A 57,671-nucleotide genomic window follows, 5' to 3' on the forward strand; every position below is an offset into this window, starting at 1 on the left:
ATAGTTACCTATATTATACAACATTAACGCGCTGTCGTCTTAAACAAAATCAACATAAAAATAGCTGTCGAGACTTTCTCGACAGCCTGAAACTCCCATTATGGGAGTTTTTTATTCACTTCAGGATTTTGCAAAACCCTCACTTATGAATATTCGAAGCAAATTACCGCTTTGCTTAATTCTTGGTCGTAAAATAAATAGACGGTATCCGCCCCACGCGCTTGAAAATAATATCCGGTAATAGAACCGATATAGGTAAAAGTCTCACCACTGGGACGCTTAGGTACGTGCAGCAGATTGGTTTGCTCGAACTGGAGCATCTCTTCCAGAGATTCGTCATATTCCTTGATGTAACTTTGAGCCTTGTCAGACTGAAAAGCGATATCATCCAAAATACCGTTAACTTCAGGGAAACTCAGCCCCCAACCGCTGGATTGCTTTTCCTCAAAATCACGGGTGAGTTCTTCCACAGACTTTTTGGCCTCCCCGAAGGAGGAATATGGATAAATTTTATTGTTTTCCAGGAAAAATGCTTTGCGAGCTTGGTAGTCTTGTTCATTAGCCATGTACACCTGTTCCAGTCCGTCCAACGCCATGACTTCTCTCTTCATACGTAGGTACGCTTTATCCCCGGTAGATTTCAGCGCTTCATAGGTGGCTTCCAATTGCTCTTTCTGATGAAGGCTAAAATAATTCCAGTCCGCTTCGAATTTGTATTTACCGTCAATGACATCGAACCCCAGCATATCTTCCTTGGTATATGAGGTATGAAACTGCTGAGTATTTTCACCCACACTGCCTTCGTATATTTCTTTTACGGAAACAAAATGCAGCCACTCGTCTTGCTCCGGGAATAAAAACTGAAGATTAATCGAGCAAATCGGCAGAAAATGCTTACGATGATGTTCAAGATCGCTGGCAAATACGTCCTCGTAGGCTGGAAAACGTTTGATGAATCTCTCAGGTATATTCATGGATACTCCCCCTATATTGTATGGCTTTCCGGCAGTCTTCTGATCTGAAACGTTCCTTCAATGGAAATCAAACTATAGAGTTCATCAAATCCTTCTTCGTAGCTTGGAACCTCTAGTTTACTCATTACACTTTTAATACCGATTTCAGGAATATACTCTTTGCCTGTACGCTGCTCATTACGCTTAATAGATTCTGCATAATCGGGCTCAAAATAGTAGCCAATAATTTTAAACCCCTTGTTTTTACAAGCATCTATATATTTCTTCCGTTCTATAACAGTAGCATTTGTATTGTCTACAACAAAACGCTGCATGGTTTCGATGGAGGCTTGTAGATAAATATTTTCCCTATTCCGTGTTTTAAGCATATCAAGGTTTATTCGCATATGTGTTTTGAAGAAATGTTCTTTATAAAATGTCGACTTGCCCGAAGCCTGAATTCCTATAAAAATGACACACTCCAAATCTACACATCCTTGTCCAAGTATACATATTGGTTAATATACTCTCTATTCTGTGAAAAAACCGGTGTCTCATGATCAACATCCCACTTGCTTCTCACGGCTTCGCCTTTGTTGTACTGCTGTTTGGTAATGCAAATTCCCCGCTTTTGCCAGACCGGAAGATCGTTCCAGTTTAGCTCTTTTTCCACAAAAAGCTTGTCTTGGAGCTGATTTCCGTTCAATCCTTCTAGTTCTGAATGCCTGAAATGGGCTTGAGCCACCATAGAAATACTGTTTTTAGTAGCATCTTGTTGTCTCCATAGAAAGTAGTTTGTAACCTCATCCTGAGGCAAGACCCATGCTCTCGCATCAAAAGTGGCTAAAGGATGACCCGGGTAAACCTTTTGAATTTCTTCATTAAATTTGGCTGTAGTCAGCGAGGCAGATATGGACACCATCTTTTGAAGATTATTTTCAAACCAGGATTGCGTCGTTAATTTGTCGTAATTCGTAAGAAGCAGTGAGATTTCATCGCTCTGATGATACACCAGTTTACATCCCATAATGTTATAGGCCAGATATTTACACGTTTCCCATAATGCAAAAATTAGTTTCTCATCAAAAGGTTTCGTCATCCCACGTGTAAAGGTATGAAAATGAGCCCCATCAATTCTGATGATTACGGGTAAACGGCGTGGTAGGCTTAATCTATAGGCATTTTCGTATTCCTTCATCCTATTTCCAAAATCATTTTTTTTCATAAACTATGTAGGTTCCTTTCCTGATCCGTGATTTGCGCATAGAGTAAAATAATGTCTATCTTCCCCAATAGACGTATATAAGAATTGTAACAAATTGGCTTATACATCGCTAGGAATTAAGCAAGGCAAAAAAACTTAACAGATGGAGTTGCAGAGTCCCCGTTTTTCATGGTATCTATTCCCCAAATGTTAGGCTATAATAATTCCAACTTTTATTTTATTCCGATATGAAAAGGATGATATATATGAGTCAAATTCCAGCTTCCATTCCGCGCCCGTTAGTCAGGGCTAATCAATGGATAATTGTTTTATCTGTAGTTTTTACTTGGATTACGGGAGGGTATGGAGTGCTAGCTATTCCGCTTATCGCGGGGTTGCTCGGCGTCCTTTTTAACTTCAATCCGGTAATGCGGATAGCCAAGCTATTTTTGAAGAAAAGCCCCTCCTCGTATGTACAGGAGGACCGGGGACAGCAAAGGTTTAATCAGCTTCTGGCTGTCTTTTTTCTGCTGGTCGCTTGGGTAGGATTTATGCTTCAGTGGAGTATTGTCGCTTATGTATTCTCGGCCATGGTCCTGGTGGCGGCCTTGGTGGCTATCCTCGGTTTCTGCATAGGATGTTTTATTCTCTACCAATGGTCCCAATATCAATATCGAAGAAGAAAACACGTATAAACAGAAAAAACTCTCTATTCATTCCATTCCTATTAGGACATCGTTAATTAAATCGAAGGTGCAACCGAACTCTCCAACAATATGGATGCTATGTCGGTTCTGCCTTCTTTTTATTTTGCAGTAATATTATCCTCAAACACAAAAACGGAGATAGCTATATCTTCTTCCACCTTAATATCTGAAAAAAGGTGCAGCAGCCGGGAATCCATGTAATCCTCCAGTTCTTTATTGAAATGTGTGGGATATATCTTTTGAACCATTTTGGTTCGGGCTGCATGCACCATCTCTTTCCCGGATTCTTCTTGTGCCAGAAACTTTTCGGATGGGGTTAAATTTCCATACAGCATCGTGATGGCCATATTATCTACAAAGGTTGTATGTATGCGTTCTGGGCCTTTCCCAAACAGCTCTTTACGTACTTTTCGAATAATTTCGTTAAAACCCGTTTCCCTTCTCATATCGCACCGCTCTCCTAAAATCTACTAAAATCCCTATTACCATTTCCATCATAACCGATTCCTCTCATATAAAACAGAGACTAGCGAAAGTGATTTTTGGAACATGATTTTATTTACAATTATAAGCGTTCATTAATTTTGAGTAACATTCCCTCTAAAATTCGCTTTTCCTCTTCGGTCAGGGCTTGAACAATTTCGTCCTCCACCTTTTGGAAAGAGTCACTAAAAGCTTCAATCAATTCAATGGCTTTTGGTAAAACATAAATATTTTTTTGCCGTTCATTATTGGCCGGGATTTTGCGCTCTATGAATCCTTTTTGCTCAAGACCTTGAAGCATGCTTGTAATGCTGGCTCCGCTCAGATGAAACCGATCGGCAAGATCCTTCTGAATTAAATCATTTTCTTGATTCTCATAGATATATCTAATCATTTTTCCTTGTTGAGCATTTAATCCCAACTCTTTTATGCTCTCGTCCGCTCTTTTCTTTAACTTAAGACCGATAATCTGAAACAAATCCAGATAAACCGTATCCTTTTGGGTTTTCATAATTGTACCCCCTTGAATTATTAGAATTCTAATTTTCAGTAAATAAACTATATAGAGCTCTAAACTGTTTGTCAAATAAAGATTAGTCCATTGACAGTTATATAACTAACAGTTAGAATTCTAATTGTTTCAAAATGAATACTAGGGAGGCATCGACATGCAGAATGTAACTCAAAGCTCTACGTTAGAAAAAGTTACAGCGATTACGAATGTACGTATTTTCGATGGAGAAAAAGTTATTGAATCCAGAAATGTTATCATCAATGGGGAAGCCATTATTGCAGTAGGCGGAGACCTTCCTACACATGCAACGATCATCGATGGGGAAAATGCGACATTGTTGCCCGGCTTGATTGATGCGCATGTCCACACTTCAATCGGTGGGTTACGAGATGCTTTAAAATTCGGCGTCACTACAGAACTCGAAATGAACGGCAGTTTTACAGAAAGAGGGCGCAAGATCCAGTTGAAAAACGTGAATGGCGTCGCCGAAGTCCGTTCTGCCGGCACAGCAATCACCGCTCCAGGTGGTCATCCCGATGAATTAATGCAGGATGAGGATGAAATTCCTGAGTTCGTATTAAAGGAATTGGAGAAGTTACCAAAGGAAGACCGGGAAGCTATGCTAGCCGCTTACGCTCACGATCACGAAAAAGTGCCCCAAGTGACGACTGTGGAAGAAGCAATAAAACATGTGCATACCCAAGTAGAGAGTGGCGCCGACTATATTAAAATCATGATTGAAGAAGGGACGATCTTGGGTGCCCCTGGACTACCTATTTTAAGCGACGAGATTCTAAAAGCAGCCGTGGCAGAAGCCCATAAGTTCGATAAAATTGTTATAGCCCACGTCTTGACGGCTCATTCATCGCAAACCGCCATCAATATTGGAGTCGACGGATTGGGTCACTTGTTTCTCGACAGGCCCGAATTCACATCCGAGTTGGTGAAATCCATAGCGGATTCAGGCACGTTTGTTATACCGTGCTTGGTATTGAACTCATCCATTCTGGGGAATCCGGCATCAGAATTGGCGAATGATCCACGTGTTTATTCCAAATTAAGTCCAGAATGGATCGATATTTTGAACTCTAGCTTCCATACTTTCCCGCAAGGAAATTTGGAGAATAGCTTTAAAAATGTGATGGATCTTCACCGTGCCGGTGTGGATATTCTGGTTGGGACGGATGTTGCCCCCGTTCCTGTTCCGAATCTTGGCGGCCTTGCTCATGGAGCCAGCGTCCATCATGAAATGCAACTGCTGGTTGAGGCGGGATTTACTCCGATAGAAGCGCTTCAGTCGGCTACCGCGAAACCGGCCCGTTGCTTTGGGCTTAACGATCGCGGCCGTATTGCCGAAGGTGCGCTTGCTGACCTTATATTAGTAAACGGTGATCCTACAACCAACATCTCGGATACCTTGTCGATCAAATCCGTATGGTTCAAAGGTGTACAACAACTATGTTAATCAGAGCCTCTCGAACAGGAACACCTCTTAATCTCATGTTTATGACTTCCATTTTTATTTCCCGAGGATAGCTTAATCTTGTTGCAACGTAAAAACACCTCCAAAGTTTATCCTCCTATCTTACGACATGGGGATTCTCTTTGAAGGTGTTTTAGTTGCAAGGAAAATTGTAAAACCGTACAAGCAATGGCACCGCATAGTTTCGGTATGCACTGCTTGTCATAAAATATGAGGCTTACTCGTAGGCACCAATGTTCACAGCGGCTCCCTCTACTCTGGGCTTCCCGTCAATATCCAGCGTTCCGATGATGGCACGGTCTGTGTTCCCTGCATCGATCGCCAGTGACGAAGCCTGCAAATGGAAGTCGCCGTTCACGCTATTCACGAATTTAGGATCTGCAAACAGAGAATACGTATCGTTGCCAGTTCCTGATTTATATGCGGAGAATCCCGTATACTCTTTATTTTTCCAGATCCAATTGGCCTCCGAGCTGCCACCTGGAGCAAAATATAAATTATAATCCACAACATTGCCGGAATTTTTGGTGTATCCATTGGAGATCAGCACATCCGTGGAGCTGGCCACGAAAATATTGTTTTTGATCACGTTGTTTCGCGTATCATACTGAACCAAAAGCTGACCGCTTCCGTCGTCAAACGTATCGTTCTTGTATAGCGTATTGTTCACGATCTTGCAATTTACCGTGGAGCCGCGCTCCTCATTGTAACCGCCCATGGCAATGCCAGTCAGTCGGTTGTTATATATCACGTTACTGCGGACCGTAATATTACTGGTTGCTTTACCAGCGTGCTCGGAGGCAATTTCGACGCCGATATCGTTGTTGTAGCTGTAGTTCTGCTCAATAATACTGTCCTTGCCTCCATCTACGTAAATGCCGCCGGCCGAGTTGTCATCACTCTTGTAAGATGGGTTATTTTGAACTGAATTATTATGCACCCGATTGCCCTTCACCAACCCGTTCCGCGCCTGATCGTAAGTAGTATTCGGCGCGGTGCCCTCAAAGCCGATCAAATCAATCCCGATGTTGTCACTATCGTGAATGAGGTTGTCGGTCACCGCAAAGCCGTCCACGTTGCCGTTTAAAACGAGCGATTCGCTGGAGCCCAGCACGAGATTGTACAGCTCATTACTGCTGATCGTAAGATCGTGAATCGAAGCCGGAGCTTTCGTGCCGTAAACAGCGATACCGTGAGCGTCCCGGCCCAGCCGATCTTTGCCGGTCGGGGTGACGGTGTTTTTGATGTCATGGATTTTGTTGTTAGACAGATTAATGAAGCCGCCCGAACCGTGAACATAAATACCTACGGGCACCGTGTTCTTGGAAGCAGTGGTAAAATTACGGATTTCAAACCCCTGAACGGTAACGTGATTGACATCAGCCAGTTCGATCAGCCCTTCGTTCCCGCTGACCGAAAGTCCGGTGCCGTCAATGATGGCGGTCTCCGTCCCATAGTTGGTAAACGCAATGGAACCCTGCGAAGCGGAGCCAGAGCGGGTGATCTTCAGTTTCTGATTGTACACACCGCCCCGGACGTAAACCGTGCTGCCCGCAGGAACCACGTCGGCCGCGTGCTGCAGCGTCTTCCACGGCGCATCGTTCGTTCCGGCGTTGGAGTCGCTGCCGCTCGTGGCCACATAATATTCTGTACCGGCCGCGGAGGCGGCGGGAGGTTGCACATTTCCGGCCACCAGACCAAGCCCGAAAACCATGGCTAAACCTACCACAAAAATTTTCCCAAATCCCTTCATGGTTCCCCATCTCCCTTTGCTTATTTTTTGTAAATTATACCACAAAAATTCACCGAATCTGTTACGCCTGCAAACAGAGTACCACCTCGACCTTCCGCGAGTCTCCAGTGCCTCGAATGCCAAGAGTTGGAGGTGAATGAAGAAGTCTAAGAGTTTTATTTTCTCAAGACAAATAAAACACAGCCTACCCTATCGGCAGACTGCGCATGTTCTTACTCCACACGGACTAATCCTTTACCAGTCGATTAGAAAGCATCAACATGATAAAAGAGAATAAAATGATGACCGCTACCCAGCTCCAAGAGAGTGTCATATTTCCGACCTCGGACGCGGTGTAAATCGCTGTAGGCAGGGTTTGGGTCTGTTCAGGAATATTACCTGCAAGCATCAGCGTAGCACCAAATTCCCCTAACCCTCGGGCAAATCCGAGAATGTATCCTGAAATGAGCGGTCGGTAGGCAAGGGGCATCGTAATGTGGCGAAACACTTGCCATTCGTTGGCACCTTGTCCACGTGCAGCCTGCTCTACCTCCGGGTCTACAGCTTCAAAGCCTGCTTTAATCGCACGGTAAGCCAGTGGAAAAGCAACAACTACGGCCGCCACCACTGCAGCTCCCCATGTAAATACAATCGTCTGTTGGAACAAGCTTTCGAAGACAGTGCCAATCCAGCTTTTCCTTCCCAGCAAGATGAGCAAAATAAAGCCGACAACAGTGGGAGGCAAAACGAGCGGAAGAAGTAGGACGGTCTCAATCACGCTGGTTCCCCTCCGCGGCGTGCAGTTCGCCATCATCCGCGCTACCACAGTAGCTAATAAAAAGACGATGATGCTGGCGACGACAGCAACTTTAACAGATACGATAACCGGAGGAAGAAAAGCTGACCAATCCAAACGGAACCCCCTCCTTTATCTGTGAATTCTATTTTCCCGTCATTTCTGTAGGGGCTGAAAATCCATCTTTACTGAACACACTCATAGCTTCATCTGTCCGTAGAAAATTAAGAAACTCGCCTGCTTCCTGGCTGTGTTTGGTTGCTTTTACAATGCCTTCAGGATACAGGATGGGTGCATGCAATTCCTCAGGCACTTCCAGTGCTATGACCGTTTTATCGGATGACTTCGCATCAGTCAGATAGACGAGTCCTGCATCGGCGTTGCCAGTTTCAACATAATTTAATACCTGTCTTACGTCCTTAGCGAATACCATCTTAGGTTCCAGCTTGTCCCATAGTCCAGCCTTCGTTAACGATTCTTTGGAGTACTGTCCAGCGGGAACGGTAGTAGGCTCCCCAACAGCCACTTTCAAGAAAGAAGGACCCATCAGATCATTGAGCGTAATGCTTTTGTTATCTGCGCTTTTCGCCTTATCTTGCGGAACAACCACAACCAGTTTATTTTGAAGCAGCACGTTATCCTTTTCCACCAATGAAGCATCGGTTAATGCCTTCATTTGCTTCATGCCTGCCGAAATAAATACGTCAGCGGGTGCGCCTTGCTCAATTTGTTTTTGTAATGTACCGGATGAAGCGTAGTTAAAAGTAAGTTTGATATCTGGGTGCTGTTTCTCATACTGGCCTTTGAGCGTATTCAGACTATCTTGAAGACTTGCAGCGGCAGATACGACTAGTTCTGTCTTGGGTGCGGACTGTGCCGACTGTACAGCAGCCGGAGACGAGCACCCCGCCAGAACCCATGCCAACAATCCAACGAACGTGAATATGTACCCAAATTTCTTTTTCAATTTGTTCTTCCCCTATCCTATAAATTCCAAAATGTGATAGCGAAAATAAGGAAACACTGTACAGCTCATAACGGGTCGAATCTATTGGGTCAACCCAAATATTTGTGATAAATCGATCTCGCCTCGGCGATGTCCTTCGTGCCATGAATTAAGACGCGTCCATCCTGAAAAAGAACGATTCGATGCGTCCCGATAACAACGGATACCAGGTATGGATTATGCTCCACCTTGCCCCCCTGACGGGATAACAAACGCGCCGTTTCACTCAGATCACGTACAGTACCCGGAGCCGGGCGAATTTGAACCGTATCTCGTCCACACAAGACAGCCGTTTTAGCCTGATGCTCCGATTGTAAAAAAGGATATACTGGGTGCTCACCACACGTTGGACAATCGGCTTTCTTCATGGCGCTGATTTGGATTGCCTGATGCTGATTGTTCCATAGATCGAAAGATATCAGCTTCCCCTGTAAGGCTGATTTGTCCCCAGTGAGCAGCTTCAACGCCTCGGCGCTTTGATAAGCCGCCACCATCTGTACAGCCGGGCTAATCACACCGACCGTATCACAGGTCGCACCGCCAAGCGGTACGGTCCCGAGCAGGCAATGCAGGCACGGTGTCTGCCCTGGCACAATGGTAAAGGTTGTCCCATAGCTGCCCACACACGCCCCGTAAATCCAAGGAATTCGGTGCTTGACCGCATAATCGTTCATAAGCAGACGTGTATCGAAATTATCGGTGGCATCTACGATGAGATCCACCCCTGCTGCGATATCGTCAATTTCCTCCAGTGAGACGTCCCGGACTAGCGCACGAATGTCCACGTCCGAATTGATTTGCTGCAATCGCTTCTGCGCGGCCACTGCCTTGGGGATCTGATCACGGGCATCCGCTTCGTCATAGAGCTGTTGGCGTTGCAAATTGCTCCAATCTACATAATCACGGTCTACCAGCGTCAGCCGTCCAATGCCCGCTCGCACCAGCATGTCAGCATTGGCAGTGCCCAGTGCGCCGGCCCCCACCATCAGCACGTGCTTACTACGGATATTTTGCTGGCCTGACGGTCCAATTTTCGAGAATAATTCCTGTCTGGAATAACGGGCATGAGACGCATGCGCATGTGCTTGTGCAGCAACTTCTACTTTCTGGATTTTGTCCATTTCTGACATCGTTGATTTACGCCTCCATACTTATCCATTGATAGCTACAAGTTGATCAGACAAGCTAAAAGTTCAAATGTCCTCACCCTTATTCGAAAGCTTTGGGGTATTTTGAGGATTCCAGCCACCCAGCTGATGCCCCTTCCATTCTGAGCCGTCTTCCCACACTTCCTTTTTCCAAATCGGTACGATTTGCTTTAACCGTTCAATGGCATGGCGGCTGGCTTCGTAGCAAGTATCGCGGTGTGCAGCAGAGACAGCAATCACCACACTCGTCTCTCCAATTCTTACCGTGCCAAGCCGATGTGTGATCGCAGTACGTGTAGAAGGCCAACGCTCTACAATTTCGTCACCAATCTGCTTCATCGTGTTCATGGCCATCGGGACATACGCTTCATATTCAAGTAGCACTGTTCGCTGACCTTGCGTAAATTCCCGAGTCGTACCATTAAAGGTCAGCGAGGCGCCATGAGAAGGGTCGAGCACCTTTGAAGTTACTTCATCAGCATCAATCGGGTCGTACGTAATCGCAAATAAGCCACATTTTGAAACGACCGTCTCCATCCCGGGTGCTGACTGATGAAGAGCAATTGCATCTGATGGAAGCACAAGTTCATCTGGAGAAGCCAACTTTTTATGATGGGTAAAAAAAGAACCTGGCAGTTGTGAAGCCACTTCCGGGTACAGCTCATTCAGCCTTTTTCGAATGTCTGCAATGGTCACCGCTTCCTGTGAAAGTTCTACCGTGATCACATCACCAAGTTGCTCCGCCATATCTGCGAATAGTTGAATACGATATTGCATATGATCTGCCCCCTTGCACCTATTCTATCGAATTCACCTATCCTATTAATAGAATTTACCCTCCTGAAACCGGAGGAATAATCGCAATCTCATCATGTATACTCACGAGGTCCTCAGGAGCGGCGTAGGCTTGATTTCTGGCAACAAAAGAACCCTGCAACTGAGCTGCTGATTCAGGGAAACACTCGGATAGCAAGTCTTTTAACGCGGCAACGGTCATCGTTTCTTGCTCAGTAGGCATTGTAATTATAGGCCCTCCCATCTGTTCCGCAAGTCCGGCAAATACTTGAATATGATAGTTCATTTAACATACCCTCCTTTTCAGTACAGTGACTGTCCACCACAAAAGTACCAAGAAAAACCAACATGAACGAATACCCCAAAAGGTTTTATTCCATGCTGGTTTACTATGACGGTGTACATTAAAGATTTTTAAATTATATTTTAGATTCAACCAGTTCATCAATTCGTTCGGTATGCGTGTATACATTCAGAGAACGACTGCGTATAAAGCCGACGGTCGTAATCCCCAGATCCTCAGCCAACTCAAGTGCAAGCTCTGTGGGAGCTGACTTGGACAAAACAACTTCACAGCCAATCTTCGCAACCTTCAACAAAATTTCAGACGAAATGCGTCCGCTGAATACTATGATTTTGTCTTGTAATACAATATCATGTTTTAGGCAATGCCCATAGATTTTATCCAGCGCATTGTGTCGGCCGATATCTATTCTGGACAGGATCATCCCGTCTTTATCGCACAACGCTGCATTATGAACACCACCGGTCTCTTGGAACGTAAGTGCCGAGCTTTGCATTAAATTCATCAAGCGGAAACAATCGTCAAAAGACAGCGTAACATGGGTGTCATTCATTCTTTTTGCCACTTTCGCATCATTCATAAAATAAAAGCCCTGTCTACTTTTTCCGCAGCAGGAGGTAATGTACCGTTTGGAATGAAAGTTTTGATAAAACTCATTCATGCGACGGGTTTTAATATGAACAAAACCTTCTTTTTCCTGAACCCAAATATCTTCAATATCATCGTACCGTTGAATGACGCCTTCAGAGGCCAAAAAACCTACTGCCATATCCTCCACATACTCCGGTGTACAAACCATGGTAGCAAATTCCTGCTGATTGATTTTGATGGTCACCGGATGCTCCGTCACCACAGTGTCTTCAAAACGCTTGATCTGACCGTCACGATAACGTAGAATCTCACGTTTTACCTCAGCTGGCTTTTCCATGTGCTCCACTCCCTTGTTTCTGACAGGCGGGCTCTTCGGCTCACCCGCCGATGTGTGACATTTCAATTTTAGACGTTGTTTGCTGTGTATGATTCAGCCGTTCCTCTGAATAGCGGTCGGTACGTTCTCTCCAAACACGCTCAATGTAAGCTCTAATCTCGTCATCGGACTGTTCTGAACGCAGCATCGCGCGAAGCTTGTACCCTTGAGAGGCAAACAGGCACGTGTACAAGGAGCCTTCAGCAGAAATTCTCGCTCGTGTACATGTGGAGCAGAAGGCGTCCGTAACAGACGAAATAATGCCAATTTCCCCGTCTCTGTCCTGATACCTGTAGCGCGTCGCCACCTCACCTTTGTACTGGGGTGGGACAGGCTCTAACGGCATATGCTCGTGAATGGCTTCGATGATCTGCTGCTTGGAAACGACCTGATCCAATTTCCAGCCATTGGTGTTGCCTACATCCATAAACTCAACAAAACGTAAAATATGCTTTTTCTTTTGGAAATAGTCGGCCATGGGAACAATATCCTGATCGTTAAAGCCCTTTTGCACGACCATATTTATTTTCACCTGCATCCCTGCTTGAGCCGCAGCCTCAATACCATCCAGCACCGCCTTTACGCTGCTTCTGCCCCCGTTCATTTGCCGGAACCGATCATCATTGAGCGAATCCAGACTAACCGTCACTCTCTTTAGTCCCGCCTCTCGCAATGCTGCAGCATATCTAGGCAAAAATACGCCGTTTGTCGTCATTGCAATATCTTCAACGCCATCGAGTTGAGTTAACGAATGAATAAGCGAGGACAAATTTTTCCTCAGCAACGGCTCACCACCAGTAATGCGCAGCTTCGTCACGCCCAGCGAGACAAAAATACGGGAAAGACGCGTAATTTCCTCAAAGGTCAATATCTTTTCTTTTGGCAAAAACGGATAGTCATGGCCAAATATTTCTTCCGGCATACAATATCGGCACCGAAAATTACATCGGTCTATGACGGATATTCTTAAGTCCCGTAACGGACGATTCCATTGATCGTCGCTCCGGTTCGCCATCCTGTTCACCTCAATCCGTCTTCATTAATAAAACTCTTTACACTCTAAATTTGGAACGGTATTTCCATTCATTTTATACTGAACCAAAAAACCGGCATCGCAACAACTTCTTCGCTTATGAATATCGAAGAATCTGCTAAATGCCGGTTAATTTATCTACATCAGGATTTTACGAATCCCACATCATGTGATATAGAAAAATCAAACTAACAAGCGCTGCGACAAATAAAATATACGCGATTCCCACGCACACTCCATTTACGATTGCTCTGAAATAGATTACATTCCTATTGTTAGCAATCCTGGAACGTTTGTCAATGATTTTTCGATTTCTCAAACGATAATCATTATCAATTAAAAAAATAATAATGTACCGTTGAACTATCTTAAATTTTACGTTATAGTTACACGAGATGACATGCAGAAAATGACATATCTAAGTTATTCAGAAGTTATTGATATACAGGCGGTGCGTACTGTTTGTTATTAATACATATTCAAATGGCGGATTGGCCTCCAGGACCTAGAGCTTGGTCACTACTCCACCATAAACACAAGTGCCGGAACACGAGCACTTGTGTTTATGGTGGAGTTTTTTTATTCCTAATTTTTAAATTTAAAATCTGAAAGGAGCCTGAACCGTGACCGATAGTACGATCAAAATTATATTAAACGGACAGGAACTGAAAACGAAGAACAGCACAACGATTCTTGAAGTGATTAACGAAAACAACATCGCCCATCCCCAACTGTGTTACGTTCCCGAAGTAGATCCAATCCGTACCTGTGACACATGTATCGTGGAAGTGGACGGAAAACTTATGCGTTCCTGCTCGACATTGGCTTCGGATGGAATGAATATTCATTTACATTCGGATCGCGCGAAAGCAGCTCAAACCGAGGCTATGGACCGGTTGCTGGAAAATCATCTCCTCTACTGCACAGTGTGCGATAACAACAACGGTAATTGTACTTTGCATAATACAGCAGAGCTTATGGAGATTGAACATCAAAAATATCCGTATCAACCGAAAGTGGACCCGACAGAAGTAGATATGTCTCATCCCTTCTACCGATATGACCCCAATCAATGTATTGCATGCGGTCAATGCGTAGAGGTATGCCAAAACCTTCAAGTCAATGAAACGCTGTCCCTTGACTGGGAGGCTGAACGTCCTCGCGTCATATGGGATGACCGGGTTGCAATTAACGATTCCTCCTGCGTCAGCTGTGGTCAGTGTGTAACCGTCTGCCCATGCAATGCCTTGATGGAGAAATCCATGCTGGGAGAAGCAGGCTTCATGAGTGGCATGAGCAAGGATTTATTAAATCCGATGGTGGATTTAATAAAGGAAGTGGAACCGGGCTATAGTGGGATTTTTGCTATTTCCGAAGCCGAAGCAGCGATGCGTGAAACCCGTACGAAAAAAACGAAAACCGTCTGTACGTTTTGCGGTGTAGGTTGCAGCTTTGAGGTTTGGACTAAAGGCCGCAAAATTTTGAAGATACAACCTACCTCTGAGGGACCTGTTAACGGTATCTCGACATGCGTAAAAGGGAAATTTGGCTGGGATTTTGTGAACAGCGATCAGCGTCTGACCTCCCCTTTAATTCGTCAAGGGGACGAATTTGTGGAAGCAACCTGGGAAGAAGCACTAAGCCTGATGGCCAGCAAAATGGGGGCTATTCAAGGAACCTATGGTGGCGAAGCAATCGGCTTTATTTCTTCGTCCAAATTTACCAATGAAGAAAACTATCTGATGCAGAAGTTGGCTCGTCAGGTTTTCCAAACGAATAACGTCGATAATTGCTCACGGTATTGCCAATCTCCTGCGTCATGGGGGCTGCAATACACCGGAGGCATCGGTGGGGACAGCGGTACGATTAAAGACATTGCCAAAGCAGGTTTGGTCATGCTGGTCGGTTGCGCGCCGGGCGAAGGACATCCGGTGCTGGCTACTCGTATCAAACGTGCGCATAAGCTGCACGGTCAAAAGTTGATCTCGGTCGACCTGCGCAAGCATGAAATGGCAGAACGCGCAGATCTGTTCATTCGTCCGAAGCAAGGTACTGATTATGTATGGTTATCCGCTGTAGCCAAATACATCATTGAGCAAAACTGGCATGATGCAAAATTCATTGAAGAGCATGTAAACTTCTATCCTGAATATTTGAAGTTGCTAGAGCGTTTCACCCTGGAATTTGCCGAACAGGAAACTGGTATTTCCAAAGAGACACTGATTCAAGTAGCGACTATGATTCACGAAGCCGACGGGACTGCCATTTGCTGGGGCATGGGTGTGACGCAAAACATCGCAGGCTCTTACACTTCAATTGCGATTGCCAACCTGCTGCTGGTGACTGGAAACTTTATGCGTCCGGGCGCAGGCGCATATCCACTTCGCGGACATAACAATGTTCAGGGTGCTGCCGATATGGGTACGATGCCGGATATTTTCCCGGGTTATCAGCCCGTGACGAACGATGTCATTCGTGCCAAGTTTGAAGCAGCCTACGGCGTACAAATCCCAGGTCAACGCGGACTGGACAACATTCAGATGCTAGAAGCCATTGAAACAGGTAAGCTCAAAGCGATGTATATTGCTGGAGAAGAAATGGCATGGGTGGATGCGGACTCCAACCACACCCAAGAAATGCTGGCGAATTTGGATTTCCTTGTCGTTCAGGATGTATTCCTGAGCAAGACAGCTGAATTCGCTGATGTCATTTTGCCAGCCGTACCTTCACTCGAAAAAGACGGAACCTTTACGAACACCGAACGTCGTGTACAGCGTTTATATGAAGCACTCCGCCCTATGGGAGACAGTAAACCGGATTGGTGGATTTTCAGCCAATTTGCCAAGCATATGGGATTTGATTGGGATTACAGCCATCCAAGTGAAATTTTTGAGGAAATGGCGTCGCTCACTCCATTTTTCTCCCAATGTAATTATGACGTATTGGAAGGCTGGAACAGCTTCCACTGGGGATCGCCGGATGGTAGCAATACACCGCTGCTCCACACCAACGGCTTTAACTTTCCGGATAAAAAAGCGCGTTTGGGACTTTTCGAATATGTACCACCAAAAGAGTACCCTGTTGAATTCGATCTGACCTTAAATAATGGTCGACTGCTCGAACAGTTTCATGAAGGAAATATGACGACCAAATCAGCGGGTATTCAGCTCAAACTTCCAAAAGTATTTGTGGAAGTTTCCCCTGAATTGGCTGAAGAGCGCGGAATCAAAAATGGATCGCTGGTTCGATTGGAATCCCCTTATGGTGCGGTCAAGCTACGCGTTCTGGTGACAGACCGGGTGCAGGGAACTGAAATTTATGTGCCGATGCACTCTACCAGCCATGATGGTGCGGTCAATCTGTTAACTGGAGGAGCGTTCGATGTGGTCACCCGCACACCGGCCTATAAACAAGCCAAAGTACGGATGCAAATTTTGGAGGTAGACGGTCAAAATCCACTGCCACGTATCAATCCGCGTTACAAAAAGCGTCATCCGCAAAATGGGGTTGAAGTGGACCGTAAGTGGAATCGTCCCGGTTACGTCGATTTGGTGGATCAAAAATAAGGAGGTTGAACCGTGGCTAAGCCTATTTCAATTGTGAGAAAACGCGTTTTGACAGAAGAAGAACGCCAAAAACAATCGCTGGATCAGCTTACTGCTGATCTGGCGGACAATGGGGCAGCATTGCAGAAGACGCTTGAAATCGTACGCGAGCTGCACGACAGTGGTCTTCTCGAAGCAGCTCAGTCTATGCTAAAAGCCAAAGAAAGCATCGCCAAAATCGCTGTAGGACAAGCGACGCGTAAGCCTGTGACGAACATCATCAATAATCTCATGGGAGCAGCAGGGATGCTGTCTGAGGTAGACCCCGAGCTGATGAAAAAGCTGACAAATAGCGTTACCAATGGCCTGAACGAAGCCGAAGAACATCTAAAGCAGAATAAAAAGACTCGTCTGCGCGATCTTATGAAGGCGATGAATGATCCAGATGTAAACCGGGCAATGGGATTTGGCATTCATTTTCTCAAAGGAGTGGGAAGAAGTTTGTCTGATAAATAACTCATAGAGTGTGAAGGTGGAAGACAAGTAACAACAGGCAATAAAAAGAGCTGGCTCCGAAAACGGGGGCAGCTCTTTTTATTTATTTTTTATCCACCTGCAATAGCGTCACCGTTTTAAGAGAAACGGCATCTTTTATTTGCTCCTCTGCGATGACCTTGAGCTTAAGCAAACTGGCAATCTTCGACGTATCCGGCTTGGAAAACAAGCGCCATAGCTGCGGATCAGGCAGTGAATCATACAGCTTTGTATGATCGTATTCCTTACGGTGCTGTTGCACAATCTTGACTCGGTAGTTGCCAATTTCCCAATCTGACACCTCCTGCTGCGCACAATGAGCGGTAATGTCATTACGCAAATCAGTCAGTTCACCTTCAATTTCTTTTTGCTTTTGCTTTAACTGGTAGTAGCGACGCACCTTGTTTTCCAATCCCATCACGCTCCTCTACTTACATATGTATGTTTGCAGAAGCGTTTTAGGACAAGTTTTGTGATGTTAGATTGAAGGCGTAACTGCAAAAGCATTTCCCGGGTAATGGTAACGTCGACCAATTGAACCCTCATTACTTAAACTTTATTTCAGGATTTTGCAAAATCCTCATTTAGGTACATTCGCCCCTGGATTTACAGGCCCTGCTCCTTGGGATTTCCCCTTACGCTTCATATAATTGGCCCAGTATGCCGTCAGAATAGGTACCAAAATCGAGGTCACAATGACCGAAGCAGCAACTAAGGCCGTTGCAGATTGCGCAACAGGCAGGAACTCAGGCTTGATATTGGCGACAATGACTGGATTGGCTACTGCTGCTCCTGCTGTACTAGAGGCTGCAATTCCTGCTGTACCGTTGCCACCACCGATATATTTGTCCGCCAAAATCAGTGGAATACCTGTAACGATAATGACAAAAATACCTAATAAGATACCAAGCATACCTGTCTGGACAATGACACTCAGGTCAATGGAACAACCAAGTGCAAAACCAAAAAATGGAATCAAAGCTTGCGTTGCGTTCCCAAAATATTTTCGGAAATCATGATCCAGATTGCCCAACATAAAGCCGACCAAAAATGGTAATACCGCCCCCACAAATGTCTGCGGTTCAAAAACGGCCAGCCCGGTGCTACCCAAAATAATCATGGTCACCAACGGACCCGATTCCAGTGACATCAGTACAAATGCTCCTGCCTCTTCCTTGGAGCCATACTGCTGCATAATGGAGGCGTATAACCCGCCGTTCGTCATATCCATAGCCGAGATCAGCGCCAGCACCGACAAACCTGCAAATAGTCCACTTTCTACACCACTAACAGGCAGCAATCTGGATGCAATGATCGCCACTACCCACGCAACCGCAATTTTGGTCAATACGAGCGTTCCTGATTTACGCAATACAGTACCCGTCGCTCGCACATCTATGGAAGCACCCATACAAAAAAACCACACTGCCAAGATGGGTACCGTACCTGTCATCAGCCCCTTGGTAAAAGATCCAAAATAGTCGCCTGCCCATGGAGTAAATGTATGAAAAAGTGCGCCAATAAACAGCGGCACCAGCATAATGCCCCCTGGAATTTTATCAATGTTTTGTTTGATTTTCATAACTTCGTTCAACCCTTTCGTTTTTGCCAATGCAAAAACAAGGCCGTGTTACTTGCGGCTCAAGCCGAGCTCGGGAATCAGTCTCGCGAAGGTATCGTGACTCTCCTTCAGTTGCCGCGCGAATGCCTCTGCATCCTGGACACGCAATCCCAACCCATGCTTACGCATTTCCTCCCTGAATTCCTCGTCTTTCGTCCCCTTGATCAGTGCATCCGTCAGCGTTTGAGCAACTTCATCCGGTGTATCCTTGGGTACAGCCAGCCCTCTCCAAGTGCCAATAAAATGTACACGCAGCCCAGTGGCTTGCTGTAGTGTCGGCGCTTTTGGAAACGCTTCCGAAATAGTGTCTGCCTGGATCGCCAGTATGCGAAGTTTCCCTTCGTCCACGTATTTCTTCACTTCTGCGGGACTGACGGGTACAGCATCCACAAATCCGCTCATTAAAGCGGAGACGGCTGGGCCTGCTCCCTCATAAGGGATATGGGTAAAGCGGACTCCGCTTTTCTGCTCCAGCATCGCGGCAGCAAGGTGCCATATGCTCCCTGTGCCTGCATTCCCCATTTTGAGCTTGCCGGGATGTGCCCCAGCATCCTCCAGAAATGCCTCCGCTGTCTTCCATGGTGCATCTGCCCGGACCGTAATGGCGGAAGGGTCCATATTGGTTTGAAGCAGCGGCTTAAATCGCTCATAGGTGAGCGGTAGCAGTCCCAAATGAGGCAACGTAGTCAGCTCAGCGACCAGATACGTTACGGTATAACCGTCCGCCTGCGCCTCAGCCCCTTCCATCAGCCCGACAGAACCGCCTCCTCCCGTACGATTAACGACGATGATCGGCTGACCGAGATGCTTTTCGGCGGCTTTTGCCAACGCTCTCGCGGTAATATCCGTACCGCCCCCCGCCGCATAAGGAACGACGAGTGTTATTGGCTTCGTAGGAAATATACGGCTGTGATCCTGCAGGGCATGGTGATCCACATATTCACTGATACTCAAGGCAGAAAGCATAGCTACTCCCGCCGCAACCAGCACATATTTTTGCCATGGCTTTTTCTTCATTACGCTTCCTCTTCTCCAAAAATGAACTGGGCCCGTCATGCGCCCGTTTTCACCTCCAACGTTTTCGGTCTTGTTGTTTGCGTTTACATGAAGTCAATGTACCGCAACGTGGAGGGCTACAGCTATCGCTTAATCTTCGTATTTATCTTCTATTTCGCCAAAGTATCGACCTTTTGACCGATCTGCATATTCATTGGAAGATTTGCTGATTTGTCTGAATCTCCCTGGGGTCACTTGTTTGTGCTTGCGGAATACCCGAATAAAGCTGTTCTCATTTCGGTATCCGACCTGTTCTGCAATTTCACCGATTTTCAAATGGGTTTCACATAGTAATGTGCATGCCTTTTTTACGCGTAATCCAGTCAAATAATCATAAACGGTGGTCCCTGTTTCTTCCTTGAACATGCTGCTCACCGAGGACACGCTCATGTGAACATGATCCGCAATTTCCTGAAGCCCGATGTTCAAATGCAAATGATGTTCCATATATTCGATCATCTCTTGTACACGTACAAAATCTTTGGACTGGATGCGTCCGTTCCATTTTTCTTCAATATCAGTCAACATCATGACCAGCAATGCCTCAATGTCTTGAAGGTCTAGCGTCAGAATCTGATTCCAGTGGTAATCAGCAAGCTGATCCGGCGGCGTCACACTCTGAGTGGCACACCATTTTAGCAAATCTTCCAGCAATTCATGAACAAACAAGTAGACCTGGGCTGGAGATGTTCTGTGGAATCGAAGTTCTTCTACCCAGTGGCTGATTAGCTTTACACTTGCACCAGGTTCCTGTGCCTCCAGGGCACGAATTATTTCCACACGCCGATTGTTCAGCAATGTTGAATCCTGAATCTGCTCCTTTGACTGTTCATCCACTATGTTATCCTTTTTCACACTTATGCTGCTGTCTATATTCGTATATGAACGTCCATACCCCTCATACAAACGCAAATTAAGGGCCTCTTTTCCTTTTATAAAAGACGTCCGTGCCTCTTGAATATCCGTGACCATATGACCAATCCCTATAGAAATAGTCAAAGGAAGATACTCACCGACAACCTGAATCAGCCTATCCACACTTTTCTGAAGCAAAATGCTCTCTTGGAGGTCAGACACTGTACCAACTTCATTCGAATTCTCACTGAACTGTAACAGCACAATAAAACCACTTTCCTCCTCCGGCGAGCATACTGCTTTCCAGTGAGGTTCGAGCAACTCTAGCAAAATGTTGTTCAGCGCATACTTGAGCAGCATTTTATCCTCTTCTGGAAAGCTTGCAGCCCACGTAGAATACCGGTCGATGGACACGATCATGACAAACAAAGAATTACCGTCCCAATCGGAAAAATACTGTTCCCATTTCATACGCATTTCCTGTATGCCCATTCTACGCTGGATGACATCTTCCATATATTTGGAACGCAGCTCCGGCAGACTTCGCTCTACCACCAATGATTTGCGATGAAACTCTCCAACCAGTTTACTAATCACAGGTTCTAGGTCATACAATCCTCCTTGGCGCGTTCCCTTATTGCCCGAATTCAACAGGCTATTAATTTTTTTCATAGGGCGAAAAGCTGCATAATTATAATAGTAAACTGCTGAGCACCCAGCCAGTATGGAGATAAAGGCCAGCCATAGCATCATATTGCGCGCCAGCTTTACATTTTTCAGCAGCTTGTCCATCGGAACGAGCGATACTAGACGCCAGCCCGTTACATCAGAAAAGGTTTGATTCGCCATATATTCCATGTCCCCTATCTCCACATAAGCATAGGGACTCACATCCAGCTCTTTCAAAACCCTGCCCATATCATTTAAGGGTAAGGACGATCTCAGCTTGGGATAGATCAACTCGCCCTCCAGATCGTACACGTATTGCGAGTTGGATAAATGAATATACAGTTTGGAGAAAAAACGGTCGTAATCCAGATTGATTAGCACCGCACCCATGACCTGACCATTCTCTACTATAGGCCTGGCCAGCGAGAGCAGCTCTACCGTCCCCTGCTCACGATCGGTGCCGTACCATCTCCGCTTAATTAACAACGGCTTTTTTTGAATGTCCTGAATCCAGGGAACCCATGTAGTATCCGGTGCCTGCTTCCAATCAGCCATGTAACCATAATTGCTGGATACCAGAGCATGATTGTCCAAAGAAATAACTTCAACCGAATAAATTTCTTCGTGTGAAGAAAGGGTTTTCAAGTATTTCTGTAGCCGATCTATGACGGAGGCGTTGTCTGGCAGCGATTTCCCATCTCTTTGGACACGCACAAAAGCCTCTACGTCCGGATGATATGCTGCGTCCAGCGCCTTGTTATCAGACTCACGAAAAGCCCGATTGGTCACATCCAGATTGATTTGCAATAATTCTATATTGGGTGTGTTCAGCTCGGTATCCAAACCTTCACGGTATCCTGAATACGATAGTAAGCCGATCACGCTAATCACAAGCGACACGCACAGAGTGAGCAGTAGAATCAGTCTTGTCTGTTTATTTTTCAGTATCAATCGAAGCTTAAGTCGCAACATTCCCGTAACTTCATCCTTCCGGACTTCGTTGTCCATCTTCCTCTTGTCAATATACGTGGTGACATATTCTCCCTAAATCTATTTGACGTAAGAGTCGGAATTCCCTGCCTATGTATATCAAACTTAATATAAGTCACATCATTAAAATAAAAAAAGAAGAAGCCTCCCTGTACTGTACAAGTTAGAACTTCTTCTTTGGTACTGCTTATATTCATTATTCAGCAAAAACAGATACTCGCTCCACAGGTTTTAGCTTGTCTTTTCCACCTGAAAACGATCCAGCTCCCGCTGCATTTCCTCGCGAATCTGACGAAGCTCTTTTACCTTCTCAGCCGATTCCTCAAAGGAACGCTTCTGCTCTACCGTGGAAGCCGTAATCTCTTCACTGCCTGCGGCGGATTGCTGAGTGATTGCGCTGATATTTTCGATAGCTTGCTGCACCTGTACGCTCAGTTCACGCGATACATTCATGTCCGTTGATAACTTGCTGACTTGGCTCGCAATTTGCTGCACTTTACCACTAATCTCTGTAAACGATGCTCCGGTCGAGGAGGTTGCCTTCTCCTGCTCTCGGAACAGCTCCTGACTTTGCGTCACAGAAGTCTTCACCTTATCCATAGCCTGCGTGATGCCGTCAACTGCGGTATAAATTTTCTTTACCGCAGACTCTGATTGATTCGCCAGCTTTTTCACTTCATTGGCAACAACAGCAAAACCTTTTCCTGCTTCACCTGCACGTGCAGCTTCAATAGAAGCATTCAAGGACAACAGCGATGTTTGGCTGGCAATTTCGGAGACGTATCCAGTCATGGTTGTAATCTCGGCTGCATTAGCCTCCAGCTCCTTGACCGTCTGCTCCACTTCGGACATGGCTGAACGATTTTCTGCAACAATACGCAGTTGATCGCTCATGACCCGCGTACCCTGCTCAATGACACGCAAAGCATCCTCACTATACGCAGTCGATTGAGTGGTCTCCAGCAGATTAGATTCAAACTTTTGCTGCATCTCGTCCACAACACCAACTGTCGACGACAGATCCTCAGCAATTTTCTGACTGCCTATCGCCAGTTCCTCTGTTGACGTGCTGACTTGTGTCACAATTTCCTTCATGGCCTCATTATGCTGATCAATATCCCGAGCCATCAGATCGACACGATTACCCGCCTGATCAATGGAGAGCACAATGTTGCGCAAGTTCCCGATCATGACTCGGAACGATTCATTGAGCTCGTCCAGCTCATCGCGTCCCTTGGTTTGGGCAAGCTGTACCGTCAAATTCCCCTCGGCAATTTGCTTCGCGGCATCCGTTAACTTGCGTGTTCTAAGAGCAAGCTGCCTGGAGGTATATGTATTATATAGCCCAACCGCCACCAGAAGTATAACTGCACCTGCCAAGGCCAATTGCCAAGTAAAACGAATGCTCTTGGTCAAATCTTCTGTGTATTGGTCATAACGCGCCTTGGTCAGTAGATCCAGCATAAATACATCGTTCTGAATCCCTTGGGCACGCATGGCCTCTCGCTTGGACTCTGGGCTGTTTTGGGTACTCATTGCTTTCTCCGTTGCTACTTTCAATTGGCTGAATTTTGTTTTAATCGTATTCAGTCGTTTTTGCTGTTCTTCGGTCTGCATCATGCCCTGTGAAAGCAAAGTAATCGTCTTTTCAGACTGAGTCAGTTGATTTTGCACATCGGCTTTGTTGCTCTCCGTCATGGAAGCTGAATAATTTTGCAGTGCCTGCCCTGACTGAATCAAATAGGCATTGAGCTGCTGTACATTCAACATAGCCGGAACCAGATTGCTACTTTGCGAGTTAATACGAATTAATTCAAAAATGATATAAGCCACTAAAGCCAGGCAAGCGATCAAGGAAATCATCGCGTTCAGCACCAGTTTACCTTGCAGTTTCATCAGCTTTCATCCTCCGTTTGCGAAAATTTATTGGGTGGGAACAGTCAGTGTGCCGGATTTGATTTTTTCCTTTAAATCATCCAACAACTTTTGCTGATCCGGACTCAGTGTCACGACACGAATAGGCGCCAAACCTACACCATCTTCCGCAAGACCAAACACCATATCCTTCTCCATAAATTTTCTTTGATGATCTGCAAAGCCTTTGACTGCTGTATAAATGGCAATGTCTACATTTTTAAACATCGAGGTCACTACCGCTTTTTCCGCAATAAAAAACTGGTCGCTATCGACCCCGATGGCGAATTTTTGCTGCTTCTGTGCTTCTTGTAGCGCACCCACACCCGTAAGGCCTGCGGCTGCATAGATAACGTCAATCTGATCGTTATTGATCATGTCATCTGCAATTTGCGTCCCCAGCTCTGGCTTTCCAAAATCGCCTGCATACGTAGCGGTGACTTTGGCATCAGGCTTGACTGAGTGAACCCCTGCGCTATATCCAATTTCAAACTTTTTCAACAAAGGAGATTCCACACCTCCGAGAAAACCCACCTGTTCGGTACGACTCGTCAACCCTGCAATGACTCCGGCCATAAAACTGCCTTCTTCTTCTTTAAAGGTAATAGAAGCCACATTCGGTAAATTTGATTTCTCATCCACGATTAAAAATTTATGGTCTGGATATTTTTTGGCAATGGATTCCAGACTGTCCTTCACCATGTAACCTAATCCAACGATTAAATCAGCCTTTTCTTGAACAAGCTGCTCAAAAGCCGCATCATACGTCTTCGTCTCCGTTATTTCCCGGTATTCAAAAACAATCTTCCCCTCATCCCGTGCCTTGACCAAACCTCGAAAAGCCGCGTCGCTGTAAGACTGATCACCCAAACCAATATCTGACAGTACGATTCCCACCTTAATGGGCTGAGCCTTGGTTTGTGCTGCCGATTGCCCACATGCACTTAGCAATAATGCAAGGATTGTGACAATGGGAATCCACCTAACATTTAATAGTACTGCTCGCTTCTTCATAACATATCACCTCAACATAATTTGGAAATCCCCAACATCTTTATATCGGTTAAAAACGCATATTCTTTCATAAGGATTTCTGTAAATTCATTTCCACTATTTTGTTATGAGAAAATTAAAAAAGGGACTGATTCCTGGGCTTCGATCTCGTCGCCAGTCGTTCAGTCCCTTTATGATTATCTTCCACTCCATTTGGAAGCAATCACGTCTACTTTACTTTCTATGAGGTCCATAACCTCCTCGCGCTGCCTAGCCTTGAATAAATCAATCATGTCGATCAAGTCGTTGCGGTCTAATAATTTAACCCCGTTGACAGCAGCAAGTGTTTTACAGGATTCCGTATAACGGCCGGAGGTAATGACGAGGGACCTGTCAGCTGCATAATAACGCATAGAGGTATAGATCTCCTGCACTGCTCCCAAGCCTACCGGATGTTGTACCCCATAACGTTTGGCCTGTATGACAACTCTGACGCCTTCACGGTCTGTAAAAACCAGATCCGCTCCAAAATCCCGGCTACTGGTTGTTTTATAGATCTCCTTATAGCCAAGCGCGGATAATAACCGCTGCAAATAAAGCTCAAATTCCGAGCCATCCTCCATACGATCTATATCCTGAATTCCAATTTTGCGCGGGTCCAGATCGCGTAAAATCCGATTTCTGCGACCACGTATCAGTCCTCTGATGATGAGCGCAAACAACACTAAAAGTACAATGAGTCCTATTCCTAATTCCTTGTATGCCAATAATTTTTCCAGCAACATCCAACTCTCCCTTTTCTACCATAAGCGTAGCCGTATCATCCTTAACAGGGAACTCCCCTATGCACGCTCGCTCCCGTATTACATCTGTGTTATCACATAACAATAGCCCCGCCAGATTCGACGGGGCTATCTTCGTCTTGCCTCAAAGCTGTCTAAACTCCATACTCCGCATCATTATTCGCGATTCAGCAAAGATTCTCCGGCAATACCAGGCTGAGTCATTTGGTACGGGTCCAATATAATGTCCAGTTCCTCCTCGGTCAGTACATTGTACAGCAGGCACAACTCACGCACCGATTTCCCAGTCGTAATGGCTTCGCGAGCAATACGTGATACCACCTCATATCCAAGGTGCGGATTAAGCGCTGTAATAATGCCTACACTGTTCTCCACATATTCACGACACCGCTCCACATTCGCTTCAATTCCTTCCACACAATGAATGCGGAAGACGTGAAAGCCCTGCTTCATAATTTCCAGCGATTGCAGCAGATTGTAGACCAGTACAGGCTCCATTACATTCAGCTCGAGCTGACCCGCCTCTGAAGCCAAACAGATCGTATGATCATTACCAATGACCTGAAAAGCAATTTGGTTAATGACCTCACACATCACCGGATTTACCTTGCCCGGCATAATGGATGACCCTGGCTGGCGGGCAGGCAGACTCAGTTCCCCCAGACCCGCACGTGGTCCGGAAGCCATCAAACGGATGTCATTTGCCACCTTAGACATATTCATCATACAAATTTTCAAGGCGGCAGACACTTCAGTATAAGCATCCGTATTTTGTGTAGCATCTACGAGATTTTCGTCAGCTTCCACAGGGAAGCCACTGACGTCTGCCAGTACCTCTGCGACACGCTGAATATAACGACGGTCTGCGTTCAGGCCAGTACCCACCGCAGTTGCGCCCATATTAATCGTTAGCAGGTGCTGCTTGGTCGCACGGACGCGTCCGATATCACGACCCAGCACACGCGCATAAGCCTGAAACTCCTGCCCTAATCGGATCGGCACTGCATCCTGCAAGTGGGTTCGGCCCATTTTAATCACACTATCAAATTCATTTGCCTTGCGGGAAAATGCTTCCTGAAGCTCACTCATGGTAACTAATAGCTTATCAATCATACTTAATACAGCCAAGTGTACGGCTGTAGGAAAAGCATCGTTCGTCGATTGCGCCATATTAACATGATTATTAGGACTGATCTCCTGATAATCTCCGCGTTGCTTGCCAATCAGCTCCAGCGCTCGGTTCGCAATCACTTCATTTGTATTCATATTAATGGAAGTGCCTGCGCCGCCCTGAATCGGATCGACGATGAAATGGTCATGCAACTGTCCTTGTATAATCTCATCAGCAGCCTGAATAATGGCCTCTGCTTTGGGGCGGTGTAAACGGGTTAGTTCCATATTTACCGTCGCTGCTCCCTTTTTCACGATCGCCATAGCTTTAATCAACTCAGGGTGCAGTCTTTGGCCTGTAATTGGAAAATTTTCTTTTGCCCTCAGCGTTTGCACACCGTAATAGGCATCTGATGGCACTTCCTTGGTACCTAAAAAATCATGCTCCAACCTCATATTCTCTGATTCCTCCGCTGTGTTTGCTACGTTCTTCAATTCAGTACAGCCAAATTGACATAAAAAGACCTTTTCTGATCCCCTCTTCATTATACGTTCCTATTCCCGTGCTTTTCCAGTCGAATAAACGCGGAAAAAGCTATGTAACCTTGGACAAGTTATGATTACCCGTATATACCACACTTATTCGATAAATGCTCAGCTATGACTAGAATACGGATGTAACGGCTTATAATAATATCGAGTGGCGTGCAGCTGACCATCGGCTGATTGAGCATAACCCGGAATAACACCAGCTTCCACGAACCCGATCGACTCGTATAGTCCATTGGAGGGATCACCCACCCGCGTATCTAGCACCAGTAACGTTCTATCCTGACTAAGTGCTTCTTCTTCCGCTACCTTCATTAACTGACGTGCGATCCCCAGTCTGCGTCCGGACGGATGCACCATAAGCTTTGCAATTTCCGCACGGTGAGTAGCGTTAGCTTTTTGAGCCAAATGAAGCTGAACCGTCCCTACAGGTACTCCATCCTTCTCGGCAATCCACAGAACTACACCGTCCTCAAGTACATTGTTCCAATAAGCTGCTGCTTCCTGATAACCTAATGGGGGTAAGAAACCTATAGATGCACCGTCTGCAACCACGTCGATCAACAGCCGACTTAGTGAGTCTGACAGGTCTTCGCTCAGAGCTTGAACAGGGTAGACTCTCATTTCGTTAGACATTATGATTCCTCCCGATGAGTTCGATAACATACAATAAAGAAAGTAAACTATCTTTTTAGGATAGCTTACTTTCCATAATACTTCGTTTACTTCATTATTCTCATTTCCATTACTGCTCTGCCATATAAAAGAACTCCCACAGATGACCATCTAAATCCTGAAAGCTCCACCCATACATAAAACCATGATCTTGAGGTTCGTTCGAGGGCTTGCCGCCCGCTTCCAAAGCCTTGTGGACGATCTCGTCTACCTTTTCTCGGCTCTCTACCGATAAGGCAACAATCGCTTCTGTACTTTTTGTGGCATCTGAAATCTCTTTTGTCGTGAACGCTTTAAAACGTTCTTCAACCAATAACATGACAAAAATATGCTCACTAACAACCATACAGGTTGCATGTTCATCAGTGAACTGAGCGCTGAATTCAAATCCGATGGTAGTGAAAAAATCAATGGACTGTTGCAGGTTTTTAACTGGTAAATTCACAAAAATTTGTTTAGCTGTTACTCCCACGACATTTCACCTCTTCATTCGTCATTCATTCTACTTTATCATAACACCTCTCCACAAAAGATAACTTAACTATCGTATAAAGTCAATCAATCTGACATTTATATAGTGATATCCCCTATTCCCAATGTAGCTTATCCAGCGTGCGAGATAATACAGCCGCTGCTTCTGCCCTCGTCACGGATGTAGCCGGGCCAAAACGGCCCTTCTCGTCTCCCTTCATAATACCTAGTCCAGACAAAGTCTTCACAGCCGGAGCTGCCCATGTAGAAATCTCCTGCGCATCCGATAATGATACGGATAAACTTTCACTCACTTCGCCTGTATGTTCTTCTGTGTTCCCAGCGAAGTGCAAGGCTCTCTCTATGATCACAGCCAGTTCCTCCCTCGATACCGGTGTATCAGGACGGAAGCTTCCGTCAGCATAGCCGTTGATCAGCCCGGCTGCTGCTGCGGTACGTACGGAATCCGCATACCACGATTCAGATTGAACATCGTCAAAGCTCGTCAGCGTGCGATCTGTACGCTCCAGTCCAAGTACACGAACCAGCATCGCTGCCAGTTCAGAGCGTCGCACCTGGCCTTCAGGCTCAAAATGCAGGTTCGCTAAGTCCCTTTCACGAGTCGCACTAGCTATAAAGGCTGTTGGATCGATCCCCGTCACAAGCAGGCGAGTCGCCAGCCGTGTAATGTCCTGCTGCGCCCAATGGCCGGATATATCCATGAACGATCCGGTTTTTCCAGAAGCCCCGCCATCAAGCACAGCGTAAGTCCCTCCCGAACGTCCATACACGGTTATTTCCTCACTCACAACGTGAAAAGGAACAGGTTGATAGGACAGCTGTCCGGCTTGGTTGATCGATACCTTTACTACAGCAAGCTGGTCTACTTCGACCGTTGTAGGAACACGTAACAGATAACGTTCATACCCACTACCAGAGTCTCCGTTACCTGTCAAAAGCTGTTTCCGTCCATCCTCGTTTCTCAGCTCAGCGGCGATATCCAAAGCTTGTAACAGTTTGCGCCCTGTCGGAACATCCAAGCGTTTAGCCAGTTCTTCGTTCGTAGCGACGGAAAAATTCAAGTAAATTTGTTTTACAGGCACCTGCCAGGTATCAGCCAGTTTCTGAAGAGACAAACGACTTGTTGCTACTTCATACCCACCTTGTGGCGTTTCTACTCGAAGGGTACGAATACGGTCGTTCAAGACGGCTCCCAAAGCTTCACCGTTTAAATGAACCTCGTACGTCCTCGCTTCTACTTGTTCCCCTGCACGGATCACAAGCGTACCCTTCGCACCATTTTGAATGGCCTTTTGTATTTCAGCAGCCGTTACTTGAGCGACTGCCTTTTTCAGTCCGTTTTGCTCCACTTCGGTCATTACAGACTTAACTTGCACCACATTTGTACCAGACAGGCTGCTTCCATTGGGTTCACTACTGGCAGTCTGATCCTGCCCATTTCCCGTCCCTTTCACGTTACCGCTACTGCCATTTCCGATGTTGGCGTTTTCCTCGTTATCCTGCTGATCCTCATCATCATCGTCATTTCGGCCACTCCCACCATCTGTCGGTGGTTCTTCCGTTTTGCGTGGCAAATCTATTTGCGCAACCAACGGATCATGATCGCTGACCCGCCCGTCCGCCGCACTAAAATCCGCATTCATATGAACGATATCCAACACGGATGATCGGCTCAGTGACGGGCTGACCAGCATATGATCCAATGTTTGCGAATTACCTTCATAAATATAGGAGTACCGTTCCTTTTCATCCAAATCGTCAATCAGATTGGTCAATTCCTGCCCCCGTAGCAAAGCCAGCGTTTCAGAAAATTGAAAATCATTCAGGTCACCGAGCACCACCATATTGGCCTTAGGGTTTACTTGCAGTACCGACTTTACAAAGCTATTCACAATCGTTGCAATCTTCGCCCGCTGTATTTCGCTGATTCGCACAGGTGGCTGAATTCCTCCAAATGGAGCTTGATCGCCCCCTTTGGAATTAAAATGGTTAGCGACCACAATCACCTGCTGGCCTTCAAACTCAAATTCAGCGGCCAACGGCTTGCGCGAGTCTTCAAATGCCGCATTCAGGGGATCAATCCGACCCGGATTGAGAGAGAGTCCCTGCACCCCATAAGTGACAGACGTAACTGAATCCCCCTTGGGCTTGTCGGTCAGCGCGACACGTTGCGGATTGTACAAGAAGCCAACACGGATGTTGCCACCGGGGGCACCGCCATCCTTATTATTTTCAGGTGCAATATCTGTAAAAGCGTATTCCGGGCCTCCATGAGCACGAATCGCCTCTATGAGTACGCGGAAGCTTTCGGAAGCGTCTGTGGTGCCATTATCCTTCTCGCCGTTATTATCCTGCACTTCCAGCAATCCTATGATATCCGGATGATTCAAATTTACGGCGATAGCCTGCCCCAACTGATCTATTCGTTTTCCATCACCGGGATCGAAGTTTTCCACATTAAAAGAAGCTACTGTCAGCTTACGATCATCCGGTAGCAAACGCGTGTTGGCTGGCTGGAGGCCACCAGGTACAACATCCGGCAGACGCTCTGGCAGCAGCTTATAATTGCTAAAGCTATAGCTCACCACACCTGTGATAGGACCCGCAAAACGATCGCCTGTTTTCAAAGGTGTCGAAGGCTTCGCATCAATCAGAATCCGTTGCGGGTTCAGACTTCTTTCTGTCAGCATGAGTCCGCCTGCCTCCGTTACGATCTCACCTGTGTTTGGACCGTTATCAATTCGGACTGGAATTTCATAGCCATAAGGACCAATCACAGTGGCATCCTTCAACTCTACACGCATGCCTTCCAGGCTTTCAAAAAAGTCTAAGCCATCCTCCTGTGGATCAAACACGGTCATTCCGTCATGATCCACAACAGATGTCGGCATCACACGTCCATGTTGTCCTAGCAGAACGGGAGCCGGCAATGGACGATCATTGGCAATTACCTTAACCGAAGAAGCCACAATTTCTGTGGTCGTCAGGTCGATTGGCTTGCTCGCATATGTTCTTTCCGTGTATTCCTTAACCAAACCGCTAACCCTCACCTCATCCCCTACCTGCACACCGTGACTAGGCTTGTACACTAAAATGGCTTCAGATGTTTTTTCATCCTGATCCACTTGATCATCCAACTCTTGGATATAGAAGCTGCTCCCCTTCACCATCGTGATAACGCCCTGAATATCTGCTACTTTTTGTCCTTCATATGGAGAACGGTGTGCTGCCCCCTGTATATCGTGTATGCGCAGCTTTTTAGGAAGATAGACATCTGCATATACACTTGCCCCTACAGTTACAGGTGAAGGTTGCACCTCTTTTCCTGCAAAAGATGCAGGCTCTGCCGAAGCTTTTCCATTGGACAACCCTACCGGCCCTCCAGCTGAAAGCACCAGTATGGCACTGAGCCATGTGATCCCAAACCTTTTTAATTTCGTGGGTAATATTTTTTCTATGTATTCTTGTTTCATCAAAAGATACTCCCCTCCCCATTTTTACTATGATTACGCTTACAAATATATTCTTCTTTTAAGATACCATAAATTAGTCAATTTAGTACCTGAATTATGTAAGGATTTTGCAAAATTCGATTCCAGTCGCTCCAAAGTGCAATATATAGACGCACTAGACCACTTCGGTCTATATATTGTTCATTGGAAGTCGCTTATTGGATTTTTGCAAAACCATCATATAAAAATGAATTCTTCTTGCCGTAGCATATTCAGATCAAATTATTGTAAACTTGTTCTAATACAGAAAAAGGTGGCACATACGCTATGGAGCATTTGCTTAACGATCAGGTTAAAAACATTCAAATCAGCGGCATCCGCAAAATCGCCAACAAGGTTGCCGCATTACCCGGAACCCTGTCATTAACGATTGGACAACCGGATTTCCCTACCCCTGCGCATATTATGGAAGCTGCCCATCGGGCGATTAACGAAGGACGCACCTCCTATACACCTAACCCGGGACTGCCGGAATTAAGAGAAGCCGCAGCGGCGTTTGTAGCTCGTAAATACGGCCTGAATTACCGTGGACAGGATGAGGTTATCGTAACGAACGGAGCCAGCGAAGCGCTGGATATTACCTTACGCACGATTTTGTCACCCGGTGATGAAGTCATTCTACCCGTGCCAATCTACCCAGGGTACGAGCCATTGATCCGTTTGTCAGGCGGCATTCCTGTGTTTGCCGATACCCGCAGTAGCGGCTTCAAGCTCACGGCCGAGGTGCTGGAGCCTTATCTGACCGAACGGACAAAAGCAGTCATTCTCGGATATCCTTCGAATCCAACCGGACGAGTGATGAGCCGTGAAGAACTGGAAGCGGTCGCCGATTTACTGAAGGAGCGCGATCTGTTTATCATTTCGGATGAAATATACAGCGAACTGATTTATGATACCCCCCACGTGTCCATTGCAACTTTATCAGATATGCGGGAGCGTACCATCGTCATCAACGGTCTGTCCAAATCACATTCCATGACGGGCTGGCGTATTGGTTTTACGCTCGCACCCGCTGAAATTACACAGCACATGGTCAAAGTCCATCAGTACAACGTAACCTGTGCCAGCTCGATTAGCCAATATGCTGCCCTGGAAGCCTTGACCGCTGGTGTCGATGATGCACTTCCAATGCGTGAGGAATACCGCAAGCGTCGTGATTATGTACATGGAAGGCTGACAGACATGGGTATCCCGTTGGAGAAACCCGAAGGAGCCTTTTACCTTTTCCCTTCTATTGCCCATTTTGGATTAAGCTCGATGGATTTTACCTTGAAGCTGCTGGAAGAGCATGGAGTGGCTGTCGTACCTGGAGATGCCTTTTCTTCCTATGGCGAAGGATACATTCGCTTGTCCTATGCTTACGGACAGGATGTGCTGGAGCAAGGGTTGGATAAAATAGAGAGGTTTGTTAGAGGAATTGTGAGGAGTTAAGGGGGAGAGGCGCTACTCAGTCCATTTGATCTTCCGATCGCTGTTGCTGGGGGATTCTTGGATTGGATAAAACATTTATAGGTAAGAATCCCACAGCAAAGGCGAACGCTGTCGCTTCTCCAGATTCAAATGGCCCGCTTCGCTCACTGCCCGCCTTAAAGTCCCTCATTCCGCTAACATATGTGGGGATGCAGGGGGAAAAACATTACTCACCGCTTTGCGTGGTGAGTAAACAAAATAGGCCCTTGAGCCACCTGTACGGGTGGCTCAAGGGCCTGTCTGCTCTCACTACTCCCTCACCTCGGCGTAGGGATTCAGGGGTATAGCTTTAAGCACGTCGCAGCGGAGGGGGCGGAATGGTGCTGGACAAGCAAAGCGGTCGCCTTTAAATTCCGATTTTAACCTTTATACTTCAAATCATAAAAATCGGAATTTAACAGCGATGGTAAGCACCATCCGCCACCGCAGCGACCTTTAAAGCACCACCCCCTAATCCTCACGCCACTCCCCTACTTTAAATGCATTTTGAATTGCAGGAACAATTCATTGTAATGAGCGAGCATGCGCTTGCCCAGATTGTTGTATACTTCCAGCTTATCTGTAATTTCAGATGGAGGATAGAACCGCTCATCGCCAGAAATATCTTTAGGCAGCAATTTCTTTGCATCCTTGTTTGGCGTGGAGTATCCTACAAATTCGGCATTTTGAGCGGCTACATCGGGCTGCATCATGAAATTGATGAACTTATGGGCCGCATCCACATGGGTAGCGGTTTTTGGAATAACCATATTATCAAACCACAAGTTGGAGCCTTCATCTGGCACGATGTAATCGAGCTTCTCGTTCTCATCCATGATTTCAGACGCATCACCGGACCATACAACCCCGGCAGCAGCTTCCTCGTTTGCCAGCAGCATTTTAATCTCGTCACCGACAACCGCTTTGACATTGGGTGCTAATTTCTCCAACTTCGTCAAAGCCTGCTGCAAATGTGCCTCATTCGTATCGTTCAAGGAATAGTGAAGGCTGTTCAGTGACATCCCTACGACTTCCCTCGCACCATCAACCAACAGTAGGTTATTACGCAACTTTGGATTCCACAGACCGTTCCAGCTATGAAAATCAATGCCTTTCGTCAGCTCCGGGTTAAACACTATCCCGACTGTACCCCAAAAATACGGCACCGAGTATTCATTATTCGGGTCGAACGAAAGGTTTAGAAAATGAGAATCCACATGCTTCAAATTCGGCAGCTTGCTATGGTCCAACGGGAGCAACAAGTGCTCCTGCTTCATTTTAGCCAAAGCATATTCCGAGGGAACCGCTACATCAAATGAAGTTCCTCCCTGCTCGATTTTCGTCAGCATCGCCTCATTGGAATCAAAGGTCTGATAAATGACAGTAATCCCCGTCTCCTTCTGAAACCGTTCCAACAACTCAGGGTCAATGTAGTCTCCCCAGTTGTACACCGTCAGTGTGTTGCCACCGGAGTAGCCTTGACTGGAATTCAGCCATGCCGCCACCCCCATCAGCCCAAACGAGATGATGAAAATCGACAGAAACACGCGCACAAGTGACTTCATCTAGGCACCCCCATTTCTGCCGCAGGCTCTTTTTTACCATTACGATTCGCCTTGCGCATAATAAAGTAGTAACCCACCACCAGCAGCACAGTAAATAGGAAAATGAGCGTGGATAACGCATTGATGGACAAGGAAACCCCTTGACGGGCACGTGAGTATATTTCCACCGATAAGGTCGAATAGCCACTGCCTGTCACAAAAAAGGTCACCGCAAAATCATCCAGCGAGTACGTTAGCGCCATAAAGAAGCCCGCATAAATCCCTGGCTTGATAAAGGGCAAAATTACCTTGGTCAGCACATCCAGCCGGCTGGCACCCAAATCACGTGCGGCATCGACCAGAGATGGGCTCATTTCCTGCAACCGCGGCAAAATCATAATGACCGCAATCGGCACACTAAATGCAATATGGGATAATAAAACAGAGTAGAAACCCAGCTTAATCCCGACCATCGTGAACAAAATGAGGAAGGAAGCGCCAATAATGACGTCCGGGTTCACGATCAATACATTATTGAGCGATAGCAGCGTATTTTTGACTCGACGGTTCTGCATCTGATGAATAGCCAGTGCCCCCATAATGCCAATAATCGTAGCCAACGCAGACGACAGCAAAGCAATCACCAAGGTGTTAATGACAATAATGATCAAGCGAGTGTCTGCAAACACCTCTTTGTAATATTGGAGTGTAAAACCTTCAAACTCATGCATCGTCCCGCCACTGTTGAAGGAATAGTACATCAAATACAAAATAGGCGCGTACAACACGAGAAAAACAATCACCAAATAAATATTCCCGAATCGGTTTTTATTTACCATGCCGCACCCTCCGTTTCGTTCCCGAGGTGAGCAGCATAATGATCCCCATCGCCAAAATCAGGAACACGGCAACCGTAGAGCCCATACCCCAATCCTGAGTAACCAGAAAATGCTGCTCTATCGCCGTTCCCAGTGTAATCACACGGTTACCTGCAATCAGACGGGTAATCATAAACAGCGACAACGCTGGAATAAACACAGCCATGCAACCGGATCGCACACCCGAAAGTGTTAACGGAAAAATAACCCTGCGAAATGCAGTCCACTTGGAGGCTCCCAAATCACGGGCTGCGTCAAGCAATGAAGGGTTTAACCCTTCCAACGCGTTATAAATGGGCAAAATCATAAAAGGCACAAAAATATAAACCGACACAAACACAAAGCTGGAGCTGGTAAACAATAATTGCTGACCTCCCAACCCAACCATACCTAACACCGCATTCACCGGACCATAGGTACCGAAAATCCCGATAAAAGCATACGTTTTGAGTAGCAAGTTAATCCAGGTCGGCAAAATAATGAGCAACAGCCACAGCTGCTTATGCTTGGTGCGTGTGAGCAAATATGCCGCCGGGTAAGCAACTAACAGTGAAAATACAGTGATCAGAAATGCATACCAAAACGAGCTAAGCGTCATGCTCAAATAAACAGGTGTCAGAAACTGAGCGTAGTTGTTGAATGTGAGATGACCATCCACATCAAATAGTGAATAGTAAAACACAAGTACAACCGGAGCTGCCACGAACAGCACAATCCATAAATAGTAAGGCAGCAGATACGCTGCTCTTGTATTACCGGACATGCTGATCCACCTCTTCATAGGCTTCCAGACGCCGATCAAATTCTTCCTCTGTTTCCCCAAACCGCATCACATGGATCGCTTCCGGGTCAAATCGCAGACCGATTTCACTGCCCAGCTCCGCCTTTTTGGTAGAATGCACGAGCCACTCCTGTCCCGAATCATCATAGCAGCTTATTTCATAGTGAACACCACGGAACAATTGGGTATCCACTTTTACACGTAGCTTGCCTTCAGCAACACTCGTAATCTCCAAGTCCTCCGGCCGGATCACAATTTCAATAGGCTCGTTCGGACGTAGTCCCCCGTCGACACATTCAAACTGTCGACCGTTAAATTCCACTTGGTAATCCGCAATCATACGTCCTGGGACAATGTTGGATTCACCGATGAAATCAGCAACAAACCGATTAATCGGCTCATCATAAATATCATTAGGCGTACCACTCTGCTCAATCTTGCCTTTGTTCATGACAAAAATTTCGTCCGACATGGCCAGCGCTTCCTCCTGGTCATGCGTAACGAAAATAAAGGTAATTCCAAGGCGCTGCTGCATTTCGCGCAAAATGTACTGCATTTCAGTACGCAGCTTTAAATCCAATGCAGACAACGGTTCATCCAACAAGAGAACGTCAGGCTCATTGACGATAGCCCGTGCGATAGCTACACGCTGACGCTGTCCCCCGGACATCTCAGAAATTTCCCGCTCGCCGTAGCCTTCCAGATTGACAAAGGACAACGCCTGTGTCACCTTATCCTGAATATCCTTTTTGTTCATCTTTTTGATCCGCAGACCAAAGGCTACATTTTCAAACACATTCAGATGCGGAAATAGCGCATAATCTTGAAAAACCGTATTAACCTGCCGTTCATTGGCTGGTACACGATTAATGAGTTTTCCATTCAAATAAATAGAGCCTTCTGTCGGCTCCGCAAAACCCGCAATCATACGCAGAATCGTCGTTTTACCACAGCCGGAAGGCCCCAGCAGTGTATAGAATTTACCACGTTCAATTTCAAAGCTGACATTCGCCAGCACCGGGGGATCGTTGTCAAATTGCTTGGTCACCCGTTCAAAGCGGATGATGGTTTGCTCTCCCATAACACCCTCCTTCAAAAATTCGACTTCATTCCATTTCATTCTTTTCATTAAACATAATTATTCAGGGCGTATCATTTACCCTTGAGACTTCCATGTAAAATAGTCTGTCAGCACACGAATGGCCACACCGATCGCTTCCTCCGCAGGCTCCAACTTGGCATGATGCAAACCATAAGGCGTATCCACACCAAGCCAGAACATCAGACCGGGAATTCGCTCCAGAAAATACCCGAAGTCTTCTCCAGTCATCGCTTCTCCGCATTCAATAAGCTGCACATCCTGCCGATTACGGACCCAGTTCATAAATTCCTCGGTCACCTGAGCTTCATTGTACACTTGCAAATAATTGGAGCCATAATGAATCTCGGCATGGCATTCAAACCCAGCTTCCACACCGCGCACCAGTGCTTCAACCCGTGATTTAACCAGCATCATCGTATCGGCTGACAACGTTCGGATCGTACCCTCCAAACGTGCGGTTTCCGCAATAATATTCTGCTTCGTGCCTCCGCTAACCTTACCCACAGTAATGACCGCTGCATCCAGTGGATTCACATTACGAGCTACAACCGTCTGTAATTGTCCCACTAGCTGACAAGCAGCTACCACCATATCATTCGCCTTGTGCGGGTAAGCAGCATGCCCGCCCGTACCCTTGAGGTCGATGAAAAGCTCCGACGTATTGGCAAATAGGATGCCGGGGCGAGTCGCAATTGTACCGACAGGATATTCAGGTGCAACATGCAGCGCGACAATTTCATCCGGTACCCAGTCCGCCAGCTCCGTGCTGTCCCGCATAGGCAATGCCCCGCCTGGCCCTTCCTCAGCCGGTTGAAACAGCACAACCAGGTCATCCTTAATCGGATGGCTTGCAAAGTGAGTAACAATTCCCAATCCAATCGTCATATGTAAATCGTGTCCACAAGCATGCATATAGCCGGGATGGGTCGAACGGAAATCGTACCCTGTCTCTTCTTGAATCGGCAAACCGTCCATATCACAACGATATCCATAGCGGCGTTCAGGAGCCGTTCCATGAATGAACACTAACACGCCCGTACGCCATGTACGAATTTCCAACCGCTCCTGAGGGAGCGTTTCCAAATAATCCAGCAAATATTGTTGTGTTTTGTATTCCTCAAAACCCGGTTCGGGAATTTGGTGTAAATCCCTTCGTATTTGGACAAAAGAACGATAGTCGACCGTACTCATTGCTGCTACGCCTCCTCTTTATAGCTCATCAGCTCTTATCGGGCAAAAGAACAAAAGGACAAAAGCCCGGCGCAGCCGCCGAGCCTTGTCCGTGTGCTTCGTCCCTAAGTTATGCTGTCAGTGCATCATGCTTCTGACAAGGAATCGTTCACCTTTGGTACATAAAAAACCTTTGCCTTCTTACAGAACGCGCAGTTCTTTCAAAATCTCAGTTTTAGATTTGGTCTTATCGTCGACCTGTTTGATCACACGTGCAGGTGTACCCGCCACTACGGAGTATTCAGGCACATCTTCAGTTACGACAGCTCCGGCTGCAACAACTGCACCTTTACCAATGCGTACGCCTTCCAATACGACCGAGTTCGCACCGATCAATACATCGTCTTCTACTACAACTGGCTGTGCAGATGGTGGTTCAATGACACCCGCCAGGACAACGCCTGCACCGATGTGACACATGTTACCTACTTTAACACGACCGCCCAGCACAGCATTCATATCAATCATCGTGCCTTCACCAATGGTGACACCGATGTTAATCACCGCACCCATCATGATGACTGCGTTGTTACCAATGCCCACCATGTCGCGGATATAGGCGCCTGGCTCAATGCGGGCATTGATGCCTTTCAGATCCAGCATTGGAACAGCGGAGTTACGGCGGTCATTTTCCACCACATAATCTTCTTCTTTAGCGTTTGCGCTATCCAGCACCGGCTTGATATCAGCCCAATCACCAAATACAACACCACTGTCTCCAGAAATAAAAGCTTGAACATTCTCGCCAAAAGATGCGGAAGCCAAAGCTCCTTTTACATATACTTTAACAGGCGTCTTTTTCTTGCTGTTTTTAATCACGTTGATGACTTCTTGTGTATTCATTTCGATGGACATAGTAAATCTAACAACTCCTTCATCGCTTCATACGACTTCGCAAGCCGGAATGATCTTATTCTCTCATCCTTTATAGCACAAAAGTGCAGGTCTCGCAATTATAGATTAGACCCTTATAGCTCTAACCTAGCCCTAAAAATAACAATTTCCAGCGGCATAACTGCCTTAAATTCATGATTGTAAGCCGCCGACCATCCCACATCAAAGTAGGATTATTTATTAGCTTGCAGGCTCTCCAGCGATGTATAAATGAAGGATTCGAATCCTTCAGCAGGTTCACCTTGTGGAATGTTCACTTTCACGATGAAACCGCCTGTTTTATTTTCTATAACAATATATTGTTGTGTGATCTTCGAACCGCTCGCTTGCAAGAACAGACGGCTACTGGTCAGCGCTTGAGGGACGGATGCTTTGTCCAGCTTTTGCACCTTGCCGATGGAAGCTAGATCCTTTTCGCCTTCTTTTTGAAGTTCATCCAGATTAAAATCGGAAGGCAGCTTTGTAATTTCAGCAAAATAGTTATCATCTACAGCCAAGGCAACACGGTTTTGATCGGGAAACAGAGACATCGGATCAAACACATACAGTGAATATCCCTCTCCTTTTGCCAATGTTGCTGTCTGCTTTTCCTTTTTTCCTTCAAGAGTTAGCTCAAAAGTTTGAGTCTTCGAGCGTTCTCCGCCTACTGCTTGACCAGAACTTCCGTTTTGATTGCCATCTGTTGCAGCCTCTGTTTTTTGTATTTTCGTTAAAGTCAGTTGCTTCGCCGTCGCGTCGCCCTCTACTGCTTTTTCGTTGTATTCAAACGCTACTGTATCGCCTTCCTTAAGTCCAGCTATTACCGTGTCCAGTCCTTCCCCCAATTGAAAGGATTGGGCTTCGCCATTGCTTTCAATTTCAACTGTATGCGGGTCAGCAGCTCCATTGTATACACCTGTGCCTTTTTTAACCTCCGGCTCAGCGATTGGCTCTGGTTTAACTTGCGGCTGCTGTTGCGTTTGCGGTTGGTCTGACCCTTGAGGTGCGGTGTTATTGGTTTGCGGTTTCGTTCCACAGGCTGACAAAGCCAGGACTGCCACTACAGTCAGTAGTAAGATTGAAAATGTGTTTTGTTTTTTCATAAAATCCACCTCCACTATGATAGACGAGCTTGTGCAGCAAAAGTTCTACGCAGCATCTTACTTAAAATCCTACCTCCTGCTCCCGATTATTATATTCTCAGGATTTTGCAAAATCCTAATACCATGGGAATGTCAGGTACGGTATAATGGGCTGTATTAAACCTAATTTTTTGAGATACCGATGGAAGGAATATAGACGCATTTACTTTCTTCCATACGGATGGAGCTGCCACATGAATCAAGCACACAAACCGTCGTTTTCCTTTGAATTATTGTACATCATAGGTATTATTGCTATTTCGTTCTCCTCGATCTTCGTAAGATGGTCTGAAGCCGAGGTGTCCGTCATCGCTATGTACCGTTTGTACCTAACCAATCTGATCATGCTGCCTTTGGTCTGGAAATACCGCACTGAGCTGTTTAGCCTGACCCGCAAGCAGTGGATGCTGATCCTCTGGTCCGGTATTGCGCTGGGGCTGCATTTCTTGCTCTGGATGGGCTCGCTGCGACTGACCACCGTTGCAAGCTCTACCGTTATTATGACATTGGAGCCGATCCTTGTCATGCTCGGTTCTTTTTTGTTTTTCCGGACGGGCACGAATCGCGCCATGCTCATCGGAATGGGTATGGCTTTTATCGGCTCACTGGCCATCGGAGCTGGAGACTTCCATGTCTCGGGACAAGCCCTGCTCGGGGACGCACTGTCCTTCTTGGGTATGGTAGCCGTGTCCATCCATATGCTGATGGGCAAGCATCTGCGCGAGCATTTGAGCGCGTTTGTGTATAATTTTTGGGTTTTCGCCATCGCAGCCACATCACTTGCGCTGTATAATGTGATCAATGCCATTCCTTTTACGGGATACGCTCCACGGGAATGGGGACTGTTCCTGCTGCTTGCCATTGTGCCTACGCTATTCGGACATTACCTGTTTAACTGGCTGCTCAAATACATTAACGCCACCGCGGTGTCGATGGCGGTACTCGGCGAACCCGTTATTTCTTCCCTGCTAGCTTGGGTGCTGCTCGGGGAAAGGCTGTCTGCCTTACAATTTGGTGCAGGCTTTTTCATTCTGTTCGGGGTATGGATTTTTATCCGATACGGAGCAGACTTTAAAAAGAAAGTCATCCATCAAAGTGAGTTGCCCGACACTGAGCACCCCCTGAAGGCCAGCTCTTAACTTATTTACCCCATTTTCATAAACCATACTCAATGGATTAAATTTACTGTTAAATAAAGGAAGGCGGAATTCTCTATGAAATCCATCGTATCCAAACGCTGGTTGTTGGCCCGATTATATGAGCCAGACATGATCATTGTCGACTGCCGTTCCCTGCTCGGACAAGCCGGGGCGGGACGGACTCAATTTAATGAAGACCATATTCCAGGGGCAGTTCACTTCGATTTGGAAGAAGACCTTACCGCTCCTCTTGGTGAGCATGGGGGTCGCCATCCATTACCTGATGTGGATACACTTGCTGCACGTCTAAGTCGTGCCGGAATCAATGCTGCTTCGCGTATCGTCGCTTATGATGACCAAGGCGGTATGATGGCTTCCCGCTTCTGGTGGCTCCTGCGCTATCTTGGGCATGAGCAGGTATATGTGCTGGAAGAAGGCTATAGCGCTTGGAAAGAAGCGAAGTTCCCCGTTACGTCGGACCAGCCGATTCGCATTCCCTCGACCTTTGTAGCAAATGTTCAGCCACAAATGCTCACAAGTATGAAAGAAGTACAACATATATCCGAAGATTCTGCTCCTGTTGGCTCCTATATCGGGTTTTCACCTATACTGATCGACTCCAGAGAGCGGCCGCGCTACCTGGGACTGGAAGAGCCCATAGATCAAGCTGCGGGGCATATCCCCGGTGCGGTGAATTACTTTTGGAAAGAAGTATTGGACGAAAAAGGCAGCTTTAAAAATGCGGAACAATTGCAGCAGCACTTTGCCGACCTTGATCCAAACGCAGAAATTATCGTGTATTGCGGTTCTGGCGTATCCGCCTGTCCCAATGTACTGGCCCTGAATGAAGCTGGATTTAGTAAGGTCCGTTTATATCCGGGAAGCTGGAGCGACTGGATCAGTTATGAGGAGAATCCGGTGGCTACTGGGGAGGAATAAAAAGTTTTCAACGGATATACAGGTTCTAAAGACAAATACACTGTCCTAAGCGATTAGGCTTACGGCAGTGTATTTGCTTTGTTTAAAAGTACACAAAAAATCAACTTGAGATAAGTGAAGCAATACAACGATGTAGTTGAAGTTGCTTGCTTTTTTGAATAGCTATCCAATCTTTTGAACAAATATATATCTTAATTCATACTCTTTCTGTTGTTTTTCTGCATATATCAGAGTTTCTCTTATGGAACCCGTTTCTAATATATTCAAATCATTAAAATGTTCTATTAAATCTTCTTCAGTAAAAAAGTGAGCATATTTCCCTTCCTTGTATTCATATGTTCCTTCCTCAACTTTCCTACCCATACCATTATTAAAATCGCGATCAGAAAAACATGTGAAATACATTACTCCCAATTCCTTCAAATGCTTCACGCAATTCTGTATCAGTTTTTTTCGATCTTCCAACAAAAATAAATGCAATAAATCATAACAATATATTCCATCATACCTTTGGCATGTACTAAACTCTAATACCGATTCTTGAATAAAATTCGTTTTTAAGTCCCATTCTTTTGCTAGATCTATAGCTGAACTAGATATCTCAATTCCATCAACCTGAAAATAAGAAGAGAACGCCTTCGTATTTCTTCCATATCCAGCACCAGGAACCAAAATATCATATACATTATTCTTTTTGAACAAATCTATAGCTTGGGTTACAGTTTGACTTGGTTTACAACCCCAAATCATCCCTTCTTCAGTAAATCTTTTGTTCCAATAATCCCCCATATGATTCACCCGCCTATATACTCACATAGCTCTTCTTTTAAGCTCATCAATCTGTCTGATATGATGTTGATCATGCCAGATAAAATCTCTTAAATATGATATTACAGTAAACTTCCCGTCAGCATATTCTTTAGTAAACTTGTCGTCTTCAAAACTTTCTATACTCTCCAATATCATGTTACGGTATTGAATAGTCATTTTAATTAATTCTTCTTTCGTTTTTGTTTTTCCATATTCAATAGCATCCTGATTAAATTGTTCAAAATCCATATGTGTTAATGTCAAAGGTGTATTGTTTAATATCGGATTTATGGCTGATTCATAAAAATATTTATCCCACAGTAGTATATGACTTACGATATCCTGAACCGACCATTTACCTTCAGCAATCGTTATTTGCCAATCCATTTCACGAATCTCAGAAACAAAACGGATCCATTCTTTGAACTCCTCTAGTAACCGTGACTTCTCATTCATGGTATCAAACCCCTCTTTTCAAATTATTCATTGTTCCTTTGCCATTCATCTGCTAAAATCGCATATTGATATGCATTATGCCAAATGGGTTGTCCTTTTTCCGTTTTATAAAAAAATGCTTTCTTCATATGGTGACCTTCTTTTCGCATCAACAAGCGCTCCAATAATCTCCACGATGAAGCGTTTTCTGGATTACACATCGCAATAATCCGATAAGCCTTTAACTCTTCAAATCCATATTGCAATACTCTTCTACTTGCCTCAGTAGCATATCCATTTCCATAGTATCTTGGGTTGAATATGTATCCTATTTCCCATGTTAAAAACTCAAACGGTACGGTTTGATTAAAATAAATGTGTCCTATCAATTTATTGTTTTCTCTTAATACAACTGCCATAAAAATATTGCTTTGCGATCGTTCCAATGTCATCTGCTTACAATCTTCCTCATTACAAACTTCCCCACGTTCATACTTCAATACTTCTTCTATTGATAAGTAATCATGTAGATCATTCCAATCATCAGATCGAAAATTTCTTATAAGTAATCTTTCTGACTCTAAATCTATCATAATTATCGCCTCTGATACGTTTATTTAGCCTTTGCCTGAATTACTTTTACCGATCATTTAATCCCTCTCCATTGAGAATTTTCTGCATACATTTTTCAGCCCTTGATTCCCGAGTTTTAGATTGTTTCGGTGCAGAAAAATACATAATAGAACTACTACGACCTTCTAATTTTCATTCATTCTATCTGCTCGTATCCAGCTCATCTCCTCAATGTTTAATAATTCTTTAAACTCTTCTACTAACTGATGCTTAGATTCCTGTTGTGTATAGTAATTATTATTCAAAATATCGTCTAATTGTTTTATTCGCTCATTATCTAGTTCAAAAAATCTAAATGTTTTTAAATTGCAATTTGTAAACTGTTTTGCTATTTTCTCATTGTATTCATTAGATCTCAGAACTTCTTCAATTAATTCAGTTCTGATTTTGTCCCCTCTAGGGTCAACATATAAAAATTCAATGTGATCTTCGTCTGGATATCTTTCTTCTGCAAGCTTAATAATTGAAGTATCTAATAACACATATGATATATGAAGACTTGCTATCTCTTGTGAATTGTAAACTACCCGGTATCCCCAACAGTGATCTTCAAAATTATAAAAATATAACACTGGGATTTTTTCTGAAATTCGAAATAGACTTTCCGGAATTTCTTCACTTACTTCTGTATCTTTGGTTACGAAAACAAACCATTATCATTTAAATCCTCCACGTATATAGGATCATGCTCAAGAATTGCTTCTTTATATTTCAATAGTGATAAGCTTCCTGAAGTCAATTCACTCATTGTTTTGGCTCCTTTTTAGTCATATTTCACTAATACTCTTCAAATTTATATTTTGTTAATTTATTTAATTCGATTACTTGTTCTTTATTAAAATAGCCCACTAGGCAGCCTTGATCTAAAATTGAAATATATAATTCCATGGATTGTTCAGTCTTTATTAACTCATTAAATTTCTTGAATATCTCCATATCCAACCAATCATCATCTACTTTCATTTCCCATCTTATAAGTTCATTCTTATATTCAAAAGAGACCCATGCAGTACTATTCTGAATATCTACGTAATCCGTTATCTTATTTAAATTAAGTTTTGTCATATTCTCTAATCGCATTATTACTCTTGCATAGTCTCCATGGTCCTCAATACTTTCCGTATCTAAATACCAAATTTCACCGGATACATTTATAAATTCATCATTCACTGCAACTTCTCCACCTAAAGTAAGCAATAGCAAGTTGTAGGGATCTTCTTCATATTCACTTCTTGAGATTTCTTCTAAAAGTAATTCTTTCTTTAAATCTGCTTTCATGAAGATACCCAATTCAGAAAGTTTGTTTAGTTGATCTTCAAATATTGTTTTCTTTTTCTTAAATAAACCAAACAACTTAAACACCTTCTTTTATGGTTTGCGTCCCTTTCCTAAAGCGTTCTTGTGTTAATGAACCTCGCTAGGGGTTGTCTTACCTGATCAAACTTCCTCGGAATGCCTCTTTCTTTGACAAAACTCCTATTTGGTTTGAATTATTAATATATCTCTTTGCAATTTCACATAACGTTTCTGTATTTATAAGCCTCGTCAGGCGTTGTCTGCTAAAGGCCTCTTCGAAATCCCTCTTGCAGATCGAAGCTCCGAAGGGGCTCAGTTTGAATATTATGTTACTCTTCTGTTGCTACTACTTAGAATCAGCATTCAATTTATTAATCTGTTGTGTATTTTCTATTCTTAGTTTTTCTATGTGTTCATTAATTATATTTTGCCCTTCAATTGAATTAAGAAATTCTCTGACCTCATTATCTATTGTCCTTCTCTTATTATACAAAATGGATTGTGCTTTTTCGGTTTTAAACCCAATTAGTGTTATTGCTATACCTAAGCTAATTAGTGTAAAGGCATCACTAAAAGTATTAACTTCTTTGACAGAAATATTGATCTTTATATTAGGCAAAACGATTATAGCCATCACCGCACACCCAAGAAATATAGAACGTAAACTGAATAGAAATTTACTTAGCATGAATCCTTTCTTTATCCATATGCCTTCAACAATAAATTCCAGCAAGTCATATAGTATAAGAAAGAACGCTGCAATTGAGATATATAACAACCATTTTCCAGTAGCATTCATAAAGGGGGTTAGTCTTAATACTGATAAAATAATAAAACCAACACCAGTTATCTTAGTGAAAGTTGTGGTCAAGATACTCTCCTCCTATTGTACCTTTTAGGCTTTGGGAATTGTAGATAACGTTCTTGTATTCCGAATCCTCACTGCCTTAAGGGACGTCAGCAATGCATCGTAAATGTGCTGTTATCTGATGTACGACCTTTTCCGAATGCTCTCTCTAATATTGTGTTCTCTGTGTTGTTGACTCCTTTAACCATTCATTTAATCCATCTTTACTTATATAAATATCAGTTCCAATTCTAATAATGGGAAACATTTTGCCAGAATATGAACCAGTGGTCTTTAATATAGTTTCCTCACTAGATATGATTGTTCTTACTTGGGGTTCAGTTATGTCCAAGTATTCAGCTGTTTCTTTGATTGTCATTAGTGGTTTATATTCTTTTTGATTTGTTCCGTCTTTATTCAGCTCTTTGTCTCCAGTGTGACTAATAAACAAGCCACTAATAACAATTGATAAACCTAATATGAAAGAACTAATTATTGTACTTAGATTTAGTTGCTTCATTGCCCTTGCCTCCTATAAATAAATTAATCATATTTCAGATAACGTCTCTGTATTCATGAACCCCGCATGGGGTTGTCTGCTGAAATCCCTCTTCGAAATCCAACTCGCAGACCTAGGCTCCATTGGAGACGTAGATTGAATATTATATTTTAAATGTCACTTCCTTCATTGATTTCCTCAACGTTAATTTTTGTTCAACTCCTTTGTCAGTATTATTTCCAGAGGTTCGTTCTCAAGCATTAAACATCCAGCATCTCTATATCCAAGCTTCCTATAAAAATGCTGAGCTCCTTCATTTGACTGTGTTGAGGTCATGACCATTTCAAAACCTTTTTGTTTCATTAACTCTTCCCAATACTGGACAACTTTTTTACCAATACCTGTTCCTCTATACTCCTCATCTATCCATATCATATTCATAAATGGTGTGTTGTCCCAGAAAAATCCGTATCTCATCCAACCTATTTCTTGATTAGATTCTCTAATTATTAGAATTTCATTTTCTTTTATTTTTGGTCTTATCAGTGTCTTATGTATGTGCTTGTCTCTTAACAAGATATACTCATAATCTGATTCAATCGCAAAATCAATCTTCATTGTAAATCCTCCCTTTCACTCTTTTCATTGAATATCTTCTTGGTAATACTCAGCACTGATGTCTCATAACGTTTGTACATTACATAAGTTTATAAAGTCTTTTTAAAAATGTATAAGTCACCTTCTTCTCTAACCTTAGTAAACCCACACTTTGAATAGAAGTGATGATTCTTCACACTCCAGCTAGGAGTATCCAGCCACCATTCAGTGCTGTCTGGAAATTTACTTTCAATTTTCTCCATCACCTTTGTTCCGATTCCTTGATTTTTAAAAATGGGATCAATAAAGATCCTTCCTAGATTATGCACTTGATTACATTCTACAAATATCATAGCTCCCCCGATTATTTTTCCATTAAAGAGTACCTTGAAATATTCGCAATTTTGCATCATCTCTTCTTGCCAACTTATGGAATCATATCCTATTGGCCCAACGGTTTCGTTGTTATTAAAATGCTTTGATCCATCCTCAAAACTGGCCTTTTGTATTTCAGCAAGTTTTTGTGCATCATTTTTTCTAGCTTTTTCTAATGTCAGCACCCAACATACCTCCATTGTCTTTTTATTTTTTCCGGGGTTGTTTGGTAAAATGCTTCCCCGAATTCCATCCCAGCAGGCCTAAGCTCCGTGAGGATTCGATGCTTGAATATTATGTTATCAGAAGTTACCGAACTTCTTCACTATGCATTCAAAATCAATCTGCAAATTTTTTTATCAGCGAATTTTCTTATATGGTCTTTTTTCATTTTGTAGTTTGATTATTAGTTCATATGCATCTCTTTCACTTTTCTGAGCTTTTAGTGACTCTTCTTCTGTTATTTCTATTTCTATCATTTGAACCACTATTCCACCAGCATCAAAACTAATGAATATTCCCCATCTCTTCGAATTATATCAATCCCATAATCGGCAAAGAATATATCCATATTATGGGTTCCAGCCTTAAAAAAGCCTCTAAATTAGAGGCTCATATGGACGATGTTCGTTCGTGTCCCTCGACACCACAATTCAGCAATTTCCAAAATTGTTCAACCATGACCGATGCCGGATATGGCATCGAACGGGTAATCCACCATTCCAATACCCCCACCGCCGCTGAAATTAAAAATTGCACCGTAATGTCCCTGTTCATTTCCTGATCGAGGTTGATCGAATCCAGATGCTCGCACAAACTTTGCCGAAACATTGCCTCTATTTGGTTTTGAAAAACCGTACTTCCCTTGTTCGTCAGCATTATAGAGTAGAATGAAGCATGCTGCTCCAAATATTCAAACGTACGCAGTAGTGCGGTTTTGGAAGGGAGATGAAAGAAGTTATCTTCAGACATACAATTGCGTAGTAACTCGTTAATTTGAGCTCCCATGCATTGATCACGCAGATCGTACTTGTCAGCAAAATGCAAATAAACCGTTCCACGATTGACATTTGCTTCCTTCGCAATTTGATTAATCGTAATTCTCTCGAATTCCTTTTCTGACATCAGCCTCATAAAAGCATCAATAATGGCTTGCCTCGATTTTTGAATACGCCTGTCCATATCCTTCTCCCCTTTGTACCATTCGAAAAAATGAACACTTCGAAGTCCTCTGTTGAAAAATCAACAACCACGCTTGTTTTAACCATTGAACCCCATATACCGCTCTGATACATTCACTTTATAAAATTTATGTTGATGATTCAACATATGTTCGATTTTAGAGAAGCTATAATCATGAAAGCTATTGCTTTACAATCTTTGGATAATTTAATTTACATTGAATTAGGAGGGTTTAAAAATTGAAACTTACAGGAAACACTATCTTTATTACAGGCGGCGGTTCGGGAATTGGACGTGCGTTAGCAGAAGTTCTCCACAAACTTGGAAATAAAGTTATTATCTCCGGTCGACGTAAAGAGCGTCTGGAGGAGACGATCAAAGCGAATCCCGGCATGTCCGCAGTGGAATTGAATGTACAAGATCCTGCCAGCATAAAGGCGGTCGCCAAGCAGTTAATCAAAGAATACCCGGATGTTAATGTCTTGATTAACAACGCCGGCATCATACAGTCCGATGACGCGGCGGGCGTGATCGATGAGGATGTTTTGATTTCGACTGTCACTACAAACTTGCTAGGTCCCATTCGGTTGACTTCTGCATTCATCGAGCATTTGAAGTCCAAAGAAGAAGCGGTTGTCATCAACACGACTTCAATACTTGGATTTGTACCATTAGCGACAACTGCTGTATACTCCGCGACGAAGGCAGCACTTCATACCTATACGCTGTCCCAAAGGTACACGCTTAAAGACACATCGGTAAAAGTAATAGAAATTGTACCCCCATGGGTTCAAAGCAACAACAATGAACCACGTGCGATGCCACTTGCTTCATTCATTGATGCAACAATAAAGATACTTGGCACGGATACAGACGAAGTTTTGGTGGAAGAAGCGAAAATGTTTCGAAATAACCCTGGCCCGAACGAAAATGTTTTTGTGACCCAGCTTAACGATACGATGAATTCTGAACCTCCAAAGATCCATTGATCCATCTGTAATTTAATTTTCAAAAATTTAAGCGAACATGAAGTAGACACTCAGCTTCGTCTACTTTATGTTCATTTTATTGCAACTTACACGCGGAGTAAGAAAAAACGCCTAGTGGTCACACCTATGTTTACCACTTAAATAATTTCGTTGATTTCACATAGCATTTGGGTATTCCTGAAGTTCAAACAGCCCTTTGTTAGGTGATATCGGGGACATCCTCGTCAGACTTAACAGGTCGAATGTGTCCGGTGAATCCGCTCCTTCGAAATGCCTCTTCCGGGCCAAAGGTCGGGCTTGTCCCAGCCAGATGCGTTGAATGCTATGTTAGATGACGTTCACTTTTTTCGAGTTAAGTAATTATTATTCTCGTTTCCATTTATGTGTTTCGAGTAGTTTTCCAGTTTCATAATAATACTTTATTACTTCAAGCATAGGAATTAATTCTATGCAAATGTTATCGCAATAATTGCCTAGCTGACCACCAGCAACCAGAAGAATTTCACTGTTTCCCTGTTTATCGTTCATAAGGGTATATATATTACCATCAATTGTAATAGACACTATAAAATATTCCGGTCCGCCTCCAACTAATGCTGAATCTGTGTCTGATACCTCAAAAAAAACTAATGTAAATTTATCTCCGTCGAGTTTTCTTAAAAAACTTAGAGTGTCTGCCCACGTAGGATTCATAACTATTTCTTCATTGAATGTGGTCCCAATCCATTCATCAATACTAATAGATTTTATCACTTTTTCTTTTCATCCTTTATAGATGGTTTTATTTATTCGGGGGCTTTCATCTAACGATTCTGCATTCACGATCCCAGCGAATGCTCGGGTGTCCTACAGCTATCTCCTTTTCCGAAATCCTTCAGCCGAACCGAGGAGCGAATGCGACGATGCTTGGATGTGATGTTATACAAAGGTACCATGAATTCATTAAATCTACTTACAAATCCTGCTTAATTACCATCACCATTCTCTCCATTCTTCTGTAATATCTTGATCTTCCTCAATTTCTAATCCAGCTAGTCTTGCTGCCTTATCTATAAAATTCAGCCAGTTCTTCACGTTCCATCGTTTCAATAAAATAGTCGTTCTTTTCATTCAATTCATTAAACGTAATTACAATTTCTTCTACAGCCTTCATAATACTTTCAGGATGTTTAGTTTCTTGTAATAATATTAATTGGTTTAGATAGTTATTCAGGACTTTATCAGACATTAATAATCTCTCTTCCGTAAAAAGGTCATCTCCGTATTCAACCATTCTTTTGTTCCATAATTGAGTTGGTTTTTCATTAAATAGGTCCTGTAATGTCATTGGGCATATCCCTCATTTTCTTGTTTTTGTTTTAATAGATTTTTAAAATTGTTGCATGGTATTTCACCTATGAGTTTGCTTACTAACTTGCTTTTCAGTTCACTTATCTTATTTTTTCTTTAATTCATCTTTTTTCATCTGTTAGCACACTTAAAGAAAGACCAATTACGGTCAACATCTGGTCATTCCAATTGGCTTGGAGGGTTTATTCCCTTCTAAGTCTCAGGTAATAAAAACCCACCTTCGGCTCTCAACCTTTAGGTGGTTTTTTACTTTCTCTTGTTGTTATTGATGCATGTTAAAAGTGCAAGAATAGATGTTCAAAATAGTAACATTAGAGTCACCGCATCTTTTACATCCATGGTCTCACTTACGAAGGAAAACCATGCCCACCCAAGAGTCTTTGTATCTATATTTTACCTGTATTCACGTTCGCAAACAAGTGTTCTCATTTATTTTCTTGCATTTTTCTTTTATTCTATTTGTTGTCCATCATTTCTAGCATATAACGTTTCTGTGTTCACAATGTTCCTCTGACTTATGCGAACGAAATGAGCGGCCGCCGTGCGTATGTGTCCGCCTGCCCCCGCTCCCTGGCAATCCTCTTTGCCGGACCGAGGAACCGCTAGGCTCCGATGCGTGGATATGATGTTATCTGATGGATTGGCCATAAAAAAACAGTTCAACTTTCCCTCTATGACATAAGGCAAAGATGAACTGTCTTTAGTTCCTGTTAAAATCTCTATGCGCACAAGTAGCAGCTTCTTCTCCCATCAAGCCAACAAAGCCTGAGCGATCTGATCCACAATGCCATTGATGCCTGTGGGTCCATAACAGCCGATCCATGTCGCGGCATCGACCGAGTGTGTGTGCTGGCGCTCAACGGTATCAAGCATTCCCCAGACACGTTGCTCTGTCGCGGATATTCCCTCCTGCATGAGTTCATGGCTAAGCAAGAAGTAATGGCTGGCATGTACAGCCGGTAGTCTGTCAACTGAGATGTGATAGGCCGTGTCGGAGGTATCTGCCACAAATAACGGAACAGGCAGACCTAGATCATGGTACAGCACAGCCCCTGTACGATGAGAGGCAGAATGCACGCGAACCAGAGAATCCAGCGGACGGATCAGTGCCACGCTCTTGCCTGCCAGAACGGGAGCAAGTTCTTCGGACAGCAATGTGGTTCGTCGGTGATAATCCGCTATAATACGCTTTGCCTCTTCTCGTTTGCCTGTCAGTTCACCGAACAGAGTCAGAATAGTCTGCCAGTCTTCATTGCGCTTAAACATGAGAACTGGAGCGATCCGGCTTAACTGTTCATAGTGCGGATCATGCACCTCGGTGCAAATAATCAGATCCGGAGACAGTCGTTCCACTGCAAGCAGGTCGGGGTACTCATATGTTCCGAGTAATTCAGTATTCTGAAGTCCTGCCCTGATCGTTTGAGGGAAATGTAACACTGCATTGCCTAGTCCTACACTACCTGCTGGAGAGAGGCCCAGCGCAAGCAAATGATCGGCATATTGCACATCGAGTACAGCGATACGCTTCGGAGATCCGATAACATAGTATTCCCCTCGCATATGGCATATCACCGAGCCTTGGGCCGACTCATATGAAGAAGCTGTGCGGTTCCGCTGCAAGGAATGAGCATAGTCTATATCTGTTTTCGAAGCGGCATCAAGCCTATAACGCAGCGGAGGGACGCCATAATATTTCTTAAACGCCCTACTGAAATAATACATGTCGCGATAGCCCATTCTGTCAGCAATTTCACCGATGGGAGCATCCGTGTGACGCAGCATCCGCGCTGCACTCTCCATGCGCAACTGAATGACATACTCAGTCAGTCCGAGCTGCTTCTCTTGTTTAAATCGTCGCTGCAGCTGTCTTAAGCTGCATCCAGCAAGGGCTGCCAGCTCTTTAAGCTCCAGATTCTGGCGATAATGCGACGCTATATATGAAGCGACAACATCCACCATGTCAGACGTTTCTCCTCCCTGACCACGTTCGTAATCCATGATCAGTTCGTAGATCATACCCTGAAGCAACGCATTGGCATGAAAACGTTCCATCCCTTCGCCACGACGCCATTTGGCAACGATTTTTTCTGCATTCTCGATCCATTCTGCTTGGGTTACCGAATTTTGCACAAATGAAGTGCGCAACGGATGTTTTCGATATGAAGGCAAAACAAGAGAGGCTCCCTCCATAGAAGAAGCCTTGTACATGATCACGATATAATAAATGTCGTCTGATCTGGCCGTCAGCGTTAAGGATGTCCCCTTAACAACATGACCAGCAAAAAAAGCTCCAATGTGGCAAACCTCACCATTCATTGCAAGCTCTCCTTCCCCTCCGTATGCCAGCAACAACACATTCGAGGTTAATTCCGTTTCGCGAAGAACACTGCCTGTCTGCAAAGTACCGCTAAACTCGTCAAGCATCTTGATCGTTGTATCACTCCATAGATTTGTCTGTTCTTGTAGCGGCATTTCTCTCATCTCCTGACAATAGCATCCTTTGCTAGAGTGACTCTCATGACTGGGCTTAACCAATTAACTACAACCAGGCCTGTTAGCAAAAGTAAAATTGTTGCTGTTTTCATTTTAATTGAGATTTATTCTCATTGTCAATTTTCGGACATTTTCTGCAATATTCCCCTGACATCTGGTAATAAAAACAACAGGTGGTACGCTTGCTTTTCACGGCTGGAATGCTGTCCTTATTTTTTGTGAACCGGGTGAACGGATTTCTTTTTACACCGAACAAATGCCCGGGCGCTCCTTGCGTCAGATATGAAAAATCTGCCTGGATGTGCTGACTTTCTTGCTCAGCATTGTCTACTTCAGGAGTATATAATGGGACAATGCGTATCATGATATTCTCCCAAAGGATACTCATCGAAAGAGGAGCAATCGCAGCAAGCGTCTTTAACAGCGGTGCAAGGTGTAACGCAAACATCTCCTTTACCACCTTTTCCCGCCACACTTCCCTGTCTCCCGTTAGTGCTTCTGCCCGAAGCCCGTTCATAGCCAGAAAAGGAAAACGCGTCTCCCCCTCATTAGCTGTGAGCTTCGGATGATAGAGAAAGCTGTTGTCTAGCCGAAAAGAAACATGCTGATGATGAACGCTCATCGCGGTCAGCAACGGAGCAATCCACAGGTAGCCGATTCGCTTAGCTAACATCGAAGCAGCTACCCTCATGTCAGGCGCACCAATATACTCTTGAAGCCAGCTTAAATACTCTCGGCATACAGCTTCTTCATGTAGTTGACTCAAAGCAATAATACGGACATTATCTTCAGATGGCTCACCAAGCCGAATCGAGTGTTCATCCACCGTTTGCTGCCATAAGTCAGTCGATAGATAATGGTCCATTTTAATTCGATTCCAACAGTGCTTCCGATGCCTGATCTACAATAATATTAATTGCAAGTGGGCCATAATAAGCGATCCAAAGTGTAGAATTAACATCATATGCACGGTTATTTTTGACTGCATCAAGGGATTTCCATACTGAACTGCTATCCAAAGCCTCTGCCTCTGCCGCAAACAACTCATCAGACAGAACAAAATAATGATCTGCTCCAATCTCAGGAACTTTCTCCATCGAAATTTCAACGGAGGTATCCTCTTTGATCTTCTGGACTAATGCAGGCATTTTTAAGCCCAAATCCTCATACAGAATGCCGCCTGTTCGATGCTCAAGACCATGAACACGAATGCCTTCTTTTCTCGGACGAATAAGTGCTACCGTTTCCTCTCCCAACTTCTCCGACAGCTTCTCCTTCAGTCCTGTAATTTTGTCCTCATAAGCCTTACGCACAGTTTCTGCCTCTGCCTGCTTACCTGTGATCGCAGCCACCGTAGCTAACGTATCTCGCCAATCCTCGTAGAAGTCGAGTACGATTGTGGGTGCTATTTTGCTTACATTCTCATACTCTTTCTCTTGGAAATCAGTCATTAAAATAATATCCGGGTCCAACGCTACAATCGCTTCCAGATTGGGCTTGTCCCGTGTACCTAAAACCTGTACGTCACCCGGCTTATCGCCTAAATATTCTGGAAATGTGGTATTGCCTTCAGCGATAACACTGCCTGCCGGCTGCTCGCCAACGGCTAGCAATTGATCCAGAAATTTGACATCAAGCACAGCAATTTTCTTTGGCTTCTCGTTAAGCGTATACTCACCCTTCTTATGCGAGATCGTAACCGGGAAAGCTCCGGCAGTCTGAGACGCTTCATTTGAAGGCGTGTCCGTTGGAGTTGTAGAAGCAGACTGATTGGCGCCATTTGTACCTGCTCCGGCACCGCAAGCCGTCAGTACAAGAACAAGGGCCAGCATCCAGCCCATTAAAAATCGTGATTTATGGTCACCATGTGCCATGCTTCCGGCAGCTTGCCTCTTTGTTCCTTTATTCATGGTGAATCCTCCTTATGTATGATAATGATTTTCATTATCGAAATATAAGGCGAGTATAATATATCTCCACATCGCGTTACCATGTACTTTTGCGACATTTCAGCCGGACTAATGCGACATGTAAACCGCTTACCCAGCTTTTAATTTTTCTGCAATATACAATTGCAATTTGTAAATGTCCGAGTATGGAATATAAACTCCCGTATTCGAAAGCTTCTCCATATATATCTTCATTTACAATTCTATCAGCTCTTTTACTAATTACTGCATAATCATCGTCTAATGTATCAAGCCAACAAAACCAAGAATCTCCCATTTTTTCTTTCCATTGATTTCTACCTCTTGCATCAATGTACATTCAATATCCATTTGTTCCATTGAAACTACAACAGAGGTTTGTATGATAAATTTGTGGGTACTCTTCATTAAATTCTGAATGTGGAAACTCATAAAATGTTCCTTTGGATTCATAAACCATTTTCGGTGAAACATCTATCTTTAATACCCTTTCATCCGCAGATATTTCTAAAACATTTTGCTTTCTCCTTTTATCAAGTATTTCCTATAACGTTCTTGTATTTATGAACCCGTTAGGGGGTGTCTGCTGAAATGCTTCCCTGTAATCCTTCTGGCAGACTAAGGCTCCGAAGGAGCCGCAGCTTGAATATGATGTTATGCGTTGTTACTGCTATCTTTGAACTCCTTACAATTACCCTCTTTCTTATATGTCTTTCC

The 57,671-nt window shown here is 44.4% G+C and carries 55 protein-coding genes and 1 pseudogene (1 of these 56 running past the window's edge); 8 read left to right on the forward strand and 48 right to left on the reverse strand.

What is annotated here, in order from left to right; genetic code table 11:
- Positions 1-143: 143 nt before the first annotated feature.
- From AC5ELV_RS12205 to AC5ELV_RS12215, 3 genes are read right to left on the reverse strand one after another with little or no spacing between them, the layout of a single operon-like run.
- A complete protein-coding gene (locus AC5ELV_RS12205; RefSeq protein WP_493430413.1) occupies positions 144-974 on the reverse strand; it encodes a siderophore biosynthesis protein in 831 nt (276 codons plus the stop codon).
- 11 nt (positions 975-985) lie between these two features.
- A complete protein-coding gene (locus tag AC5ELV_RS12210; protein ID WP_493430414.1) occupies positions 986-1,438 on the reverse strand; it encodes an AAA family ATPase in 453 nt (150 codons plus the stop codon).
- Between the two features lie 2 nt (positions 1,439-1,440).
- Positions 1,441-2,178, reverse strand: coding sequence for a tRNA(His) guanylyltransferase Thg1 family protein (locus AC5ELV_RS12215; protein WP_493430415.1), 738 nt, complete (start codon positions 2,176-2,178; stop codon positions 1,441-1,443).
- 245 nt (positions 2,179-2,423) lie between these two features.
- Here AC5ELV_RS12215 and AC5ELV_RS12220 point away from each other — a divergent pair, with 245 nt between their 5' ends.
- Positions 2,424-2,852, forward strand: a complete 429-nt coding sequence (locus tag AC5ELV_RS12220; RefSeq protein WP_493430416.1) for a DUF4395 domain-containing protein — start codon at positions 2,424-2,426, stop codon at positions 2,850-2,852.
- Between the two features lie 110 nt (positions 2,853-2,962).
- On the opposite strand, the gene AC5ELV_RS12225 is transcribed toward AC5ELV_RS12220, so the two are convergent.
- Both AC5ELV_RS12225 and AC5ELV_RS12230 read right to left on the reverse strand, forming a co-directional pair.
- Complete coding sequence (locus AC5ELV_RS12225; protein ID WP_013311231.1) at positions 2,963-3,310, reverse strand: Na-translocating system protein MpsC family protein; 348 nt, start codon at positions 3,308-3,310, stop codon at positions 2,963-2,965.
- A 119-nt stretch (positions 3,311-3,429) separates the two neighbouring features.
- Positions 3,430-3,858 carry a MarR family winged helix-turn-helix transcriptional regulator gene (locus AC5ELV_RS12230; RefSeq protein WP_493430417.1) on the reverse strand — a complete coding sequence of 143 codons (429 nt, stop codon included), beginning with the start codon at positions 3,856-3,858 and terminating at the stop codon, positions 3,430-3,432.
- A gap of 157 nt (positions 3,859-4,015) precedes the next feature.
- On the opposite strand from AC5ELV_RS12230, the gene AC5ELV_RS12235 reads away from it, so the two are divergent.
- Positions 4,016-5,326, forward strand: a complete 1,311-nt coding sequence (locus tag AC5ELV_RS12235) for an amidohydrolase family protein (RefSeq protein ID WP_493430418.1) — start codon at positions 4,016-4,018, stop codon at positions 5,324-5,326.
- A gap of 235 nt (positions 5,327-5,561) precedes the next feature.
- Here AC5ELV_RS12235 and AC5ELV_RS12240 read toward each other — a convergent pair whose 3' ends face one another.
- The 8 genes from AC5ELV_RS12240 to moaA all read right to left on the reverse strand — a co-directional run bounded on the left by AC5ELV_RS12240 (position 5,562) and on the right by moaA (position 13,107).
- On the reverse strand, positions 5,562-7,097 hold the full coding sequence (locus AC5ELV_RS12240) for a right-handed parallel beta-helix repeat-containing protein (protein ID WP_493430419.1): 1,536 nt from the start codon (positions 7,095-7,097) through the stop codon (positions 5,562-5,564).
- A gap of 226 nt (positions 7,098-7,323) precedes the next feature.
- Complete coding sequence (gene modB / locus AC5ELV_RS12245; protein ID WP_493430420.1) at positions 7,324-7,989, reverse strand: molybdate ABC transporter permease subunit; 666 nt, start codon at positions 7,987-7,989, stop codon at positions 7,324-7,326.
- Positions 7,990-8,017: 28 nt separating this feature from the next.
- On the reverse strand, positions 8,018-8,839 hold the full coding sequence (gene modA / locus AC5ELV_RS12250) for a molybdate ABC transporter substrate-binding protein (RefSeq protein WP_493430421.1): 822 nt from the start codon (positions 8,837-8,839) through the stop codon (positions 8,018-8,020).
- A gap of 89 nt (positions 8,840-8,928) precedes the next feature.
- On the reverse strand, positions 8,929-10,008 hold the full coding sequence (locus tag AC5ELV_RS12255; protein ID WP_493430422.1) for a thiazole biosynthesis adenylyltransferase ThiF: 1,080 nt from the start codon (positions 10,006-10,008) through the stop codon (positions 8,929-8,931).
- A 63-nt stretch (positions 10,009-10,071) separates the two neighbouring features.
- The gene (locus AC5ELV_RS12260) at positions 10,072-10,803 is read right to left on the reverse strand and encodes a molybdenum cofactor biosynthesis protein (protein ID WP_493430423.1); all 732 of its coding nucleotides are present in this window, start codon (positions 10,801-10,803) and stop codon (positions 10,072-10,074) included.
- Positions 10,804-10,858: 55 nt separating this feature from the next.
- Positions 10,859-11,107 carry a MoaD/ThiS family protein gene (locus tag AC5ELV_RS12265; RefSeq protein WP_493430424.1) on the reverse strand — a complete coding sequence of 83 codons (249 nt, stop codon included), beginning with the start codon at positions 11,105-11,107 and terminating at the stop codon, positions 10,859-10,861.
- Between the two features lie 133 nt (positions 11,108-11,240).
- Positions 11,241-12,053, reverse strand: coding sequence for a formate dehydrogenase accessory sulfurtransferase FdhD (gene fdhD, locus AC5ELV_RS12270; RefSeq protein WP_071641927.1), 813 nt, complete (start codon positions 12,051-12,053; stop codon positions 11,241-11,243).
- 40 nt (positions 12,054-12,093) lie between these two features.
- Positions 12,094-13,107 carry a GTP 3',8-cyclase MoaA gene (gene moaA, locus AC5ELV_RS12275; protein WP_493430425.1) on the reverse strand — a complete coding sequence of 338 codons (1,014 nt, stop codon included), beginning with the start codon at positions 13,105-13,107 and terminating at the stop codon, positions 12,094-12,096.
- Positions 13,108-13,748: 641 nt separating this feature from the next.
- Between moaA and fdhF the strand changes: the two genes are divergently transcribed.
- Together fdhF and AC5ELV_RS12285 are read left to right on the forward strand one after the other, a co-directional pair.
- A complete protein-coding gene (gene fdhF, locus AC5ELV_RS12280) occupies positions 13,749-16,691 on the forward strand; it encodes a formate dehydrogenase subunit alpha (protein ID WP_493430426.1) in 2,943 nt (980 codons plus the stop codon).
- Between the two features lie 12 nt (positions 16,692-16,703).
- Positions 16,704-17,186: a helical membrane plugin domain-containing protein gene (locus AC5ELV_RS12285; protein WP_493430427.1), complete on the forward strand. Its 483-nt coding sequence runs from the start codon at positions 16,704-16,706 to the stop codon at positions 17,184-17,186.
- A gap of 82 nt (positions 17,187-17,268) precedes the next feature.
- On the opposite strand, the gene AC5ELV_RS12290 is transcribed toward AC5ELV_RS12285, so the two are convergent.
- From AC5ELV_RS12290 to AC5ELV_RS12340, 11 genes are all read right to left on the reverse strand, one after another.
- Positions 17,269-17,622, reverse strand: coding sequence for a hypothetical protein (locus tag AC5ELV_RS12290; RefSeq protein WP_029515421.1), 354 nt, complete (start codon positions 17,620-17,622; stop codon positions 17,269-17,271).
- Positions 17,623-17,784: 162 nt separating this feature from the next.
- Complete coding sequence (kdgT, locus tag AC5ELV_RS12295; RefSeq protein WP_493430428.1) at positions 17,785-18,786, reverse strand: 2-keto-3-deoxygluconate transporter; 1,002 nt, start codon at positions 18,784-18,786, stop codon at positions 17,785-17,787.
- A gap of 48 nt (positions 18,787-18,834) precedes the next feature.
- Positions 18,835-19,842 carry a tripartite tricarboxylate transporter substrate binding protein gene (locus AC5ELV_RS12300; protein WP_493430429.1) on the reverse strand — a complete coding sequence of 336 codons (1,008 nt, stop codon included), beginning with the start codon at positions 19,840-19,842 and terminating at the stop codon, positions 18,835-18,837.
- 129 nt (positions 19,843-19,971) lie between these two features.
- Positions 19,972-22,413: an AraC family transcriptional regulator gene (locus AC5ELV_RS12305; RefSeq protein WP_493430430.1), complete on the reverse strand. Its 2,442-nt coding sequence runs from the start codon at positions 22,411-22,413 to the stop codon at positions 19,972-19,974.
- Between the two features lie 213 nt (positions 22,414-22,626).
- Positions 22,627-24,291 (reverse strand): methyl-accepting chemotaxis protein, encoded by a 1,665-nt coding sequence (locus tag AC5ELV_RS12310; RefSeq protein ID WP_493430431.1) that lies wholly within the window; start codon positions 24,289-24,291, stop codon positions 22,627-22,629.
- A 27-nt stretch (positions 24,292-24,318) separates the two neighbouring features.
- Positions 24,319-25,323, reverse strand: coding sequence for a BMP family lipoprotein (locus AC5ELV_RS12315; protein ID WP_493430432.1), 1,005 nt, complete (start codon positions 25,321-25,323; stop codon positions 24,319-24,321).
- Between the two features lie 176 nt (positions 25,324-25,499).
- Positions 25,500-26,087 carry a restriction endonuclease gene (locus AC5ELV_RS12320; RefSeq protein ID WP_493430433.1) on the reverse strand — a complete coding sequence of 196 codons (588 nt, stop codon included), beginning with the start codon at positions 26,085-26,087 and terminating at the stop codon, positions 25,500-25,502.
- A gap of 174 nt (positions 26,088-26,261) precedes the next feature.
- Positions 26,262-27,671, reverse strand: a complete 1,410-nt coding sequence (aspA, locus tag AC5ELV_RS12325) for an aspartate ammonia-lyase (RefSeq protein WP_493430434.1) — start codon at positions 27,669-27,671, stop codon at positions 26,262-26,264.
- Between the two features lie 198 nt (positions 27,672-27,869).
- Positions 27,870-28,400 (reverse strand): GNAT family N-acetyltransferase, encoded by a 531-nt coding sequence (locus AC5ELV_RS12330; protein ID WP_493430435.1) that lies wholly within the window; start codon positions 28,398-28,400, stop codon positions 27,870-27,872.
- Positions 28,401-28,509: 109 nt separating this feature from the next.
- Positions 28,510-28,911 (reverse strand): VOC family protein, encoded by a 402-nt coding sequence (locus tag AC5ELV_RS12335; protein ID WP_023989581.1) that lies wholly within the window; start codon positions 28,909-28,911, stop codon positions 28,510-28,512.
- Positions 28,912-29,026: 115 nt separating this feature from the next.
- Entirely contained in the window at positions 29,027-32,404 is a 3,378-nt protein-coding gene (locus tag AC5ELV_RS12340) for a DUF8508 domain-containing protein (RefSeq protein ID WP_493430436.1), read from the reverse strand.
- 306 nt (positions 32,405-32,710) lie between these two features.
- On the opposite strand from AC5ELV_RS12340, the gene AC5ELV_RS12345 reads away from it, so the two are divergent.
- Positions 32,711-33,874 carry an aminotransferase A gene (locus AC5ELV_RS12345; RefSeq protein ID WP_493430437.1) on the forward strand — a complete coding sequence of 388 codons (1,164 nt, stop codon included), beginning with the start codon at positions 32,711-32,713 and terminating at the stop codon, positions 33,872-33,874.
- 509 nt (positions 33,875-34,383) lie between these two features.
- Here the strand turns inward: AC5ELV_RS12345 and AC5ELV_RS12350 are convergent.
- The 7 genes from AC5ELV_RS12350 to AC5ELV_RS12380 all read right to left on the reverse strand — a co-directional run bounded on the left by AC5ELV_RS12350 (position 34,384) and on the right by AC5ELV_RS12380 (position 41,403).
- Positions 34,384-35,457 (reverse strand): ABC transporter substrate-binding protein, encoded by a 1,074-nt coding sequence (locus AC5ELV_RS12350; protein ID WP_493430438.1) that lies wholly within the window; start codon positions 35,455-35,457, stop codon positions 34,384-34,386.
- On the reverse strand, positions 35,454-36,275 hold the full coding sequence (locus AC5ELV_RS12355) for an ABC transporter permease (protein ID WP_013372269.1): 822 nt from the start codon (positions 36,273-36,275) through the stop codon (positions 35,454-35,456). Before AC5ELV_RS12355 ends, AC5ELV_RS12350 begins: the two co-directional genes overlap by 4 nt.
- The gene (locus tag AC5ELV_RS12360; RefSeq protein WP_493430439.1) at positions 36,265-37,077 is read right to left on the reverse strand and encodes an ABC transporter permease; all 813 of its coding nucleotides are present in this window, start codon (positions 37,075-37,077) and stop codon (positions 36,265-36,267) included. The genes AC5ELV_RS12355 and AC5ELV_RS12360 overlap by 11 nt, the downstream gene beginning before the upstream one ends.
- Entirely contained in the window at positions 37,067-38,176 is a 1,110-nt protein-coding gene (locus AC5ELV_RS12365; RefSeq protein WP_493430440.1) for an ABC transporter ATP-binding protein, read from the reverse strand. Before AC5ELV_RS12365 ends, AC5ELV_RS12360 begins: the two co-directional genes overlap by 11 nt.
- 75 nt (positions 38,177-38,251) lie before the next feature.
- Positions 38,252-39,388: an N-acetyldiaminopimelate deacetylase gene (locus AC5ELV_RS12370; protein ID WP_493430441.1), complete on the reverse strand. Its 1,137-nt coding sequence runs from the start codon at positions 39,386-39,388 to the stop codon at positions 38,252-38,254.
- 180 nt (positions 39,389-39,568) lie between these two features.
- Positions 39,569-40,282, reverse strand: coding sequence for a 2,3,4,5-tetrahydropyridine-2,6-dicarboxylate N-acetyltransferase (dapD, locus tag AC5ELV_RS12375; protein ID WP_013311259.1), 714 nt, complete (start codon positions 40,280-40,282; stop codon positions 39,569-39,571).
- A gap of 212 nt (positions 40,283-40,494) precedes the next feature.
- The gene (locus AC5ELV_RS12380; protein ID WP_493430442.1) at positions 40,495-41,403 is read right to left on the reverse strand and encodes a DUF8580 domain-containing lipoprotein; all 909 of its coding nucleotides are present in this window, start codon (positions 41,401-41,403) and stop codon (positions 40,495-40,497) included.
- A 233-nt stretch (positions 41,404-41,636) separates the two neighbouring features.
- Here AC5ELV_RS12380 and AC5ELV_RS12385 point away from each other — a divergent pair, with 233 nt between their 5' ends.
- Both AC5ELV_RS12385 and AC5ELV_RS12390 read left to right on the forward strand, forming a co-directional pair.
- Positions 41,637-42,581, forward strand: coding sequence for a DMT family transporter (locus AC5ELV_RS12385; protein ID WP_493430443.1), 945 nt, complete (start codon positions 41,637-41,639; stop codon positions 42,579-42,581).
- 75 nt (positions 42,582-42,656) lie between these two features.
- A complete protein-coding gene (locus AC5ELV_RS12390; RefSeq protein WP_493430444.1) occupies positions 42,657-43,520 on the forward strand; it encodes a sulfurtransferase in 864 nt (287 codons plus the stop codon).
- 162 nt (positions 43,521-43,682) lie between these two features.
- Here the strand turns inward: AC5ELV_RS12390 and AC5ELV_RS12395 are convergent, their stop codons facing one another.
- The 10 genes from AC5ELV_RS12395 to AC5ELV_RS12440 form a co-directional block, all read right to left on the reverse strand.
- A complete protein-coding gene (locus AC5ELV_RS12395; protein WP_493430445.1) occupies positions 43,683-44,309 on the reverse strand; it encodes a class I SAM-dependent methyltransferase in 627 nt (208 codons plus the stop codon).
- Positions 44,310-44,330: 21 nt separating this feature from the next.
- Positions 44,331-44,786: a DinB family protein gene (locus AC5ELV_RS12400; protein WP_493430446.1), complete on the reverse strand. Its 456-nt coding sequence runs from the start codon at positions 44,784-44,786 to the stop codon at positions 44,331-44,333.
- 23 nt (positions 44,787-44,809) lie between these two features.
- Entirely contained in the window at positions 44,810-45,358 is a 549-nt protein-coding gene (locus tag AC5ELV_RS12405; RefSeq protein ID WP_493430447.1) for a GNAT family N-acetyltransferase, read from the reverse strand.
- A gap of 165 nt (positions 45,359-45,523) precedes the next feature.
- A complete protein-coding gene (locus tag AC5ELV_RS12410; protein ID WP_493430448.1) occupies positions 45,524-45,970 on the reverse strand; it encodes a hypothetical protein in 447 nt (148 codons plus the stop codon).
- A gap of 205 nt (positions 45,971-46,175) precedes the next feature.
- Positions 46,176-46,760: a hypothetical protein gene (locus AC5ELV_RS12415; protein WP_493430449.1), complete on the reverse strand. Its 585-nt coding sequence runs from the start codon at positions 46,758-46,760 to the stop codon at positions 46,176-46,178.
- A gap of 280 nt (positions 46,761-47,040) precedes the next feature.
- Positions 47,041-47,565, reverse strand: a complete 525-nt coding sequence (locus AC5ELV_RS12420) for a hypothetical protein (protein ID WP_322154006.1) — start codon at positions 47,563-47,565, stop codon at positions 47,041-47,043.
- 145 nt (positions 47,566-47,710) lie between these two features.
- The gene (locus tag AC5ELV_RS12425) at positions 47,711-48,061 is read right to left on the reverse strand and encodes a helix-turn-helix domain-containing protein (RefSeq protein ID WP_493430450.1); all 351 of its coding nucleotides are present in this window, start codon (positions 48,059-48,061) and stop codon (positions 47,711-47,713) included.
- A gap of 183 nt (positions 48,062-48,244) precedes the next feature.
- Complete coding sequence (locus AC5ELV_RS12430) at positions 48,245-48,658, reverse strand: GNAT family N-acetyltransferase (RefSeq protein ID WP_493430451.1); 414 nt, start codon at positions 48,656-48,658, stop codon at positions 48,245-48,247.
- Positions 48,659-48,747: 89 nt separating this feature from the next.
- Positions 48,748-49,197 (reverse strand): GNAT family N-acetyltransferase, encoded by a 450-nt coding sequence (locus AC5ELV_RS12435; protein ID WP_493430452.1) that lies wholly within the window; start codon positions 49,195-49,197, stop codon positions 48,748-48,750.
- Between the two features lie 427 nt (positions 49,198-49,624).
- Positions 49,625-50,194, reverse strand: a complete 570-nt coding sequence (locus AC5ELV_RS12440; RefSeq protein ID WP_493430453.1) for a TetR/AcrR family transcriptional regulator — start codon at positions 50,192-50,194, stop codon at positions 49,625-49,627.
- Positions 50,195-50,433: 239 nt separating this feature from the next.
- Here AC5ELV_RS12440 and AC5ELV_RS12445 point away from each other — a divergent pair, with 239 nt between their 5' ends.
- The gene (locus AC5ELV_RS12445; RefSeq protein ID WP_493430454.1) at positions 50,434-51,183 is read left to right on the forward strand and encodes an SDR family oxidoreductase; all 750 of its coding nucleotides are present in this window, start codon (positions 50,434-50,436) and stop codon (positions 51,181-51,183) included.
- A gap of 363 nt (positions 51,184-51,546) precedes the next feature.
- Here AC5ELV_RS12445 and AC5ELV_RS12450 read toward each other — a convergent pair whose 3' ends face one another.
- The 7 genes and pseudogenes from AC5ELV_RS12450 to AC5ELV_RS12480 all read right to left on the reverse strand — a co-directional run.
- Complete coding sequence (locus tag AC5ELV_RS12450; protein ID WP_493430455.1) at positions 51,547-51,936, reverse strand: hypothetical protein; 390 nt, start codon at positions 51,934-51,936, stop codon at positions 51,547-51,549.
- 222 nt (positions 51,937-52,158) lie between these two features.
- Positions 52,159-52,510 (reverse strand): annotated as a pseudogene (locus tag AC5ELV_RS12455) (hypothetical protein).
- Positions 52,511-53,283: 773 nt separating this feature from the next.
- The gene (locus AC5ELV_RS12460; protein ID WP_493430456.1) at positions 53,284-55,005 is read right to left on the reverse strand and encodes a helix-turn-helix domain-containing protein; all 1,722 of its coding nucleotides are present in this window, start codon (positions 55,003-55,005) and stop codon (positions 53,284-53,286) included.
- Positions 55,006-55,114: 109 nt separating this feature from the next.
- Complete coding sequence (locus tag AC5ELV_RS12465) at positions 55,115-55,891, reverse strand: ferric iron reductase (protein WP_493430457.1); 777 nt, start codon at positions 55,889-55,891, stop codon at positions 55,115-55,117.
- Position 55,892: 1 nt separating this feature from the next.
- The gene (locus AC5ELV_RS12470) at positions 55,893-56,936 is read right to left on the reverse strand and encodes an ABC transporter substrate-binding protein (protein WP_493430458.1); all 1,044 of its coding nucleotides are present in this window, start codon (positions 56,934-56,936) and stop codon (positions 55,893-55,895) included.
- Between the two features lie 76 nt (positions 56,937-57,012).
- A complete protein-coding gene (locus tag AC5ELV_RS12475; RefSeq protein WP_493430459.1) occupies positions 57,013-57,294 on the reverse strand; it encodes a hypothetical protein in 282 nt (93 codons plus the stop codon).
- Positions 57,295-57,657: 363 nt separating this feature from the next.
- A protein-coding gene (locus tag AC5ELV_RS12480) for a YfiT family bacillithiol transferase (protein WP_493430702.1) crosses the window boundary here: on the reverse strand, positions 57,658-57,671 show its final stretch. Its footprint extends 499 nt past the window's final position; only the last 14 of its 513 coding nucleotides appear in the window; the start codon falls outside the window, past its right edge; its stop codon occupies positions 57,658-57,660.

The sequence above is a fragment of the Paenibacillus sp. NMA1017 genome (genome assembly GCF_058895805.1).

Bases quoted from the DNA above. Each gene is read 5' to 3' on its own strand.
- AC5ELV_RS12205 (WP_493430413.1), bottom strand. From the start codon at position 974: ATGAATATACCTGAGAGATTCATCAAACGTTTTCCAGCCTACGAGGAC.
- AC5ELV_RS12215 (WP_493430415.1), bottom strand. From the start codon at position 2,178: ATGAAAAAAAATGATTTTGGAAATAGGATGAAGGAATACGAAAATGCC.
- AC5ELV_RS12220 (WP_493430416.1), top strand. From the start codon at position 2,424: ATGAGTCAAATTCCAGCTTCCATTCCGCGCCCGTTAGTCAGGGCTAAT.
- AC5ELV_RS12225 (WP_013311231.1), bottom strand. From the start codon at position 3,310: ATGAGAAGGGAAACGGGTTTTAACGAAATTATTCGAAAAGTACGTAAA.
- AC5ELV_RS12230 (WP_493430417.1), bottom strand. From the start codon at position 3,858: ATGAAAACCCAAAAGGATACGGTTTATCTGGATTTGTTTCAGATTATC.
- AC5ELV_RS12235 (WP_493430418.1), top strand. From the start codon at position 4,016: ATGCAGAATGTAACTCAAAGCTCTACGTTAGAAAAAGTTACAGCGATT.
- AC5ELV_RS12240 (WP_493430419.1), bottom strand. From the start codon at position 7,097: ATGAAGGGATTTGGGAAAATTTTTGTGGTAGGTTTAGCCATGGTTTTC.
- AC5ELV_RS12255 (WP_493430422.1), bottom strand. From the start codon at position 10,008: ATGTCAGAAATGGACAAAATCCAGAAAGTAGAAGTTGCTGCACAAGCA.
- AC5ELV_RS12260 (WP_493430423.1), bottom strand. From the start codon at position 10,803: ATGCAATATCGTATTCAACTATTCGCAGATATGGCGGAGCAACTTGGT.
- AC5ELV_RS12265 (WP_493430424.1), bottom strand. From the start codon at position 11,107: ATGAACTATCATATTCAAGTATTTGCCGGACTTGCGGAACAGATGGGA.
- fdhD (WP_071641927.1), bottom strand. From the start codon at position 12,053: ATGGAAAAGCCAGCTGAGGTAAAACGTGAGATTCTACGTTATCGTGAC.
- moaA (WP_493430425.1), bottom strand. From the start codon at position 13,107: ATGGCGAACCGGAGCGACGATCAATGGAATCGTCCGTTACGGGACTTA.
- AC5ELV_RS12290 (WP_029515421.1), bottom strand. From the start codon at position 17,622: ATGGGATTGGAAAACAAGGTGCGTCGCTACTACCAGTTAAAGCAAAAG.
- kdgT (WP_493430428.1), bottom strand. From the start codon at position 18,786: ATGAAAATCAAACAAAACATTGATAAAATTCCAGGGGGCATTATGCTG.
- AC5ELV_RS12300 (WP_493430429.1), bottom strand. From the start codon at position 19,842: ATGAAGAAAAAGCCATGGCAAAAATATGTGCTGGTTGCGGCGGGAGTA.
- AC5ELV_RS12305 (WP_493430430.1), bottom strand. From the start codon at position 22,413: ATGGACAACGAAGTCCGGAAGGATGAAGTTACGGGAATGTTGCGACTT.
- AC5ELV_RS12310 (WP_493430431.1), bottom strand. From the start codon at position 24,291: ATGAAACTGCAAGGTAAACTGGTGCTGAACGCGATGATTTCCTTGATC.
- AC5ELV_RS12315 (WP_493430432.1), bottom strand. From the start codon at position 25,323: ATGAAGAAGCGAGCAGTACTATTAAATGTTAGGTGGATTCCCATTGTC.
- AC5ELV_RS12320 (WP_493430433.1), bottom strand. From the start codon at position 26,087: ATGTTGCTGGAAAAATTATTGGCATACAAGGAATTAGGAATAGGACTC.
- aspA (WP_493430434.1), bottom strand. From the start codon at position 27,671: ATGAGGTTGGAGCATGATTTTTTAGGTACCAAGGAAGTGCCATCAGAT.
- AC5ELV_RS12330 (WP_493430435.1), bottom strand. From the start codon at position 28,400: ATGTCTAACGAAATGAGAGTCTACCCTGTTCAAGCTCTGAGCGAAGAC.
- AC5ELV_RS12340 (WP_493430436.1), bottom strand. From the start codon at position 32,404: ATGAAACAAGAATACATAGAAAAAATATTACCCACGAAATTAAAAAGG.
- AC5ELV_RS12345 (WP_493430437.1), top strand. From the start codon at position 32,711: ATGGAGCATTTGCTTAACGATCAGGTTAAAAACATTCAAATCAGCGGC.
- AC5ELV_RS12350 (WP_493430438.1), bottom strand. From the start codon at position 35,457: ATGAAGTCACTTGTGCGCGTGTTTCTGTCGATTTTCATCATCTCGTTT.
- AC5ELV_RS12355 (WP_013372269.1), bottom strand. From the start codon at position 36,275: ATGGTAAATAAAAACCGATTCGGGAATATTTATTTGGTGATTGTTTTT.
- AC5ELV_RS12360 (WP_493430439.1), bottom strand. From the start codon at position 37,077: ATGTCCGGTAATACAAGAGCAGCGTATCTGCTGCCTTACTATTTATGG.
- AC5ELV_RS12365 (WP_493430440.1), bottom strand. From the start codon at position 38,176: ATGGGAGAGCAAACCATCATCCGCTTTGAACGGGTGACCAAGCAATTT.
- AC5ELV_RS12370 (WP_493430441.1), bottom strand. From the start codon at position 39,388: ATGAGTACGGTCGACTATCGTTCTTTTGTCCAAATACGAAGGGATTTA.
- dapD (WP_013311259.1), bottom strand. From the start codon at position 40,282: ATGTCCATCGAAATGAATACACAAGAAGTCATCAACGTGATTAAAAAC.
- AC5ELV_RS12380 (WP_493430442.1), bottom strand. From the start codon at position 41,403: ATGAAAAAACAAAACACATTTTCAATCTTACTACTGACTGTAGTGGCA.
- AC5ELV_RS12385 (WP_493430443.1), top strand. From the start codon at position 41,637: ATGAATCAAGCACACAAACCGTCGTTTTCCTTTGAATTATTGTACATC.
- AC5ELV_RS12390 (WP_493430444.1), top strand. From the start codon at position 42,657: ATGAAATCCATCGTATCCAAACGCTGGTTGTTGGCCCGATTATATGAG.
- AC5ELV_RS12395 (WP_493430445.1), bottom strand. From the start codon at position 44,309: ATGGGGGATTATTGGAACAAAAGATTTACTGAAGAAGGGATGATTTGG.
- AC5ELV_RS12400 (WP_493430446.1), bottom strand. From the start codon at position 44,786: ATGAATGAGAAGTCACGGTTACTAGAGGAGTTCAAAGAATGGATCCGT.
- AC5ELV_RS12405 (WP_493430447.1), bottom strand. From the start codon at position 45,358: ATGATAGATTTAGAGTCAGAAAGATTACTTATAAGAAATTTTCGATCT.
- AC5ELV_RS12425 (WP_493430450.1), bottom strand. From the start codon at position 48,061: ATGAAGCAACTAAATCTAAGTACAATAATTAGTTCTTTCATATTAGGT.
- AC5ELV_RS12430 (WP_493430451.1), bottom strand. From the start codon at position 48,658: ATGAAGATTGATTTTGCGATTGAATCAGATTATGAGTATATCTTGTTA.
- AC5ELV_RS12440 (WP_493430453.1), bottom strand. From the start codon at position 50,194: ATGGACAGGCGTATTCAAAAATCGAGGCAAGCCATTATTGATGCTTTT.
- AC5ELV_RS12460 (WP_493430456.1), bottom strand. From the start codon at position 55,005: ATGCCGCTACAAGAACAGACAAATCTATGGAGTGATACAACGATCAAG.
- AC5ELV_RS12465 (WP_493430457.1), bottom strand. From the start codon at position 55,891: ATGGACCATTATCTATCGACTGACTTATGGCAGCAAACGGTGGATGAA.
- AC5ELV_RS12470 (WP_493430458.1), bottom strand. From the start codon at position 56,936: ATGAATAAAGGAACAAAGAGGCAAGCTGCCGGAAGCATGGCACATGGT.
- AC5ELV_RS12475 (WP_493430459.1), bottom strand. From the start codon at position 57,294: ATGTACATTGATGCAAGAGGTAGAAATCAATGGAAAGAAAAAATGGGA.